General features: G+C 71.3%; 52 protein-coding genes and 1 pseudogene (1 of these 53 running past the window's edge). 20 read left to right on the top strand and 33 right to left on the bottom strand.

Going from position 1 to position 57671, the window contains the following annotated elements:
* Together gltB and ACWGDX_RS30070 are read right to left on the bottom strand one after the other, a co-directional pair.
* A protein-coding gene (gene gltB, locus ACWGDX_RS30075) for a glutamate synthase large subunit (RefSeq protein WP_453630602.1) crosses the window boundary here: on the bottom strand, positions 1-2722 show its 5' portion. It extends 1838 nt beyond the left edge of the window; 2722 of the gene's 4560 nt are visible here — the first part of the coding sequence; the start codon lies at positions 2720-2722; its stop codon lies off the left edge, out of view.
* 565 nt (positions 2723-3287) lie between these two features.
* Positions 3288-4016 carry a VIT1/CCC1 transporter family protein gene (locus ACWGDX_RS30070; RefSeq protein ID WP_453630600.1) on the bottom strand — a complete coding sequence of 243 codons (729 nt, stop codon included), beginning with the start codon at positions 4014-4016 and terminating at the stop codon, positions 3288-3290.
* 252 nt (positions 4017-4268) lie between these two features.
* On the opposite strand from ACWGDX_RS30070, the gene ACWGDX_RS30065 reads away from it, so the two are divergent.
* From ACWGDX_RS30065 to ACWGDX_RS30035, 7 genes are read left to right on the top strand one after another with little or no spacing between them, the layout of a single operon-like run.
* Entirely contained in the window at positions 4269-5315 is a 1047-nt protein-coding gene (locus tag ACWGDX_RS30065; RefSeq protein ID WP_453630624.1) for an ADP-ribosylglycohydrolase family protein, read from the top strand.
* On the top strand, positions 5312-6655 hold the full coding sequence (locus tag ACWGDX_RS30060) for an ADP-ribosylglycohydrolase family protein (RefSeq protein WP_453630598.1): 1344 nt from the start codon (positions 5312-5314) through the stop codon (positions 6653-6655). The genes ACWGDX_RS30065 and ACWGDX_RS30060 overlap by 4 nt, the downstream gene beginning before the upstream one ends.
* Before the next feature lie 4 nt (positions 6656-6659).
* Entirely contained in the window at positions 6660-7904 is a 1245-nt protein-coding gene (locus ACWGDX_RS30055) for an ADP-ribosylglycohydrolase family protein (protein WP_453630622.1), read from the top strand.
* Positions 7901-9331 (top strand): ADP-ribosylglycohydrolase family protein, encoded by a 1431-nt coding sequence (locus ACWGDX_RS30050; RefSeq protein ID WP_453630596.1) that lies wholly within the window; start codon positions 7901-7903, stop codon positions 9329-9331. Before ACWGDX_RS30055 ends, ACWGDX_RS30050 begins: the two co-directional genes overlap by 4 nt.
* Positions 9328-10209 (top strand): ribokinase, encoded by an 882-nt coding sequence (rbsK, locus tag ACWGDX_RS30045; RefSeq protein ID WP_453630594.1) that lies wholly within the window; start codon positions 9328-9330, stop codon positions 10207-10209. The genes ACWGDX_RS30050 and rbsK overlap by 4 nt, the downstream gene beginning before the upstream one ends.
* A complete protein-coding gene (locus ACWGDX_RS30040) occupies positions 10210-11532 on the top strand; it encodes a CaiB/BaiF CoA transferase family protein (RefSeq protein ID WP_453630592.1) in 1323 nt (440 codons plus the stop codon).
* Complete coding sequence (locus ACWGDX_RS30035) at positions 11529-12338, top strand: HpcH/HpaI aldolase/citrate lyase family protein (RefSeq protein ID WP_453630590.1); 810 nt, start codon at positions 11529-11531, stop codon at positions 12336-12338. The genes ACWGDX_RS30040 and ACWGDX_RS30035 overlap by 4 nt, the downstream gene beginning before the upstream one ends.
* Positions 12339-12441: 103 nt before the next feature.
* Here the strand turns inward: ACWGDX_RS30035 and lgt are convergent, their stop codons facing one another.
* The 11 genes and pseudogenes from lgt to hisI all read right to left on the bottom strand — a co-directional run bounded on the left by lgt (position 12442) and on the right by hisI (position 21727).
* Positions 12442-13392, bottom strand: a complete 951-nt coding sequence (gene lgt / locus ACWGDX_RS30030) for a prolipoprotein diacylglyceryl transferase (RefSeq protein WP_453630588.1) — start codon at positions 13390-13392, stop codon at positions 12442-12444.
* Positions 13393-13461: 69 nt separating this feature from the next.
* A complete protein-coding gene (locus ACWGDX_RS30025) occupies positions 13462-14526 on the bottom strand; it encodes a DsbA family protein (protein ID WP_453630587.1) in 1065 nt (354 codons plus the stop codon).
* 76 nt (positions 14527-14602) lie between these two features.
* Entirely contained in the window at positions 14603-15415 is an 813-nt protein-coding gene (trpA, locus tag ACWGDX_RS30020; RefSeq protein ID WP_453630585.1) for a tryptophan synthase subunit alpha, read from the bottom strand.
* The gene (gene trpB, locus ACWGDX_RS30015; RefSeq protein WP_453630583.1) at positions 15412-16650 is read right to left on the bottom strand and encodes a tryptophan synthase subunit beta; all 1239 of its coding nucleotides are present in this window, start codon (positions 16648-16650) and stop codon (positions 15412-15414) included. Before trpB ends, trpA begins: the two co-directional genes overlap by 4 nt.
* Before the next feature lie 213 nt (positions 16651-16863).
* Positions 16864-17031: a tryptophan biosynthesis modulator TrpM gene (gene trpM / locus ACWGDX_RS30010; RefSeq protein WP_382865249.1), complete on the bottom strand. Its 168-nt coding sequence runs from the start codon at positions 17029-17031 to the stop codon at positions 16864-16866.
* Positions 17032-17038: 7 nt separating this feature from the next.
* On the bottom strand, positions 17039-17848 hold the full coding sequence (trpC, locus tag ACWGDX_RS30005) for an indole-3-glycerol phosphate synthase TrpC (RefSeq protein WP_453630581.1): 810 nt from the start codon (positions 17846-17848) through the stop codon (positions 17039-17041).
* Between the two features lie 123 nt (positions 17849-17971).
* Positions 17972-18478 (bottom strand): DUF2752 domain-containing protein, encoded by a 507-nt coding sequence (locus ACWGDX_RS30000; RefSeq protein ID WP_453630620.1) that lies wholly within the window; start codon positions 18476-18478, stop codon positions 17972-17974.
* 192 nt (positions 18479-18670) lie between these two features.
* Positions 18671-18910: pseudogene (locus ACWGDX_RS29995) on the bottom strand (HGxxPAAW family protein); the annotation flags it as partial.
* A 123-nt stretch (positions 18911-19033) separates the two neighbouring features.
* On the bottom strand, positions 19034-19741 hold the full coding sequence (locus ACWGDX_RS29990) for a TIGR02234 family membrane protein (RefSeq protein ID WP_453630579.1): 708 nt from the start codon (positions 19739-19741) through the stop codon (positions 19034-19036).
* A gap of 14 nt (positions 19742-19755) precedes the next feature.
* Positions 19756-21258 (bottom strand): anthranilate synthase component I, encoded by a 1503-nt coding sequence (locus tag ACWGDX_RS29985; RefSeq protein WP_453630577.1) that lies wholly within the window; start codon positions 21256-21258, stop codon positions 19756-19758.
* Between the two features lie 37 nt (positions 21259-21295).
* Positions 21296-21727: a phosphoribosyl-AMP cyclohydrolase gene (hisI, locus tag ACWGDX_RS29980; RefSeq protein WP_453630575.1), complete on the bottom strand. Its 432-nt coding sequence runs from the start codon at positions 21725-21727 to the stop codon at positions 21296-21298.
* A gap of 85 nt (positions 21728-21812) precedes the next feature.
* Here hisI and ACWGDX_RS29975 point away from each other — a divergent pair, with 85 nt between their 5' ends.
* Positions 21813-22445 (top strand): TIGR03085 family metal-binding protein, encoded by a 633-nt coding sequence (locus ACWGDX_RS29975; protein ID WP_453630573.1) that lies wholly within the window; start codon positions 21813-21815, stop codon positions 22443-22445.
* A gap of 37 nt (positions 22446-22482) precedes the next feature.
* On the opposite strand, the gene bdeA is transcribed toward ACWGDX_RS29975, so the two are convergent.
* From bdeA to hisD, 9 genes are all read right to left on the bottom strand, one after another.
* Complete coding sequence (gene bdeA, locus ACWGDX_RS29970; protein ID WP_453630571.1) at positions 22483-23433, bottom strand: bis(hydroxyethyl) terephthalate hydrolase; 951 nt, start codon at positions 23431-23433, stop codon at positions 22483-22485.
* Between the two features lie 247 nt (positions 23434-23680).
* Positions 23681-24436: an imidazole glycerol phosphate synthase subunit HisF gene (gene hisF, locus ACWGDX_RS29965; protein WP_453630569.1), complete on the bottom strand. Its 756-nt coding sequence runs from the start codon at positions 24434-24436 to the stop codon at positions 23681-23683.
* On the bottom strand, positions 24433-24837 hold the full coding sequence (locus tag ACWGDX_RS29960) for a RidA family protein (protein ID WP_453630567.1): 405 nt from the start codon (positions 24835-24837) through the stop codon (positions 24433-24435). The genes hisF and ACWGDX_RS29960 overlap by 4 nt, the downstream gene beginning before the upstream one ends.
* Positions 24834-25559 carry a bifunctional 1-(5-phosphoribosyl)-5-((5-phosphoribosylamino)methylideneamino)imidazole-4-carboxamide isomerase/phosphoribosylanthranilate isomerase PriA gene (gene priA, locus ACWGDX_RS29955; protein ID WP_453630618.1) on the bottom strand — a complete coding sequence of 242 codons (726 nt, stop codon included), beginning with the start codon at positions 25557-25559 and terminating at the stop codon, positions 24834-24836. The genes ACWGDX_RS29960 and priA overlap by 4 nt, the downstream gene beginning before the upstream one ends.
* A gap of 17 nt (positions 25560-25576) precedes the next feature.
* Positions 25577-26230 (bottom strand): imidazole glycerol phosphate synthase subunit HisH, encoded by a 654-nt coding sequence (gene hisH, locus ACWGDX_RS29950; RefSeq protein ID WP_453630565.1) that lies wholly within the window; start codon positions 26228-26230, stop codon positions 25577-25579.
* Positions 26227-26394, bottom strand: coding sequence for a hypothetical protein (locus tag ACWGDX_RS29945; protein WP_169922667.1), 168 nt, complete (start codon positions 26392-26394; stop codon positions 26227-26229). Before ACWGDX_RS29945 ends, hisH begins: the two co-directional genes overlap by 4 nt.
* The gene (hisB, locus tag ACWGDX_RS29940; protein WP_382865223.1) at positions 26391-26984 is read right to left on the bottom strand and encodes an imidazoleglycerol-phosphate dehydratase HisB; all 594 of its coding nucleotides are present in this window, start codon (positions 26982-26984) and stop codon (positions 26391-26393) included. Before hisB ends, ACWGDX_RS29945 begins: the two co-directional genes overlap by 4 nt.
* The gene (locus ACWGDX_RS29935; RefSeq protein WP_453630563.1) at positions 26981-28099 is read right to left on the bottom strand and encodes a histidinol-phosphate transaminase; all 1119 of its coding nucleotides are present in this window, start codon (positions 28097-28099) and stop codon (positions 26981-26983) included. The genes hisB and ACWGDX_RS29935 overlap by 4 nt, the downstream gene beginning before the upstream one ends.
* Positions 28096-29418, bottom strand: coding sequence for a histidinol dehydrogenase (gene hisD, locus ACWGDX_RS29930; RefSeq protein WP_365902391.1), 1323 nt, complete (start codon positions 29416-29418; stop codon positions 28096-28098). Before hisD ends, ACWGDX_RS29935 begins: the two co-directional genes overlap by 4 nt.
* Positions 29419-29612: 194 nt before the next feature.
* Here hisD and ACWGDX_RS29925 point away from each other — a divergent pair, with 194 nt between their 5' ends.
* The 4 genes from ACWGDX_RS29925 to ybaK all read left to right on the top strand — a co-directional run bounded on the left by ACWGDX_RS29925 (position 29613) and on the right by ybaK (position 33748).
* Positions 29613-31214, top strand: a complete 1602-nt coding sequence (locus ACWGDX_RS29925; protein WP_453630561.1) for an oxidoreductase — start codon at positions 29613-29615, stop codon at positions 31212-31214.
* Between the two features lie 229 nt (positions 31215-31443).
* Positions 31444-32472, top strand: coding sequence for a hypothetical protein (locus ACWGDX_RS29920; protein WP_453630559.1), 1029 nt, complete (start codon positions 31444-31446; stop codon positions 32470-32472).
* Between the two features lie 5 nt (positions 32473-32477).
* Positions 32478-33218, top strand: a complete 741-nt coding sequence (locus ACWGDX_RS29915) for an LON peptidase substrate-binding domain-containing protein (RefSeq protein WP_453630557.1) — start codon at positions 32478-32480, stop codon at positions 33216-33218.
* 17 nt (positions 33219-33235) lie between these two features.
* Positions 33236-33748, top strand: a complete 513-nt coding sequence (ybaK, locus tag ACWGDX_RS29910) for a Cys-tRNA(Pro) deacylase (RefSeq protein WP_453630555.1) — start codon at positions 33236-33238, stop codon at positions 33746-33748.
* Between the two features lie 217 nt (positions 33749-33965).
* Here ybaK and ACWGDX_RS29905 read toward each other — a convergent pair whose 3' ends face one another.
* From ACWGDX_RS29905 to ACWGDX_RS29890, 4 genes are all read right to left on the bottom strand, one after another.
* A complete protein-coding gene (locus tag ACWGDX_RS29905) occupies positions 33966-34661 on the bottom strand; it encodes a DUF2567 domain-containing protein (protein WP_453630553.1) in 696 nt (231 codons plus the stop codon).
* Between the two features lie 34 nt (positions 34662-34695).
* Positions 34696-35529, bottom strand: coding sequence for an ABC transporter permease (locus tag ACWGDX_RS29900; RefSeq protein ID WP_453630551.1), 834 nt, complete (start codon positions 35527-35529; stop codon positions 34696-34698).
* 40 nt (positions 35530-35569) lie between these two features.
* Complete coding sequence (locus ACWGDX_RS29895; protein WP_405987644.1) at positions 35570-36541, bottom strand: ABC transporter ATP-binding protein; 972 nt, start codon at positions 36539-36541, stop codon at positions 35570-35572.
* An 82-nt stretch (positions 36542-36623) separates the two neighbouring features.
* Positions 36624-37880 (bottom strand): NYN domain-containing protein, encoded by a 1257-nt coding sequence (locus tag ACWGDX_RS29890; RefSeq protein WP_453630616.1) that lies wholly within the window; start codon positions 37878-37880, stop codon positions 36624-36626.
* Positions 37881-38125: 245 nt separating this feature from the next.
* Here ACWGDX_RS29890 and ACWGDX_RS29885 point away from each other — a divergent pair, with 245 nt between their 5' ends.
* Entirely contained in the window at positions 38126-38314 is a 189-nt protein-coding gene (locus ACWGDX_RS29885; protein ID WP_363084336.1) for a hypothetical protein, read from the top strand.
* A gap of 163 nt (positions 38315-38477) precedes the next feature.
* Here the strand turns inward: ACWGDX_RS29885 and dnaE are convergent, their stop codons facing one another.
* Positions 38478-42017, bottom strand: a complete 3540-nt coding sequence (gene dnaE / locus ACWGDX_RS29880) for a DNA polymerase III subunit alpha (protein ID WP_382865195.1) — start codon at positions 42015-42017, stop codon at positions 38478-38480.
* A gap of 258 nt (positions 42018-42275) precedes the next feature.
* Here dnaE and ACWGDX_RS29875 point away from each other — a divergent pair, with 258 nt between their 5' ends.
* The 4 genes from ACWGDX_RS29875 (at position 42276) to ACWGDX_RS29860 (ending at position 47106) form a co-directional block, all read left to right on the top strand.
* Positions 42276-43616, top strand: coding sequence for a DUF2252 domain-containing protein (locus ACWGDX_RS29875; RefSeq protein ID WP_453630548.1), 1341 nt, complete (start codon positions 42276-42278; stop codon positions 43614-43616).
* 152 nt (positions 43617-43768) lie between these two features.
* Positions 43769-44452, top strand: coding sequence for a hypothetical protein (locus ACWGDX_RS29870; RefSeq protein ID WP_453630546.1), 684 nt, complete (start codon positions 43769-43771; stop codon positions 44450-44452).
* Between the two features lie 74 nt (positions 44453-44526).
* The gene (locus ACWGDX_RS29865; protein WP_453630544.1) at positions 44527-45342 is read left to right on the top strand and encodes a DsbA family protein; all 816 of its coding nucleotides are present in this window, start codon (positions 44527-44529) and stop codon (positions 45340-45342) included.
* Positions 45343-45468: 126 nt separating this feature from the next.
* Positions 45469-47106 (top strand): alkaline phosphatase D family protein, encoded by a 1638-nt coding sequence (locus ACWGDX_RS29860; RefSeq protein WP_453630542.1) that lies wholly within the window; start codon positions 45469-45471, stop codon positions 47104-47106.
* A 78-nt stretch (positions 47107-47184) separates the two neighbouring features.
* Here ACWGDX_RS29860 and ACWGDX_RS29855 read toward each other — a convergent pair whose 3' ends face one another.
* Positions 47185-47754: a dienelactone hydrolase family protein gene (locus ACWGDX_RS29855; RefSeq protein ID WP_453630540.1), complete on the bottom strand. Its 570-nt coding sequence runs from the start codon at positions 47752-47754 to the stop codon at positions 47185-47187.
* A 43-nt stretch (positions 47755-47797) separates the two neighbouring features.
* Between ACWGDX_RS29855 and ACWGDX_RS29850 the strand changes: the two genes are divergently transcribed.
* Positions 47798-48967: a mechanosensitive ion channel family protein gene (locus ACWGDX_RS29850; RefSeq protein ID WP_453630614.1), complete on the top strand. Its 1170-nt coding sequence runs from the start codon at positions 47798-47800 to the stop codon at positions 48965-48967.
* Positions 48968-49009: 42 nt separating this feature from the next.
* On the opposite strand, the gene ACWGDX_RS29845 is transcribed toward ACWGDX_RS29850, so the two are convergent.
* The 5 genes from ACWGDX_RS29845 to ACWGDX_RS29825 all read right to left on the bottom strand — a co-directional run bounded on the left by ACWGDX_RS29845 (position 49010) and on the right by ACWGDX_RS29825 (position 53712).
* The gene (locus tag ACWGDX_RS29845; RefSeq protein WP_453630612.1) at positions 49010-50596 is read right to left on the bottom strand and encodes a Na+/H+ antiporter; all 1587 of its coding nucleotides are present in this window, start codon (positions 50594-50596) and stop codon (positions 49010-49012) included.
* Positions 50597-50752: 156 nt separating this feature from the next.
* Positions 50753-51316 (bottom strand): GNAT family N-acetyltransferase, encoded by a 564-nt coding sequence (locus ACWGDX_RS29840; protein ID WP_453630538.1) that lies wholly within the window; start codon positions 51314-51316, stop codon positions 50753-50755.
* Positions 51313-52254 carry an RluA family pseudouridine synthase gene (locus ACWGDX_RS29835; RefSeq protein WP_453630536.1) on the bottom strand — a complete coding sequence of 314 codons (942 nt, stop codon included), beginning with the start codon at positions 52252-52254 and terminating at the stop codon, positions 51313-51315. Before ACWGDX_RS29835 ends, ACWGDX_RS29840 begins: the two co-directional genes overlap by 4 nt.
* A gap of 85 nt (positions 52255-52339) precedes the next feature.
* On the bottom strand, positions 52340-52909 hold the full coding sequence (gene lspA / locus ACWGDX_RS29830) for a signal peptidase II (protein WP_363084815.1): 570 nt from the start codon (positions 52907-52909) through the stop codon (positions 52340-52342).
* A gap of 59 nt (positions 52910-52968) precedes the next feature.
* Positions 52969-53712: a TraR/DksA family transcriptional regulator gene (locus tag ACWGDX_RS29825; protein WP_453630534.1), complete on the bottom strand. Its 744-nt coding sequence runs from the start codon at positions 53710-53712 to the stop codon at positions 52969-52971.
* Here ACWGDX_RS29825 and ACWGDX_RS29820 point away from each other — a divergent pair.
* Complete coding sequence (locus ACWGDX_RS29820; RefSeq protein WP_453630532.1) at positions 53711-54052, top strand: hypothetical protein; 342 nt, start codon at positions 53711-53713, stop codon at positions 54050-54052. The genes ACWGDX_RS29825 and ACWGDX_RS29820 overlap by 2 nt on opposite strands.
* Before the next feature lie 408 nt (positions 54053-54460).
* Positions 54461-57610 (top strand): isoleucine--tRNA ligase, encoded by a 3150-nt coding sequence (ileS, locus tag ACWGDX_RS29815; RefSeq protein ID WP_453630610.1) that lies wholly within the window; start codon positions 54461-54463, stop codon positions 57608-57610.
* Positions 57611-57671: the final 61 nt, after the last annotated feature.

The raw sequence follows: 57671 nt of genomic DNA, 5'->3' as shown, positions 1-57671 counted from the left end.
ACTTGCCGCCGATCCGGTTCATGGCGACGGCGAGCGTCTCGTGCGCCTCGCGGGAGATGGAGCCGTAGGACATGGCGCCGGTGGAGAAGCGCCTGACGATCTCGGAGACCGGCTCGACCTCGTCGACGGGGACCGGCGCGCGGTCGGAGGCGAAGCCGAACAGACCGCGCAGGGTCATCAGCCGCTCGGACTGCTCGTTCACCCGGTCGGTGTACTTCTTGAAGATGTCGTAGCGGCGTGAGCGCGTGGCGTGCTGGAGACGGAAGACCGTCTCCGGGTCGAAGAGGTGCGGCTCGCCCTCGCGGCGCCACTGGTACTCGCCGCCGATCTCCAGCTTGCGGTGGCTGGCGGAGATCCCGGAGGCGGGGTAGCCCCTGGCGTGGCGGGCGGCGACCTCCTCGGCGACGACATCGAGACCGGCACCGCCGATCTTGGTGGCGGTGCCGTTGAAGTACTTCTCGACGAACGCCTCGTCGAGACCGACGGCCTCGAAGACCTGAGCGCCGCGGTAGGACGCGACGGTCGAGATGCCCATCTTGGACATGACCTTGAGGACGCCCTTGCCCAGCGCGTGGATCAGATTGCGGATGGCCCGCTCGGGCGCCAGGCCCTCGATGAACGTACCGGCGCGGACCAGGTCCTCCACGGACTCCATGGCGAGATACGGGTTGACCGCGGCGGCTCCGTATCCGATGAGCAGCGCGACGTGGTGCACCTCGCGGACATCGCCGGCCTCGACCAGCAGCCCCACCTGGGTGCGCCGCTTGGTGCGGATGAGGTGGTGGTGCACGGCGGCGGTGAGCAGCAGCGAGGGGATCGGGGCGTGCTCGGCGTCGGAGTGCCGGTCGGAGAGCACGATGATCCGGGCACCGCTCTCCAGGGCGGCGTCGGTCTCGGCGCAGATCTCCTCGATCCGGGCGGCGAGGGCCTCTCCGCCGCCGCCGACCCGGTAGAGACCGGAGAGGGTCGCGGCCTTCATTCCCGGCATGTCGCCGTCGGCGTTTATGTGCACGAGCTTGGCCAGCTCGTCGTTGTCGATCACCGGAAAGGGCAGGGTGACACTGCGGCAGGACGCGGCGGTCGGCTCCAGCAGATTGCCCTGCGGGCCGAGCGTGGAGCGCAGCGAGGTGACCAGTTCCTCGCGGATCGCGTCCAGCGGCGGGTTGGTGACCTGCGCGAAGAGCTGGGTGAAGTAGTCGAAGAGCAGCCGGGGCCGGGCGGAGAGCGCGGCGATCGGCGAGTCCGTGCCCATGGAGCCGATCGGCTCGGCGCCGGTCCGTGCCATCGGCGCGAGCAGGACGCGCAGCTCCTCCTCGGTGTAGCCGAAGGTCTGCTGGCGGCGGGTGACCGAGGCGTGGGTGTGCACGATGTGCTCGCGCTCGGGGAGGTCCTCCAGCTCGATCTCGCCGGTCTCCAGCCAGTCCTGGTACGGCTTCTCGGCGGCGAGACCCGCCTTGATCTCGTCGTCCTCGATGATGCGGTGCTCGGCGGTGTCGACGAGGAACATCCGGCCGGGCTGGAGCCGGCCCTTGCGGACGACCTTGGCGGGGTCGATGTCGAGGACGCCGACCTCGGAGGAGAGGACGACGAGGCCGTCGTCGGTCACCCAGTAGCGGCCGGGGCGCAGACCGTTGCGGTCGAGGACCGCGCCGACCTGGGTGCCGTCGGTGAAGGTGACACAGGCCGGGCCGTCCCAGGGCTCCATCAGCGTGGCGTGGAACTGGTAGAAGGCCCGTCGGGCGGGGTCCATGGAGTCATGGTTCTCCCATGCCTCGGGGACCATCATCAGCACCGAGTGCGGCAGCGACCGGCCGCCGAGGTGGAGCAGTTCGAGGACCTCGTCGAAGGTCGCGGAGTCGGAGGCGTCGGGCGTACAGACGGGGAAGATCCGCTCCAGCCTGCCGGGGCCGAAGAGGGCGGAGCCGAGCTGGGACTCACGGGCGCGCATCCAGTTGCGGTTGCCCTTGACCGTGTTGATCTCGCCGTTGTGCGCGACGAAGCGGTACGGGTGGGCCAGCGGCCAGCTCGGGAAGGTGTTGGTGGAGAACCGCGAGTGGACCAGCGAGATCGCGGTCGCGAAACGGCGGTCCGAGAGGTCGGGGAAGAACGGTTCGAGCTGGCCGGTGGTGAGCATCCCCTTGTAGACGACCGTCCGGGCGGAGAGCGAGGGGAAGTAGACCCCGGCCTCGCGCTCGGCGCGCTTGCGCAGCAGGAACGCCTTGCGGTCGAGGGCGAGGCCCGTGCTCGTACCGTCCGCGACGAAGAGCTGGCGGAAGGCCGGCATCGTGGCGCGCGCGGTGGCGCCGAGCAGCCCGGGGGCGACGGGGACATCGCGCCAGCCGAGGACGGTCAGGCTCTCCTCGGCCGCGATGGTCTCGATCCGTGAGACGGCCTCGGTGGCGTCGTCGGCGGGCAGGAAGGCGATGCCCACGGCGTACGAGCCGGCCTCGGGCAGCGGGAAACCGGCGACCTCGCGCAGGAACGCGTCCGGCACCTGGAGCAGGATCCCGGCGCCGTCGCCGGAGTCGGGCTCGGATCCGGTGGCGCCGCGGTGTTCGAGATTGCGCAGTACGGTCAGCGCCTGCTCCACCAGCGCGTGGCTGGCTACACCGGTGAGGGTGGCCACGAACCCGACACCACAGGCGTCGTGCTCGTTACGGGGGTCGTACATGCCCTGAGGGGCAGGGCGACCGTCCATGGGCGACCAGGCGTCGGAACGCATCGGCTCTCCCGTCGTCGTTTGTTCGGCGTGGCAATTCGCGATTACCGAGGGACGACGCTGGCCCTCCAAGAAATTTCGTGCAGGTTACATGATGGGTAGCTTCTCGGGAAGCGGATAGCTCATTCCAGCATGTGGACACCGCTCGTGGCGGTGGATATGGGGATCGGACGGACGGATCGCCGCCCGTCCGGGGTGGCGGAGCAGGGCTTCATTGCCCGCGGCGCCTACGGCTCATGCCCGGTCGTCAACGACCCGAAACCGCTGGGTAACGACTCACTATGTGGCGCCCGGCATAGTGTCTCACCCCCGCGCGCGCGGACACCCGGGGATGTACGTCACAGGGTGGGGCTTTTGTGCCCGTACCGCAAGGCCGGGCGGGGGCCTGGGGAGCTGTTCGGGGGCGTGTGCGAATTCCCGGTACTCACGGTGTTACGGAGACATGGCTTGAGGACGACAGACCGCCCGCACGCCGGGGCCCGGACCGTGTCGTACGCCTGGGCCCGGACAGTCCCGTACGCCTGGGCCCGGACCATCCCGTACGCCGGGGCCGGACCGGGCGCGGGGGTCAGACCGCCGCGCCGAACAGGGCTCCGAGCCCGTAGGTGAGCGCCGCGGCCGTCCCGCCCAGTACGAGCTGCCGCAGCCCGCTGTACCACCAGCTCCGCGCGGTCACCCGGGCCACCAGCGCGCCGCAGGCGAACAGCCCGCTCAGCGCCAGCGCCACCGCGGGCCAGAGCGCCGTGGCGCCCAGCAGATACGGCAGTACGGGCAGCAGCGCGCCCAGCGCGAACGAGCCGAACGACGACACCGCGGCGACCGTCGGCGAGGGCAGATCGTCGGGGTCGATCCCCAGCTCCTCGCGCGCGTGTATCTCCAGCGCCTGCTCGGGATCGGCCGAGAGCTGCCGGGCCACCTCACGGGCGAGCGCGGGCTCCACGCCCCGCGACTCGTACAGCGCGGCCAGCTCCTCCATCTCGTCCGCGGGATGCTTGCGCAGTTCCCCGCGCTCCACCTCCAGCTCCGCCTGGACCAGCTCACGCTGGGAGGCCACCGAGGTGTACTCGCCCGCGGCCATCGAGAAGGCGCCGGCCGCGAGTCCCGCGAGCCCGGTGATCACGATCGTCTGCTGGGAGACCGCCCCGCCGGCGACGCCCGTCATCAGCGCCAGGTTCGAGACCAGTCCGTCCATCGCGCCGAAGACCGCGGGACGCAGCCAGCCGCCGTTCACATCGCGGTGCGTGTGGTTGTCGCGGTGCGCCTCGTGGAGCGTGGCCTCGGTCTCGATGATGGACATGGTTCTCCCCTTCTTCCCGGAGGGTGGATCCAGGCCCTTCCACGGGCCGGTCCCAACCTCCCAACGCTCCGAAAGTACGCACGAAAAAGCGCTCCCGCCAGCAAGGAAGGCCGTACTTACCAGGCATGACAGGCCATCGGCACCGGAGAGCGCCGGCCGCGCCACCCGGGTGACAGCGGCGTTTCCCGGACTCCCCGGGCGCCCGGTGTGGCACAGATCCAGGAACACCGGCTCGCGCGAAAGGGCCACATGATGGAGTCCACCGCGAGCGATCCCGCCGCCCCTCCCGCCGCCGACCGGCGCGACGGGCTCGCCGTACTCCGCGACCGGGCGCGCGGCGCGCTGCTGGGACTCGCCGTCGGTGACGCGCTCGGCGCCCCGGCGGAGAACATGCGGCCCTCCGAGATCCGCCGCCGCTGGGGCCGTATCGAGGGCTTCGTGTCCGACAACCCGGCGGGTACGGACGACACGGAATACGCCATCTTCTCCGGACTGCTGCTGGCCAGACACGGCTCCGCGCTGACCGTCGCCCATGTCGAGAAGGCCTGGCACCACTGGCTCGCGGACCTGGACGAGGGCCCGTTCCGCGGCGCGGGCTTCAGTGAGCGCGGCACGCTGGAGAATCTGCGGCGCGGGCTCGCGGCCCCGATCACGGCCCAGCACCGGCACGCCTGGAGCGACGGTCTGGCGATGCGCGCGGCTCCCTTCGGTGTGTTCGCGGCGGGCCGCCCGCGCGAGGCGGCGCGGCTGGTCGCCGTCGACGGCAGTGTCAGCCACGACGGCGAGGGCATCTACGGAGGCCGCGCGGTGGCGGCCGGTGTCGCCGCCGCGATGACCGGCGCCGGACCGGACTCGGTGGTCGCGGCGGCGCTCTCGGTCGTCCCCATGGACTCGTGGACGGCCCGCACCCTGCGCCGGGGGGTCGTCGCCGCGCGGCGGGAGTACCCCGACACCCTCACGCTGGAGCGCGCCGTCCGCTCCTCGGTGGTCATCGGCGGCTACCCCTGGACCGATCTGGCCCCGGAGGCGGTGGGCCTGGCCTTCGGGGCGTTCGCCGCGGCCCGGGGCGACTTCCGCGGGTCGGTCCTGACCGCCGTCAACATGGGCCGGGACGCGGACACCACGGCGGCGGTGGCGGGCGCCCTGGCCGGAGCGGTGTCCGGGGCCTGTGCGATTCCGCCGGAATGGTCCTCGGTCATCGGACCCGCGCGGGGGAGCTGTCTGCCCTCGATGCGCGGTTACCACGTGCTGGACATCGCGGATCTGCTGACGCCCGACGAGGACGAGGTGGCGTCATGAACCCGGGGGCCGGTGGCGCTCCGCCGGGGACGCCGTATCCGGGCACCGGCACCGGGCGGGACCCGCTGCGGCGGATCGAGGGGCTGCTGCTCGGGCTGGCCGCCGGGGACGCCGCCGGGTGGCCCGCCGCCCGGCACCGGGCCGCCCGGATGCCCGAGTGGACCCGTCGCCTCACCCGTGAGCTGGACACCTTCGCCGAACAGAACGCGACCACCACCCTCCCCGTCCCGATCGCGCTCAACCAGCCCCCCGAGCCGCTCCGGCTCGGCCCCTCCGACGATGCCGAGTGGGCCGCCTTCACCGCCGAGTCCGTACTCACCGCCGCCGGGGATTACTTCCCCGGTCTCGGCGCCGACCGCCGGATGCGCGCCGCCGTCGACCTCTCCTGGAACTCCCTCGCCAGCGAGATCGCCGCCGCCGCCAACCGCGCGCCCGAGGTCGAGTCCGCCGTACCGCCCCTGCGGGCCCGGATCTCCGTACGCGCGGGGCTCGGCAATCTCGCCACCGGGCTGCGCCCGCCCGCCACCGGCCATGACAACCCGCACTTCTTCGACGACGCCGCCTGCGTCCGGGCCACCGTTCTCGCCGTCGTCCACCCCGGCGACCCGTCCGCCGCCGCCGAACTCGCCGAGTTCGACGCCCGGTACACCCAGGACGGGGACGGGGTGCACGGCGCCCGCGCCATGGCCGCCGCCGTGGCGGGCGCGCTCGGCGGCGCGGACGCCGAGACGGCCGTCGACGCCGCCCTCGCCCAGTTGCCCGGCACCACGGAGATCGGCAGGAACGCCCGGCACGCCCTCAAGCTGGCCCGGGACTTCGCCGGGGAGCCGGCCGGTGCCTTCGCGCTCGTGCCCCTGCTGGAGCATCAGATCGTCGACCATGTCTACAGCTACGGCATCGCCGCCGCCGAGACCGTCCCCGTCGCCCTCGCCCTCACCCTCGCCGCGCGTGGCGAGGTCACCGGCGCGGTGCCCGCCGCCGCCTGTCTCTCCCGGGTCGCCGACTCCGCGCCCGCCCTCGCCGGCGCGCTGACCGGCGCACTCGGCGGCGGTGACTCCGTACCCGCCACCTGGCGGGACGCCTGCCGCACCCTCGCGGGCTGCGCCCTGCCCCGGCTCGCCAGAACCGATCTCGTGGAACTCGCCGGGCTGCTGACAGCCACGGAACTGACAGCTCCGGGTGGACAATTCCGGCATGACGACGCTGAGCACTCCCCCCGCACCGGCCCCGGAGCCGACCCCGGCCGCCGGCCCGACCGGCCCGACCGGCACCCGTACCGCACCGGGTACGACGGACGCGCGCACGAAGGGCGCGCACACGCCGACACGTACCCTCGCTGACCGGATCACCGGCTGTCTGATCGGAGCGGCGGTCGGTGACGCGCTCGGCGGTCCGGTCGAGGGGTACTCACCCGAGCAGATCGTCGAACGCCACGACGGCCGGGTCTCCGGCATCGTCGGCCCCTGGAACGAGAACTGGCGCACCGCCCGCCCCATCGCCCCCTACCACAAGGGCGACGGCCATGTGACCGACGACACCCTGATGACCCATGCGCTGGTCCGGGTGTACGAGACCGTACGCGACCATCTCGACGCGTACGCGATCGCCGACCATCTCGTCCCCGATCTGATGACCACCCCCCGCTGGATCCCCGAACTGGAGACCGAGGCGCTGCTCCTCCAGCGGGTCTTCCTCGCCGAGAAGTGGATGGTCGCCCGGCTGCACTACGGGCATGTCGACCCGCGCGAGGCGGGCACCGGGAACATCGTCAACTGCGGTGCCGCGATGTACATGGCACCGGTGGGGCTGGTCAACGCGGCGCATCCGGCCGCCGCGTACGCCGAGGCGATCGACATCGCGGGCGCGCACCAGTCGTCGTACGGGCGTGAGGCCGCAGGGGTGTTCGCCGCGGCGGTCGCCGCCGCGTGCCTCCCGGACGCCACGCCCGCGACCGTCGTCGAGACCTGTCTCGCGCTCGCGAAGGACGGCACGCGCGCCGCGATCCGGGCGGTACGCGAGGTCGCCTCCCGGCACCGTGACACGGAGTCCGCGCTGCGCGGACTGCGTGAGGCCGTCGCCCCCTTCGACACGGTCGGCCCCCACTACCGCAGTCCGGCGCTGGGCGCCCGCCGTCCCTCCCGGGTGCACTCCATCGAGGAACTCCCCATCGCCCTGGGGATGTTGCTGATCGGCGGCGGCGACTACCACCGTACGGTGCTGGGCTCGGTCAACTACGGACGGGACTGCGACTCGATCGCCACCATGAGCGGGGCGCTCGCCGGGGCGCTGGGCGGCGAGTCCGCCGTCCCCGCGGAGTGGGCGAGGCGCGTGGCCGACGCGAGCCGGCTCGATCTGCACGCTCCGGCGCGGGCGCTGACGGAGGTGGCGTACGAGGTCTTCACCCGCGACACGGAACGGCGGCGCGCGCACGAGAGCGCGTTCGCGCGGATGACGGACGCGCGGCTGATCGACGCCCCGGGCGACGCCGCCGACGCGGCCGACGGCCCGTACGGGACCTCGCGCGGCGGCCCGCACGACGCCCCGCACGACGCCCGGCGCACGGAGACCCGGCCGGCGGCGGCGCGATGACGGACCTCCGCGTCACCTGGGTGCAGCCCGAGGATCTGCTCGGTCACGAGCTGCGCCAGGCCTCGGAGGACGGCCGCGACGCGACGGCCGTCGCCCACCGCTGGCACCTGGCGGGCGGCGCCCCGGCCCCGCCCCGCGCGGGCGCCTCCCCCGCTCCCCCGCCCCCGCGTCTGCGCGCGCTGGCCGGGGAACTGCTCGACGAACTCGCGGCGCTGCCGACCGCGCGGGAGCGGTACGAGCCGACGCACCTCCCCGCGATCAGATCGGCCTGCCCGTCCTGGCCGGCCGCCCCGGACACGGCACCTCGCGAGACCGGCGGGAGTGCCCGCCGTCCCCCCACGGGTCCCGCCGTCGCCCGGCTCCAGGCCGCCTGGCTCGGCCGGGCGGCCGGGTGTCTGCTGGGCAAGCCCGTCGAGAAGCTGCCCCTGCGGGGTATCAGGGCCCTCGCGCACGCCACCGGCAACTGGCCGCTGCACACCTGGTTCACCGCCGAGGGGCTCCCCCCGGATCTCGCCGGCACGTATCCCTGGAACCGCCGCTCCGCGCCCACCTCGCTCGCCGAGAACATCGACGGGATGCCCGAGGACGACGACCTCAACTACCCCGTGCTCAATCTGCTGCTGCTCCAGCGTCACGGCCGGGACTTCACCACCTCGGACGTCGCGCGGCTCTGGCTGGACGAGCTGCCGGCCGCGCGTACGTTCACCGCCGAGCGTGTCGCGTACCGCAATCTGCTCTGCGGGATCGAGCCGCCGTGCACCGCCCGCTACCGCAACCCGTTCCGGGAGTGGATCGGCGCGGCGATCCGGGCCGACATGCACGGCTGGACGCACCCCGGCGACCCCGGGGCCGCCGCCGTGCGGGCGCACCGGGACGCGACGCTCACGCACACCGCGAACGGGGTGTACGGCGCGATGTTCGTCGCGGCGGCCGTCGCCGCCGCGGCCGGGCCGCCGGACACCGGGCCCCCCGCCGCCAGGGCTCACGATGTGCACGCCTGCCTCCGAGCCGGGCTGTCCGTCGTACCGCCCGGCTCCCGGCTCGCCGAGGCCGTGCGCTTCGGGATCCGGTCCGCCCGCGCCCAGGCCGACTTCGCGACCGTCGTCGACCGGCTGCACACCGTCTACGGCCACTACCACTGGGTCCACGCCGTGCCCAACGCCGCCCTGCTCGCCGCGGCGCTCACCCACGCCGACGGTGACTTCGGCGGCTCCATCTGCCGGGCCGTGTCCGGCGGCTGGGACACCGACTCGAACGGCGCCACGGCCGGTTCGATCGCCGGACTGCTCGCCGGGCACCCGGCCGCGCTGCCCGAGCGGTGGACGGCCCCGCTCAAGAACAGGCTGGCCACCTCCGTCGCCGGCCTCGACGGCATCGGCTTCGACACGCTCGCAGAACTCACCCACAGGGAGGCGCTCCGCCCATGACCGGCATCGTGGTCCTCGGCAGCACCAATATGGATCTTGTCGCGTACGTCGCGCGCGCCCCGAAGCTCGGGGAGACCGTCACGGGGCGGGAGTTCCGTACGATCCCCGGCGGCAAGGGCGCCAACCAGGCCGTCGCCGCCGCCCGCGCGGGCGGCGAGGTGGCGATGATCGGCGCCGTCGGCGCGGACGAGTACGGCGAGCTGCTGCGGCACACGCTCGCCGCGTCCGCCGTCGACACGGACCTGCTGCGCACCGTCGAGGGCCCCTCCGGCACGGCCCATGTCGTCGTCGACGACGACGGCGGCAACGCGATCGTGGTGATCCCCGGCGCGAACGGCACCGTCACCCATCTCGTCCCCGGCGACGAGACCGTCATCGCCGCCGCCGACTCCCTGCTCCTCCAGCTCGAACTGCCGGTCGCCGCCGTACTGGCCGGAGCCGAGGCGGCCCGCCGCCACGGCGTACGGACCGTACTCACCCCCGCCCCCGCGCAGCCCCTGCCGCCGGGCCTGCTCGCCACCGTCGATCTGCTGGTCCCCAACGAGCACGAGGCGGCCACCCTCACCGGGGTCGCCGACGCCCACGCCTCGGCCGGGATCCTGCTCCAGCAGGTCCCCGAGGTCGTGATCACCCTCGGCGCCGCGGGCAGTCTGTACGCGGCCCGGGGCGCCAGGACCGTCACCGTGCCCGCGCCCCGGGTCGAGGCCGTGGACAGCACGGGCGCCGGTGACACCTATGTGGGCGCGCTCGCCGTCGCGCTCGGCGAGGGCCGTCCGATGCCCGAGGCGATGCGGTGGGCCTCCGCCGCCGCCGCGCTCTGCGTCCAGCGCCACGGGGCGTCCACCTCCATGCCGTACCGCACCGAGATCGAGGCCTGAATGACCGCGTCCGCTCCCTCCACGCCTCCCGCCACCCCCGCCGCCACCCCTCCCTCCGCGCCCCCTTCCTCCGCGCCGGAAGCCCCCGACGGCGCTCCCGCCCCCGCCGGCACCCCAGCTCCCTCCGGCACCCCCGTTTCCGCCCCGCTCTCCGGTCTGCGGGTGCTCGATCTCGCGACCCTCTTCGCGGGTCCGCTCGCCGCCACCCTGCTCGGCGACTTCGGCGCCGACGTCATCAAGGTCGAACACCCCACCCGCCCCGACCCCTCGCGCGGCCACGGCCCCGCCAAGGACGGTGTGGGCCTGTGGTGGAAGCTGCTCGGCCGCAACAAGCGCGCCATCACCCTCGACCTCTCCACCCCGGGCGGACGCGACCTGCTGCTCCGGCTCGCCGCCGGCACGGATGTGATCATCGAGAACTTCCGGCCGGGCACCCTGGAGAAATGGGGCCTCGGCTGGACCGAACTCTCCCTGGCCAATCCCCGGCTCGTACTGACCCGGGTGACGGGCTTCGGCCAGTTCGGCCCGTACGCCCACCGCCCCGGATTCGGCACCCTCGCCGAGGCGATGAGCGGCTTCGCGGCCGTCACGGGCGAGCCCGACGGACCGCCCACACTGCCGCCCTTCGGTCTCGCCGACTCCATCGCCGCGCTGGCCACGGCGTACGCGGTGATGACCGCGCTCGGCGGCCGGACCCTGACGGGCCGTGGCCAGGTGGTCGACATGGCGATCATCGAGCCGATCCTGACCGTGCTGGGACCGCAGCCGCTCTGGTACGACCAGCTCGGCTTCGTCCAGCCCCGTACGGGCAACCGCTCCACCAACAACGCCCCGCGCAACACGTACCGGGCCGCCGACGGCTCCTGGCTGGCGGTCTCCACCTCGGCGCAGTCGGTCGCGGAACGGGTGATGCGGCTGGTGGGCCGGCCGGAGCTGATCGCCGAGCCGTGGTTCACCACCGGCAGCGGCCGGGCCCAGCACGCGGACGTCCTCGACGAGGCGGTCGGCGGCTGGATCGCCCGGCACACCCGCGCCGAGGCGATGGCCGCCTTCGAGCGGGCCGAGGCGGCGATCGCGCCCGTCTACGACATCCGGGACGTCATGGCGGATCCGCAGTACCGGGCGCTGGACAGCGTCACCGAGGTCCCCGATCCCGAGCTGGGCACCCTGCGGATGCAGAACGTCCTCTTCCGGCTCTCCGAGACCCCGGGCGCCATCCGCTGGGCGGGCCGCCCCCATGGCGCGGACACCGACGCGGTCCTGGCCGAGCTGGGCCTGTCCACGTCCGAGATCGGCGCGCTCCGGGCGGACGGGGCGCTATGACCATCCCCCTCACCTGGCTGTATGTCCCCGGGGACCGTCCGGAGGTGATGGCGAAGGCGCTGTCCTGCGGCGCGGACGTCGTGATCGTGGACCTGGAGGACGCGGTGGCGCCCGACCGGAAGGAGTACGCGCGCGATTCCATCGCCGACCTGCTGTCCTCGCCCCACCCGGTCCCGCTCCATGTCCGGATCGCCGACGAGCACGACCTGATGCCGCTGGTCGGCCTGCCGGGACTGGCCGGGCTCCGCCTCCCGAAGGTGACCCACGCCTCCGACATCCACCGGATCGCGGCCCGCGCCCCGGACATCGCGCTCTACGCCCTGCTCGAATCGGCGCTGGCCCTGGAGAACGCCCACGCCATCGCGGGCGCGCACCCCGCGGTACGGGGGATCTCCCTCGGCGAGGCGGACCTCCGCGCCGATCTGGGGGTACGGGACGACTCCGGCCTGGACTGGGCCCGTAGCCGGGCCGTGGTGGCGGCCCGCGCGGCGGGCCTGTCCCCGCCGGTCCAGTCGGTGTTCCCCGACGTCCGTGACCTGGACGGGCTCGCGGCCTCCTGCCGCCACGGCCGGGCCCTGGGGCTGCTGGGCCGCGCGGCCATCCATCCCCGCCAGCTCCCGGTCATCGAGCGGTCCTATCTCCCCACGCCGCGGGAGGTCGGCGAGGCCGAGGAGATCGTCGAGGCGGCGGCGGCCGACGCGGGCGCCCACGCCCTCCCCGACGGACGCTTCGTCGACGCGGCGATCGTGGCGGCGGCGAGGAGAACGCTCGCGCTGGCCCGGCGTGACGGTGCGCGTCACGGCTGAAGCCGGCCACGACCAGCACACGAGACACGAGACACGACCAGCACACGAAAACGGGGCCCGTCGAAACGGACCCCGTCCATGGCCCCCGCGAGGAGGGGCGCCGTCAGGTCTTGTCAGCCGGTTCGGCCGCCGGGGCGGTCGCGGTATCCGCCGTCGCGGCGTCGTCCGCGCCGGCACCGTCGGCCTTGTCCGTGTCCTTGTCCTTGCCCTTGTCCTTGTCCTTCGGCGGCGTCGCCGTCTCCCGCTCCGGCTCCACGATCTCCTCGCGTCCGGGGCGTACCCGCGCCGACACCAGGAAGTAGACGACCGCGAGGATGAAGACGCCGATCGCCGTCCAGACGTTCAGCCGGACACCGAGGACATGGTGCGCCTCGTCGACGCGCATGTACTCGATCCAGGCCCGGCCCGCGCAGTACGCCGCGGCATAGAGGGCGAACACCCGTCCGTGTCCCAGCTTGAAGCGGCGGTCGGCCCATACGATCAGCAGCGCGACGCCCAGGCACCACAGCGACTCGTACAGGAACGTCGGGTGGTAGAGACCCGCCTCGCGGTTGGTGCCCGCGGAGATCTTCAGCGCCCACGGCAGATCCGTCTGCTTGCCGTACAGCTCCTGGTTGAACCAGTTGCCCCAGCGCCCGATGGCCTGTGCGATGACGATCCCGGGCGCGATGGCGTCCGCGTACGCCGGCAGCGGGATCCCACGGCGGCGGCAGCCGATCCAGGCGCCGACCGCGCCCAGCGCGATCGCGCCCCAGATACCGAGCCCGCCCTCCCAGATCTTGAAGGCGTCGACCCAGTCCTCACCGTCGCTGAAATACAGCTGATAGTCGGTGATCACATGGTAGAGCCGCCCGCCGACCAGACCGAAGGGCACCGCCCAGACGGCGATGTCGGCCACGGTGCCGGGTTTGCCGCCCCGGGCGACCCAGCGCTTGCCGCCGTACCAGACGGCGACGAAGACACCGATGATGATGCAGAACGCATAGCCACGCAGCGGAAGCGGTCCGAGATGGAGCACTCCGGTGGACGGGCTGGGAATGTAGGCAAGGTCCATGGCAGAACCGACCGTACAGTGCCGGGCGGGATCTGAGGCAACCCGCCCGGCAACTTCTGGATAACGAGGTCAGACTGCGGGGGAGGAAGCGGGGGCCGCGGCGGGATCCGAGCCGAAGGACGAGCCGGAGGATACGGCGGGACCCGAGGCGGGGGCCGAAGCGGGGCCCTGGACATCGGCCCCCGGGCCCGGCCCCGCGCCCGCGCCCGGTCCGGACCCGGCGCTCGCGCCCGGATCCATACCCGGTCCGGTACCCGCTCCCGGGCCCGCGGCCGGTCCGGAGGCTCCTCCCGAAGCGGGAGCCGAGGCCGACGCGGGCGCCGAGGGCGTCCGCGTCCCCGCCTTCTTGTCCTTGTTGGCCGCCGCGACCCACTTCCGCAGATTGTCCGGGGTGATGTTCTCGCCGCCCTTCTTGGGGAACACCGACTCCCCGTTGAGCAGCACGGTCGGTGTCCCGGAGAAACCGCCCGTCCTGAACTTCGCCGCGGACTTGTTCACCCAGTCGTCGTGCTTGCCCTCCTCCACGCACTGGCGGAATCCCGGCGCCGACTTCAGCCCCTCGACCTTGCCCGCCAGATCCAGCAGATGGCTGTTCTTCGCGAAGGCGTCGTTCGTCTCCGGCGGCTGATGCTGGTACAGCACGTCGTGGTACGGGGAGAACTTGCCCACGTCCTGGGCGCACGCCGCGGCGTTGGCCGCGTGCAGCGAGCCGCTGCCGCCCATGTTGCCGTCGATGATCGTGGCGAGGTGATACTCGACCTTGAGCTGTCCCGCCCTCTCCAGCTCATGGATCGTGTCCCGGAACGCGTTCTCGAACTGGGCGCACGCCGGGCAGCGGAAGTCCTCCCACACCGTGAGCGTCGACGGCGCGTCCGGCGCCCCCACGGGGATCGCCAGATCGTCCGTGCCCCTGAGCCCGGACGGCGCGCTCACCGGTCCCGCCGCGTTGTCGGCCTTGTCCTTGCCGACCTCCGAGGCGACCACCCCGATCACCCCGACCGCGCCGAGCACCCCGACGACCGCCACGGACATGACCACCGTGCGCCTGCGCCGCTCACGCGCCCTGTCCGCTTCACGTTCCTGCTGGAGCCGCTCTCTCGCGGTCCGTCTTACCTCGCGGTTCTTCTCGCTCACGCCCACAGCAACGAACCGGGAAGGCGCGTGCGCACCTTCCCGGTCCCAGGTCCACCCGTACGGGTGAGACGAACCGTCAGCGCTTGCGAACGCCCTCGGCCAGCTCGGCCGCCAGCTCCCGCACCGCCACCAGCCCGGCCGCCGCGTCGGGCGCGTCCAGCATCCGCTTCACGAACGCCGAGCCCACGATGACGCCGTCGGCGAAGCCGGCGACCTCCGCCGCCTGCTCCGCGTTGGACACCCCGAGCCCGACACACACCGGCATCCCGGTGGTGGCGCGGGTGCGCAGCACCAGGTCCTGGGCCTCCAGGCCCACCGACTCACGCGTACCCGTGACCCCCATCAGCGAGGCCGCGTAGACGAAGCCGCTGCCCACCGAGGTGATCCGGGCGAGCCGCTCGTCCTTGCTGCTGGGCGCCACCACGAAGACCGTCGCCAGTCCGTGCTTCTCGGCGTGCTCACGCCAGAGCGCCGACTCCTGCACCGGGAGGTCCGGCAGGATGCACCCGGCGCCGCCCGCCTCGGCCAGCTCGGTGGTGAAGCGCTCGATCCCGTACCGGTCGATGGGATTCCAGTACGTCATCACCAGGACCGGCTTGCCGGTCGCCGCGTACGCCTCACGGACCGTACGCATCACATCGGCGATCTTCACCCCGCCCCGCAGCGCGATGTCGTCGGCGGTCTGGATGACCGGCCCGTCGAGCACGGGGTCGCTGTGGGGCAGCCCCACCTCGACCACGTCCGCGCCGCCGTCGAGGACCGCCTTCACGGCCTCGATACCGCCGTCCACGGTCGGGAATCCGGCGGGCAGATAGGCGATGAGCGCGGCCCGGTTCTCGGACCTCGCCGTCGCGAGCGTCTCGCTCAGCAGCTCGATGTTCCCGCTCACTTGGCGCTCTCCCCGTCGTACAGCCCGAAGTAGCGGGCGGCCGTGTCCATGTCCTTGTCACCCCGGCCGGAGAGATTGACGACGATCAGCCCGTCCTTCCCCAGCTCCCGCCCCAGCTCCAGCGCGCCGGCGAGCGCGTGCGCGCTCTCGATCGCCGGGATGATGCCCTCGCTGCGCGACAGCAGCAGCAGCGCCCGCATCGCGTCGTCGTCGGTCACCGCGCGGTACTCACCGCGCCCGCTGTCCTTGAGATACGCGTGCTCGGGTCCGATGCCCGGGTAGTCGAGACCGGCCGAGATCGAGTAGGGCTCGGTGATCTGGCCCTCCTCGTCCTGGAGGACGTACGACCGCGATCCGTGCAGGATGCCCGGCTCGCCGGCGGTCAGTGTCGCGGCGTGCTCGCCGCTCTCGATCCCGTGTCCTGCGGGCTCGCAGCCCACCAGCCGTACGCCCTCGTCGGGGATGAACGCGTGGAAGAGACCGATCGCGTTGGACCCGCCCCCCACACACGCGACGGCGGCGTCGGGCAGCCGTCCGGCGCGCTCCAGGATCTGCCGCCTGGCCTCCACCCCGATGACCCGGTGGAAGTCGCGCACCATCGCGGGGAAGGGGTGCGGTCCGGCGACCGTGCCGAAGAGGTAGTGCGTACGGTCCACATTGGCGACCCAGTCGCGGAACGCCTCGTTGATGGCGTCCTTGAGCGTCCTGCTGCCGGAGGCGACCGGGACGACCTCGGCGCCGAGCATCCGCATCCGGGCGACGTTCAGGGCCTGGCGACGGGTGTCGATCTCGCCCATGTAGATGGTGCATTCGAGCCCGAACAGCGCGCAGGCGGTGGCGGTGGCGACTCCGTGCTGTCCCGCTCCGGTCTCGGCGATGACCCGGGTCTTGCCCATGCGCTTGGTCAGCAGCGCCTGCCCCAGCACATTGTTGATCTTGTGGGATCCGGTGTGGTTGAGATCCTCGCGCTTGAGGAACATCCGGACGCCGCCGGCGTGCTCGGCGAACCGCGGCACCTCGGTCAGGGCGCTGGGCCGGCCGGTGTAGTCGGCCAGCAGTCCGTTCAGCTCGGCGGCGAAGGCGGGATCGCCCTTGGCCTTCTCGTACTCGACGGCGACCTCGTCGACGGCGGCGACGAGTGCCTCGGGGATGAACTTTCCGCCGAAGGCGCCGAAGTACCCCTCGGCGCTGGGGACATGACCGTCGGGGTCGGGAACAAAGAACTCGGAAGACACGCGAGAACTCCTCTGGAAGCAACGGACGGGACGCACCGTACGCGCCATCGGCGAGGCGGCCGGCCGGACCGCGTGTGCCGGTAGCGGAAGAGCGCGCGACAAGATCGCCGCACGGTCCGGAAACCGGTCAGTCGCGGAACGGAACGGTACGGAACCGCGCACAGTCGCGCACGGACTCCGTACCTCCAGGCACACACCACGCCCGAGGCGCGGCTACGGACGCCATCGCATGCCGTTGACCTGACCGGGCTCGTCGCCGATCACATAGCGGACCCGTCGTCCGTGCACCCGTCGCGCCGGCGCACGGCACCCGCGCGGACGGCAGCCCCGCGCCAGCGCCGCGTGCGGCGTGTGCGGTACGGGAACGGCGACGGCGTTCACGGCGGGGTCAGTCCCTCCCGTGCCGCAGCGCCGGGTGGGCGCCCGCCGCGACGAGGTCGGCGACCGCGGACTTCGGGTCACGCCCGGTCACCAGGGACTCACCGACCAGTACGGCGTCGGCCCCGGCGTTGGCGTACGCGATCAGATCGTGCGGTCCGCGCACCCCCGACTCGGCGATCTTCACGATGCCGGCCGGGATCTCGGGGGCGACCCGCTCGAAGGTGCCACGGTCGACGGTCAGGGTCTTCAGATCGCGCGCGTTGACACCGATGATCCTCGCGCCCGCGTCCACGGCCCGCTCGACCTCCTCCTCGTCGTGCACCTCGACGAGCGGGGTGAGCCCGATCGACTCGGCCCGCTCGATCAGCGAGACCAGCGCCGACTGGTCGAGCGCGGAGACGATCAGCAGCACCAGATCGGCGCCGTACGCACGCGCCTCCCAGAGCTGGTACGAGGTGACGATGAAGTCCTTGCGCAGTACGGGGATGTCGACCTTGGCCCGTACCGCCTCCAGATCGGCCAGCGAACCGCCGAAGCGCCGCTGCTCGGTCAGTACGGAGATGACGGCCGCGCCGCCCGCCTCGTAGTCGGCGGCGAGTCCCGCCGGGTCCGCGATCGCGGCCAGCGCGCCCTTGGACGGGCTGGAGCGCTTGACCTCGCAGATCACCTGGACGGAATCGCCCCGCAGCGCGGCCACTCCGTCCTTGGCCTCCGGAGCCCTGGCCGCGCGCTGCTTCAGCTCATCGAGGCCGACGCGCGCCTGCCGCTCTGCGAGGTCGGCGCGGACGCCTTCGATGATCTCGTCGAGCACACTCACGCGAGGGCCCCCTTTCCTGGACGGGTCTGGACGGGTATGGATCAGGACCAGCCATATCGATGCTATCCGGAAGTGCCCGAAGGCTCCGCATCCGGTTGGCCGAGCATGCCACTGCCTGGGCGTTCATGGTGCGAGCGACGAGCCGAAGGGCAGATTTCTGACCACCGTGAAGAGCAGGACGACCGCACCGAGCGACCACCACCAGACGGGCCCGAGGGTGATCCGTACCGGCATCCCTCTCCCCGCCCGTACCACCCAGACCACCCAGACCACGGCGAACACCGCGTAGCCGAGGACCGCGAGCGCGTTGGCGCCGAGGGCGGTGAACGGGTCGCCGTGCGCGACGGCGTAGGCGCTGCGCAGTCCGCCGCAGGCCGGGCAGTGGAGCCCGGTCAGCCAGTAGAGCGGGCAGACCGGATAGTGGCCGGTTTCATTCGGGTCGACCAGAGCGACATAGGTCCAGGCCGAGGCGATCCCGGCGAGGACCCCGAGCGGCGGAAGAACCCGCCGTACGAACGAGGCGGGGGCCACCGGGGCGCCCGGTGGCGCGGGTACGAACGGCACGGGGACCGGCGGCGCGGCAGAAGGCACCTGGGGCACCTGGGGCGGGTCGTGCGCGGGGGTTGGCATCGCGTCCACCCGGTGATTGTCGCCGCTCGTGACGGCGCTCGTGACGGGAAGGACGCGGCCCGGCGCCGCCGGACCGCGTCGGCGTGCGGAGCGCCGGCCCGGTCAGACGGTCTGCGTCTGGGGCTCGCTCGTGGCCTCGGTCCTCGCGGTCGCGCCCACCGGCCGGGCCGGCGCCTGCGCCGGTGCCTGGACCTGCCGCTCGCCCGCCTGCTGCCTGGCCCGTACCAGCGCCTCGGACTCCTTGGGCATCCCCAGACCCGCGGCCTTCATCGCCAGACCGACGACACCACCGAGGAGGATGACACCGATACCGGCCCAGAAACCGGGCGAGTTCGCCGCCACCATGAAGACCCCCGCGACGCAGAAGCCGATGAAGGAGATGGTGACACCGGTCCAGGCCGCCGGGGTGTGTCCGTGGCTGCTGCCCGCCATGAGTTGCTCCTCGTTCCTGTTGCCCTGTCGCGCCGGGTATGTCTGCGCTGTGTGAGCCGGACGCTCACCGAACATTGTCCAGCATCGGGAACGCGTCCGGCCCCGGGGGTCGGGCGATGTGGTTCAGCTCTCGCGCGCGGGGTCCTCGCGCGTCGGGTCCTCACCGCGGTCCAGGGCCTTCCACAGGTCCTCGGGACGGTCGGGGTCCACGACGGGCGTACGCCGGCCACCGCGCCCTGCGTACGCGCCCGCGCCGGGGCCGCCGGAGCCCGCCGCGCCGGAGCGTTCGTACCGCCCGGACATCGCGGGCCACTGCCTGCCGTACACCACCGCGAGCAGCCCCGCGAGCAGGATCAGCACCCCGCCCGCCGTGGTCACGTACGGCCAGGCGGTATGGCTCAGCGCGTCCACCGTCGCGGCGGCGTCACCGGTGGTCCTGGCGGCCAGTTCGTCCACCGCCGAGCTGTCCGACGCGCCGAGGAACGCGGCGAGGGCCGCCCCCGCGCCGCTCAGCGCCAGCAGGGCGGCGACCAGCAGCCGTCCGGCCCTGCGGACGGCGAAGACGGCGACGAGCGCCGCGAGACCGACGACGGCGAGGGCGGCGGGCACCCCCGTCACATCACGGCCGTTGGCGTCGAGCGGCAGGGAACCGCCGCCGACGGCCGCCGTGCCCTGGGCCCAGGTCTGGCCGGAGGCGATCAGCGCCACGGCGGCGCCCACGGCGCCGAGGAACAGGGCGGCCGCGAGAGCACGGCGGCCGCCGCTCGACGCGGTGGCCACCGGGACGACGGCATGGGGCTGGGGTACGGGAACGGCGCTCACGTACCCCACTATCCCCTACCGTGTCACCCGCCGTTCAGGCGGTTCGCGGTATGCACGGCGCGCAGCACGGCGGCGGCCTTGTTGCGGCACTCGATGTCCTCGGAGACCGGATCGGAGTCGGCGACGACACCCGCCCCCGCCTGGACGTACGCCGTGCCGTCGCGCAGCAGCGCGGTACGGATGGCGATGGCCGTGTCGGAGTCCCCGGCGAAGTCGAGATAGCCGACGCAGCCGCCGTACAGTCCGCGCCGGGTGGGTTCCAGCTCGTCGATGATCTGCATGGCGCGCGGCTTGGGCGCCCCGGAGAGGGTGCCTGCGGGAAAGCAGGCGGTCAGCACGTCGAAGGCGGTACGGCCCTCGGCGACCCGACCGGTCACCGTGGACACGATGTGCATGACGTGCGAGTACCGCTCGACCGACATGAAGTCCACGACCTCGACGGTGCCCGGCGCGCAGACCCGGCCCAGATCGTTGCGGCCGAGGTCGACGAGCATGAGGTGCTCGGCGCGCTCCTTGGGATCGGCGAGCAGTTCCTCGGCGAGGGCCTGGTCCTCCCGCGGGGTGGCGCCCCGGTGCCGGGTCCCGGCGATCGGGTGCACCATCGCGCGTCCGTCCTCGACCTTGACCAGGGCCTCGGGGCTGGAGCCCACGACGTCGAAGGTCCTGCCGTCCTCGTGCGGGAAGCGGAAGAGATACATGTACGGCGACGGATTGGTGGCGCGCAGCACCCGGTAGACGTCCAGGGCGCTCGCGGTGACGGGGGTCTCGAAGCGCTGCGAGGGGACGACCTGGAAGGCCTCGCCCGCCCTGATCCGCTCCTTGATGTCCTCGACGGCGGCCTGGTAGTCGGGGCCGCCCCAGAGCGCGGTGTACTCGGGCAGTTCGGAGACGGGCAGCGCGGCCGGCGCGGAGTGGAGCGGCTCGGCGAGATCGGCGGCCATGGCGTCGAGCCGGGCGACGGCGTCCGCGTACGCCTCGTCCACACCGGTGTCCAGGTCGTTGTGGTTGATCGCGTTGGCGATCAGCAGGACCGTGCCGTCCCAGTGGTCGAGTACGGCGAGGTCCGAGGTGAGCAGCATGGTCAGCTCGGGGATGCGCAGATCGTCGCGCGCGTGCTCGCCGATCCGCTCCAGCCTGCGGACGATGTCGTATCCGAGATAGCCGACCATGCCGCCGGTGAAGGGCGGCATGCCGGAGGAGAGATCGCGGGGGGTGTGCAGGGTCTCCACGGTGGCGCGCAGGGCGGCCAGCGGATCACCGTCCACGGGGACCCCGACGGGCGGGGTGCCGAGCCAGTGGGTACGGCCGTCGCGTTCGGTGAGCGTGGCGGCGGACCGTACCCCGATGAAGGAGTAGCGGGACCAGGAGCGGCCGTTCTCCGCGGACTCCAGCAGGAAGGTCCCGGGACGCTCGGCGGCGAGCTTGCGGTACAGGCCGACCGGGGTGTCGCCGTCCGCGAGGAGGCGCCTGCTGACGGGGATGACACGGCGGTCCACCGCCAGCTTGCGGAAGGTCTCAAGGTCCATGGCGGCTGACCCTACTCGGTGGGACGGACCGGGCCGTTCACCGTCCGAGCGGCAGGACATCCGCGTCGAAGCAGGTGCGCGCGCCGGTGTGGCAGGCGGCTCCCACCTGGTCGACCTGGACCAGAACGGTGTCGGCGTCGCAGTCCAGGGCGACGGACTTGACGTGCTGGACATGGCCGGAGGTGTCGCCCTTGACCCAGTACTCGCGGCGGCTGCGGGACCAGTAGGTGCAGCGGCCGGTGGTCAGGGTGCGGTGCAGGGCCTCGTCGTCCATCCAGCCCAGCATCAGCACCTCGCCGGTGTCGTACTGCTGGGCGATGGCCGGGAGCAGTCCGTCGGCGGTCCGCTTGAGCCGGTCCGCGATGGCGGGGTCGAGTCCATGGCCCGGACCGGGGCCGGCGGCTCCGGCGGTGGTGGGTGTACCGGCGGCGGCGGACGGCGTGCTGGGCGTGCTGGACGTACTGCTCATGGGTCCCATTGTGCCGCGCCCGCGCCGTCCGCCGGGCCCGGTGTCCACTGGGCGGACGGGGCCGGGCCGCCGTAGGGTGGGGGCCATGTCGACCCATGCGAAGCGTGAACGGCTGCTGCTCGCCGACCTGTTGGAAGCCGCGGGCCCGGAGGCGCCGACGCTCTGCGACGGCTGGCTGACCCGGGATCTCACGGCCCATGTCGTGGTGCGCGAGCGCCGCCCCGACGCGGCGGGCGGGGTGCTGGTGCCCGCGCTCAGGAACCGGCTGGAGCGGGTGCAGGCGGAGTACGCCGCGAAGCCGTACGAGGAGCTGATCCACCTCGTCCGTACGGGACCGCCGCGGCTGTCCCCGTACGGCATCAAGCAGATCGACGAGGCGGCGAACGCGATCGAGTTCTATGTGCACGCCGAGGATGTCCGGCGGGCGCGGCCCGACTGGACCCCGCGTGAGCTGGACCGGGTCTTCTCGGACGCGCTCTGGTCACGGCTGGAGAAGGGCGGCCGGATGCTGGGGCGCAGGTCCCCGGTGGGTCTGGTGCTGCGCCGCCCGGACGGCCAGACGGCCGTGGCCCACCGCGGCACACCGGTGGTCACGGTCACCGGTGAGCCGGGTGAGCTGGTGCTCTTCGTGTTCGGACGGCAGGGCGTCACGGATGTGGAGCTGGAGGGCGACAAGGACGCGATCGCCCGGCTCCAGGAGGCGAAGCTCGGTATCTAGAAGCTCGGTATCCAGGTGTTGTCCGGCCGGACAACACCTAGGTCCTGTCCGGTGCCGGGACCGGGGTGTGCGGACAGGTGTCCCGGTACTCCGCGATCGCCGGGCCCGGCGCCGGCGGGGGGCAGAGGAACCGCTCGTAGCGGGTGTCGTTGTCGATGAACCGCTTCAGCCAGGACACGCTGTACTTCGCGATCGTGGTGTTCGCCGTGATCGGGGTGCGGTGGACGGCGCCCCTCAGCTCCAGATACGCCTTGTCGAGCGTGCCGGGCAGTGACTCGTAGAACGGCTCGGAGTGCCCCGCGACCGGCGCGACCGTATCGCCGTCGGCCCCGACCACCAGGGTGGGCGTACGGACCTCGGGCCAGGTCGTGTCCAGATTCCAGCCGGTCAGCGGGATGGCCGCCTTCAGTGACGTACGGCTCTTGGCGGCCTCCAGGGAGCCGCCCCCGCCCATCGAGTGGCCCATGACACCGAGGCGCCCGGGGTCGACCCGGTCCCTGACCGCCGAATCACCCGTCAGATAGTCGAGGGCCGCGAGGAGTTGGCGTCCACGCCCGGCGGGCTGGTCGAGCACGGTGATGGTGTCGATGGTGAGGACGACGAAGCCCTGGGAGGCGAGACGCGGTCCGTACCAGGCGATGCTGGACTGGGTGCCGGTGAAGCCGGGCGAGACGGCCACCGCGCCGAAGGTGCCGTCCGCGGTGGAGGTCGGGTAGTAGATGGTGCCGCCGCCGAAGCCCCTCACGCTCGACCGCGCCACCCGGATCTGGGAGACGGCGTACGGGCCGAGGGGAGCCTCGACGCCGGCCGCGGTGGGCGCGGGGCCGCGCTCGTACGGATTGTCCGCGGCTTGGGCGGCGCCCGGGATCAGCGCGGCGAAGAGCCCCGCGGTGGCCGCCGCGAGGCTCCAGGTGATGCGGGCACTTCGAGAACTCCGGGCACTTCGGGTACGGGCGGGGGTACGCGGCTGAGCGTGCTGCTGCTGCACGGTGGGGGGCCTCTCGGTCGTGACGGAGCCACACCGGAAGCCGTCGGGTGCGCCGGAGTGGAACCGCGATTGTCACTGACGGTTCCACTCTCACGGCGCATTCGTCCGGAGAGCACCGGCGAGTTCACCGGTCTTCACCAGTCCTCGTCAGTCTTCCCCGGCCTTCACCGGATTCCACCCTTTCCCACAGGCGAACAGGCGTGCCCCGGGTGGTGCCTTCGGTCCCGGTCCGGATCAACACCCGTGCTCAGCGCACCGGATGGCCCGCTTCCCGCAGCGCCTGCTTGACCTCCGAGATCCGCAGATCGCCGAAGTGGAAGACGGAGGCGGCCAGTACGGCGTCCGCGCCCGCGTCGATGGCGGGCGGGAAGTCGGCGAGCCGGCCCGCGCCCCCGGACGCGATGACGGGCACGGTCACATGGCGGCGCACGGCCGCGATCATCTCCGTGTCGTAGCCGTCCTTCGTACCGTCCGCGTCCATCGAGTTGAGCAGAATCTCCCCGGCGCCCAACTCGGCCGCCCGGTGGGCCCATTCGACGGCGTCGATACCGGTGCCCCGCCGTCCGCCGTGTGTCGTGACCTCGAACGAGCCGGACGGGGTGCGCCGCGCGTCGACCGACAGCACCAGCACCTGCCGTCCGAAGCGCTCGGCGATCTCCCGGATCAGCTCGGGCCGCGCGATGGCCGCGGTGTTGACCCCGACCTTGTCCGCGCCGGCCCGCAGCAGCTTGTCGACATCCTCGGGGGTACGGACGCCCCCGCCGACGGTGAGCGGGATGAAGACCTGCTCGGCGGTGCGGCGCACCACGTCGTAGGTCGTCTCCCGGTCGCCGGACGAGGCGGTGATGTCGAGGAACGTCAGCTCGTCGGCGCCCTCCGCGTCGTACAGCTTGGCCATCTCGACGGGATCGCCGGCGTCGCGCAGATTCTGGAAGTTGACGCCCTTCACGACCCGGCCGTTGTCCACGTCCAGGCAGGGGATGACCCGTACGGCGAGAGTCATCCGGCACCTCCCCGGTAGGCCTCGACCTCGACCTCGACGAAGAGACTGGGATCGATCAGCCCGGCGACGACGATCATCGAGGCGGCGGGGCGCACGGCGTCGAACAGCTCCTTGTGGGCGCGGCCGACCTCCTCGGCGTCCCGGACATGGGTGAGGTACATCCGGGTACGGACCACATGCCCGGCGCCGAGGCCCAGTTCCCCCAGCGCCTTGAACGCGACACCGAAGGCGGTCTTCGTCTGCTCGTACGGACCGCCCTCCGCGATCCTGCCGTCGACCACCGAGGTGCAGCCGGACACCAGGACGAGACCGCTCGGCAGTTCGACCGCGCGGGAGTAGCCGAAGGACTCCTCCCAGGGCCCGCCGGAGGAGATCCTCCGCACCCCCGTGGTACCGGTCATCCGCGCACCGCCGTCAGCGCCTCTTCCAGGGTGAACGCCTTGGCGTAGAGGGCCTTGCCGACGATCGCGCCCTCGACGCCCACGGGCACGAGCGAGGCGATGGCGCGCAGATCGTCCAGCGAGGAGACCCCGCCGGAGGCGACGACCGGCTTGTCGGTCGCGGCGCAGACATTCTTCAGCAGCTCCAGATTGGGGCCCTGGAGCGTGCCGTCCTTGGCGATGTCGGTGACGACGTAGCGGGCGCAGCCCTCGGAGTCCAGCCGGGCCAGCGTCTCGTAGAGGTCGCCGCCGTCCCGGGTCCAGCCCCGGCCGCGCAGTGTGGTGCCGCGTACATCGAGGCCGACCGCGATCCGGTCGCCGTGCGCGGCGATGATCCGGGCGACCCACTCGGGGCTCTCCAGCGCGGCCGTACCGAGGTTGACCCGGGTGCAGCCGGTGGCGAGGGCCGCGGCGAGCGAGGCGTCGTCGCGGATACCGCCGGAGAGTTCGACCTTGATGTCCATGGCCGCGGCGACCTCGGCGATCAGCTCGCGGTTGTCGCCGGTGCCGAACGCGGCGTCGAGGTCGACGAGATGCAGCCACTCGGCACCGGAGCGCTGCCAGGCGAGGGCGGCTTCGAGGGGCGAGCCGTAGGACGTCTCCGTACCGGACTCGCCGTGGACGAGCCGTACGGCCTGGCCGTCGCGGACGTCGACGGCGGGGAGGAGTTCGAGCTTCGGCACAAGAGCCTCGGGTGACATCAGAGGGTTCCGATCCAGTTGGTCAGCAGCGTGGCACCGGCGTCGCCGGACTTCTCGGGGTGGAACTGGGTGGCCCACAGTGCCCCGTTCTCCACGGCCGCCACGAACGGCTCACCGTGCGTGGACCAGGTGACCCTGGGGGCCCGGATCTTGGGGTTGGTGACTTCCAGGTTCCAGTCGTGCACCGCGTACGAGTGGACGAAGTAGAACCGGGCCCCGGCGTCGAGACCGGCGAACAGCTCGCTGTCCTCCGGTGCCTGGACCGTGTTCCATCCCATGTGGGGGACGATCGGCGCGGTCAGCGGCGCGACCGTGCCGGGCCACTCGTCGAGTCCCTCGGTCTCCACGCCGTGCTCGATGCCCCGCTCGAAGAGGATCTGCATACCGACGCAGATGCCCATGACGGGACGGCCGCCCGCGAGTCTGCGGCCTATGATCCAGTCGCCCCGGGCGGCGGTGAGCCCCTTCATACAGGCGGAGAAGGCCCCGACACCGGGGACGAGCAGCCCGTCGGCGTTCATGGCGCGGTCGAAGTCACGGGTGATCTCGACCTCGGCGCCGGCGCGGGCGAGGGCCCGTTCCGCGGAGCGGACATTGCCGAATCCGTAGTCGAACACCACTACGCTCTTGCCGCTCTTACCGGTCTTGGTCATTCCCAGATCCCCTGGATACGCAGGACCCCGGCGATCAGACAGAGCGCGGAGCAGAGCGCGAGCAGCACGATCACGCCCTTGGGCAGCTTCTGCTTGGCAAAGGAATAGACACCCCCGGCCAGGAAAAGCCCCACGACGATCAGAATGGTCGACAGACCGGTCATAGGGCGCCCTTGGTCGAAGGAAGAATGCCGACCGCGCGCGGGTCGCGCTCGGAGGCGTACCGCAGGGCGCGCGCGAGGGCCTTGAACTGGCACTCCACGATGTGGTGGGCGTTGCGCCCGTACGGGACATGGACATGCAGTGCGATCTGCGCCTGGGCCACGAAGGACTCCAGGATGTGCCGGGTCATGGTCGTGTCGTACTCGCCGATCATCGGCGCCATGTTCTCGGGCTCGCTGTGCACCAGATATGGACGGCCCGAGAGGTCCACCGTCACCTGGGCGAGCGCCTCGTCCAGCGGCACCGTGCAGTTGCCGAAGCGGTAGATGCCGACCTTGTCGCCGAGGGCCTGCCGGAAGGCGGCGCCGAGGGCGAGCGCGGTGTCCTCGATGGTGTGGTGCGAGTCGATGTGCAGATCGCCCTCGGTCTTCACCGTGAGATCGAACAGACCGTGCCGGCCGAGCTGGTCGAGCATGTGGTCGTAGAAACCGACCCCCGTCGACACATCCACTTTCCCCCTGCCGTCGAGATCGATCTCGACGACCACGGAGGTTTCCTTCGTACTGCGTTCCACACGGCCGATCCGGCTCATGCGCTCTGCTCCTTCTTCAGATCACGTACCGCGTCGAGGAACGCGTCGTTCTCGGCCGGGGTGCCCGCGGTGACCCGCAGCCGGCCCGGTACGCCGTTGTCACGGATCAGGACACCCCGGTCGAGAATCCGCTGCCACGCCGTGTGGGAGTCCTCGAAGCGGCCGAACTGGACGAAGTTCGCGTCCGACTCGGTGACCTCGTAACCGATCGCCCGCAACTCCCCGACCAGCCGGTCCCGCTCGGCCTTCAGCGTCTCGACGTACCCGAGCAGCGTATCGGTGTGCTCCAGCGCGGCGAGCGCGGTGGCCTGGGTGACGGCGGAGAGGTGGTAGGGCAGCCGTACCAGCTGGACGGCGTCGACCACCGCGGGATGCGCCGCGAGATAGCCGAGGCGCAGTCCCGCCGCGCCGAAGGCCTTGGACATCGTGCGGGACACGACCAGATACGGCCGGTCCGCCAGCAGCGGCAGCAGGGAGGGCCGGTGGCTGAACTCGACATAGGCCTCGTCCACCACGACGAGCGACTTCCGCGCCGTCTGGGCGGCCTCGTAGAGCGCGAGGACCGTCCCGGCGTCGACGGCCGTGCCCGTGGGGTTGTTGGGCGAGGTGATGAAGACGACATCGGGCCGGTGCTCGGCGAGCGCCTCGCGCGCCGCGTCCACATCGATGGTGAAGTCCTCGTTCCGCGGCCCCGAGAGCCAGCCGGTGCCGGTACCGCGCGCGATGAGTCCGTGCATCGAGTACGAGGGCTCGAAGCCGATCGCCGTACGGCCGGGACCGCCGAAGGTCTGGAGCAGTTGCTGGATGACTTCGTTGGAGCCGTTGGCGGCCCAGACGTTCGCGGTGGTCAGCGGGTACTTCCCGGTACGGGTGAGATACGCGGCCAGCCCGGTGCGCAGCTCGACCGCGTCCCGGTCCGGATAGCGGTTGAGCCCGCGCGCGGCCTCGCGCACACGCTCGGTGATCCGCTCGACCAGCGGCTCGGGCAGCGGGTAGGGGTTCTCGTTGGTGTTGAGCTGCACGGGGACATCGAGCTGGGGAGCGCCGTACGGGGACTTCCCGCGCAGCTCGTCCCGTACGGGCAGATCGTCGATGCCGAAGACGGAGCTGGTCACTGACCGGGCACCTGCCATCCGAACCTCGATTTCACGGCCGCGCCGTGCGCCGGCAGGTCCTCCGCCTCCGCGAGCGTCACCACATGGTGGGCGACCTCGGCGAGCGCGCTCTCGCTGTAGTCCACGATGTGGATTCCGCGCAGGAACGACTGGACGGAGAGCCCCGAGGAGTGACAGGCGCAACCGCCGGTCGGCAGGACATGGTTGGAGCCCGCGCAGTAGTCCCCGAGCGAGACCGGGGAGTACGGACCGACGAAGATCGCGCCCGCGTTGCGGACCCGCCCGGCCACCCCGGCCGCGTCGGCGGTCTGGATCTCCAGGTGCTCGGCACCGTACGCGTCCACGACCCTCAGGCCGTCCTCGACGGAGTCGACCAGCACGACCGCCGACTGCCGGCCGGAGAGCGCGGGGACGACCCGGTCCTCGATGTGCCGGGTGGCCGCGGTCTGGGGCACCAGCTCCTTGTCCACCGCGTCGGCCAGCTCCACCGAGTCGGTGACGAGGACGGCCGCGGCGAGCGGGTCGTGCTCGGCCTGGCTGATCAGGTCGGCGGCGACATGGACGGGATCGGCGCTCGCGTCGGCGAGGATCGCGATCTCGGTGGGACCGGCCTCGGCGTCGATACCGATCCGGCCGGTGAAGTAGCGCTTGGCGGCGGCGACCCAGATATTGCCGGGGCCGGTGACCATGTTCACGGGAGCGCACTCGTCCGTCCCGTACGCGAACATCGCGACGGCCGTGGCACCGCCCGCCGCGTACACCTCGTCGATCCCGAGCAGCGCGCACGCCGCCAGGATGGTCGGGTGCGGCAGACCGCCGAACTCCCGCTGGGCGGGCGAGGCCAGCGCGATGGACTCGACACCCGCCACCTGCGCCGGCACCACGTTCATGACCACGGACGACGGATAGACGGACCGGCCGCCCGGCGCGTAGAGGCCCACACGCCCGACGGGAACCCACTTCTCGGTCACCGTGCCGCCGGGGACGACCTGAGTGGTGTGCGAGCCGCGCCGCTGGGCGCGGTGGACCAGCTCGGCCCGCCGGATCGACTCCTCCAGAGCGGCCCGTACGGCGGGGTCGAGCGCCTCCAGGGCGGCGCCGAGAGCGGCCACGGGCACCCGGATCCGCTCCAGCGTCACACCGTCGAATCTCTCGGCGTACTCGATCAGCGCCGCGGTGCCCCGATGATGCACGTCCTCGCAGATGGGCCGCACCTTCTCCAGGGCGGCTTCCACGTCGAACTCGGCTCGGGGCAGCAGGTCACGCAGGGCTCCGCCCTCGGGGAGGGCGTCACCGCGCAGATCGATTCGTGAGATCACGGGGTCAATTCTCGCAGACCGGATCAGGCCGTCGGACGGCTGTATCACTGGCTGATACATGCCCCGGACGGCCCGTCTCACCACTAGCGTTCAGCACGTCACTCAGCGGGCACAACCGTTGTACAGACCGGCCAAGAACCGTCTGTACAACGTCGGTGACTATCTGTACGCAATCAGGGGAAGCGGAGGCGGCAGTGACCGAGCCGCAGGACGACGAATCTCCCGACTGGCTCAGCGCGGCGGAACTGGGCATGTGGCAGTCGTTCCGCAACGGCAGTACCTACGACCTGAGCACCTCGGACCCGCTGCTGAACGATCCTTTCTCGCCGCTCCCCTGGGGCACCGAGCGCAGTGTGCGCGCCCGTGTCATCGCCCTGCTGCTGCTCAGCGGACCCACGGCACTGCCCGGCCGGGTCGCGGCGCTCAAGCTCCGCGGGATCCAGATCACCGGGACGCTCAATCTCGCGGGCGGCACGATAGCGCCGTACGTCGAGCTGAACCACTGCCGCTTCGAGAACGAGGTGGTGCTGCCCGAGTCCCACTTCACCACCCTGCGGATGGTGGGCTGTGCGATACCGCGCCTGGAGGCGGCCCGGCTGCGCACCGAGGGCGATCTGCATCTGCCGCGCTGCCGGGTCGACCGGGGGATCCGGCTGACCGACGCGCAGATCGGTACGGATCTGCTGATCAGCCAGATCGACGTACGGCCCGACCGGCTGGGCCGGGCGATCACCGCCGACGGGATGTCCGTCGCCCAGGATCTCCAGGCCGATCAGATCGAGACATACGGCGAGGTCAGTCTGCGGGGCGCGAAGATCGGTGTGTCGCTGAGCCTGCGGGGCAGCCGGCTGCGCGCGGCGGCGGCGCGGCGCGCGCTCAACGCCCCGCAGCTCACGGTGGAACGGTCCCTCTACATGACGGGCGCGTGGGTGAGCGAGGAGACCGGAGCGCCGGGGGCCACGCCGCCGCACGGCATCGGACGCGTCTCGACACCCCTGCACGGCACCCGGTTGCAGCCGTTCGAGTGCCGGGGCGGGGTACGGCTGGACGACGGCCGGTTCGGGGACGCGGTCGACGTGGACCAGGCGCGGTTCTTCCTGGCGGCCACGGACGAGGTCTCACTGCGCCGGATCGTCACCCCCGAACTGCGTTTCAAATGCGAACGCCCGGAGGAGGGCCGGGTCGTCCTGAGCGGCGCGAAGATCGTCACACTGGTCGACATGTCGACGAGCTGGCCGGGACCGGGCGGTCTGGCGATGGGCGGCTTCGTCTACGAGAACCTCGTCCCGTTCGGCCACTTCCCGCTGCCTCGACGGCTGGAGTGGGTGGCCGCGGCGACGCCCGAGTACTCCCCCGAACCGTACGAACGACTGGCCCAGGTGCTGCGCAACAGCGGCGAGGACGCCGACGCGCGCGAGGTGCTGCTCGCCAAACAGCGCCGCCGCCGCGAGACGCTGCCGCTCGCCGCGAAGCTCTGGGGGTACCTCCAGGACTGGACGGTCGCGTACGGCTACCGCCCCGGCCGGGCGGCCCTCTGGATGGCGGTCCTCTGGGGCGCGGGCACGATCGGCTTCGCGCGCCACGCCCCGCCGTCGATCAAGGCCACGGAGCACCCGGAGTGGAACCCGGCGCTCTACGCGCTGGATCTGCTGATCCCGGTCATCAACCTCGGCCAGGACGGCTACTGGCTGCTGACGGGCGGCTGGCAGTGGGCGGCGGCGACCCTGGTGATACTGGGCTGGATCCTGGCGACATCGGTCGCGACGGGCGCGTCCCGCCTGCTCCGACGGGGCTAGGCTGTCCGGCCGAGGGCCTCTCGTTTTTGAGGGCTCGGTTCGCCCCCGGGGCGCTTCATGCCGATGCCGGCGGCCGTGTGCGACCAGAACGTCGACGCGGCCCGGTCCGTCCCGCGGGTTCACCCTCAGCCGATTCTTTGCCGTCCCTTGACTTTCGCCAGGACAACCTTCGACCCCCTACCAAAGCTTCACAGCAGCCCTCTGGCGCCTCCGCCACCTGCGGTTTTCAATGGTCCGCACCATGTCTTTGCTTCGCGCCCTGATCAGCACCGCGCGTATGGTCCGGCACACCCCGCGGCTCAGCGCCGGGCTGCCGCCGGACGACGCGGTGCTGCTCGACGCCCCGGACGACCGGCTCGGCCCCGCACTGGTCTCCGCCGCGCTCGGCGAGTACGAGCAGGCCGCGAAGCTGCTGGCGACCACCCGGGAATCGGCCGAGTGGGAGAACCGCGACCGCTATGTGATGCGGCTGGCGGCCTTCGCCCACGGCCGTGACGCCTGGCTGACCGCCTGGCTCCGTGCCGCGCCCCGGGATCCCGACGCCCTGCTCGTCAAGGCCGAACTCGCCATCCGCAGAGCGTGGGAGTCGCCCGCCCGTGCCGAACGGCTGCGTGAGACGGGCCCGCTGATCGACGCCGCGGCCGACGGCGATCCGCGCGACCCGGTGCCGTGGCGCGTCGCGCTCGACCACGCTCGCGGCACCCACGCCACGCACTCCGCCTTCGAGACGCTGTGGGAACAGGCCGTACGCCGCTCCTCGCACCACTACGGCTGCCATGTCTCGGCACTCCAGTACCTCTCGGCCCAGTGGTACGGCTCGCACCGCGAGTGCTTCGACTTCGCCGAGCAGGCGGCGTACGACGCGCTGCCGGGCTCGCTCGTGCGCGCGCTGCCGGTACGGGCCGCCTTCACCCAACTGCTCGGCGGACAGCTCACCTCCGTACAGCTGGACCGTGTCGACGCCGCCGCCGACCTCGCGATCACGGTCTCCGCCGAGTACACCGCGGGCGATCCCTGGCCGGCCGAGGTGCGCAATCTGCTGGTGTACGTACTGGTGGAGCGGGGGCGCTGGAACGAGGCGCTGGAACAGTTCCGCCTGATCGGACCGTACGCGACGTCCTTCCCGTGGACCTGTTTCACCGACGATCCGCTGGGCCAGTTCCTGGAAACGCGCGACCGGGCGCGGATCCAGGTGGCCTCGGCGACGCCTTTGCGGGGCAGAGCAGAACGGAGACCGCCCCGCGGCCATTACGCTTGACCGTTGTGACCACCGCACGCCTCCCTCTCTTCCCGCTGAACGCGGTGCTGTTCCCGGGCCTCGTCCTGCCCCTGAACGTCTTCGAGGAGCGCTATCGCGCGATGATGCGTGAGCTGCTCAAGACCGACGAGTCCGAGCCGCGCCGCTTCGCCGTGGTCGCCATCCGCGACGGGCACGAGGTCGCGCCGACCTCGCCGGGCATGCCGGACCCGACGTCCCTGCCCCAGCGCGGACCGGCCGCCGGCTTCGGCCCCGAACCCCTCGACGCCTTCCACCCGGTGGGCTGCGTCGCGGACGCGGCGACGATCCGTGAACGCCCCGACGGCAGCTTCGAGGTGGTGGCCACCGGCACCACCCGCGTCCGGCTGCTCTCGGTCGACGCGAGCGGCCCGTATCTGACAGCCGAACTGGAGGATCTCCCCGAGGAGGCGGGCGACGGCGCACGCGCCCTCGCCGAAGGCGTCCTGCGGGCGTTCCGCGCCTACCAGAAGCGGCTGGCGGGCGCGCGCGAGCGCTCACTCTCCACGAGCGACGAACTCCCCGACGAGCCCTCGGTGGTGTCCTATCTGGTCGCCGCGGCGGCCGTCCTCGACACCCCGGCGAAGCAGCGGCTGCTGGAGGCACCGGACATCGCGACCCGGCTGCGCGAGGAGCTGAAAGTGCTGCGGTCCGAGACGGCTGTGATCCGCCATCTGCCCTCCCTGCCCGCGGTGACGCTGACACACACGCCATCGAGCCCCAACTGACGCGAGGAATGGACGCCTTGGTGAAGAAGTCCAAGAAGCAGCAGTCCGGCGGCACCCCGGCGACGGTCGCCCTGACCGCGGCGGGTACGGCGTACACCCTGCACGCGTACGAACACGACCCCGCGTCCGCGTCCTACGGCGAGGAGGCGGCCGAGGCACTGGGCGTCTCCCCGGACCGCGTCTTCAAGACCCTGGTCGCGGACGTCGACGGCGAACTGACCGTGGCCGTCGTCCCGGTCGCCGGTTCACTGGACCTCAAGGCCCTCGCGGCGGCGGTCGGCGGCAAGCGCGCGGCCATGGCGGACCCGGCGGCGGCGGAACGTACGACGGGTTACGTACGCGGCGGCATCTCCCCGCTGGGCCAGCGCAAGCGGCTCCGTACGGTCCTGGACGCCTCGGCCGAGTCCCACCCCACCATCTGCGTCTCGGCGGGCCGCCGGGGCCTGGAGGTCGAACTGTCCCCCAAGGACCTGGCAACCCTCACCACAGCCATCCTGGCCCCCATCGCCCGCGGCGGCGCCACTTCTTAGGGCTCGGCCCGCAGCCGGACCACTGGCACCCACCACGCACCCGCACCCCGCGCCGCAGGCGCGCGTCGCGCTCCCGGCGCAGGCCGGGAAAACAGGCCCGTCCGGCGATTGAGGACAGGCCGTCACGCGGACGGACCCGCACCCGAAACCCGCCCCGGCAGAAGCACACCCGGAACCACGGCCCCCCGCCGGAAGGCGACCCGCACCGCCACAGAAACTACTTCCCGGCGTCCCAGGCGGCGCGACCGTCCTCGTCCCGCGCCGGCCCGTACGCCGGCGCCGGCCCGTACGCCGGGCCCCAGTCCCACTCCGGTTCCGGATCGCGAGGGCCGAAGAGGGCCGTCAGCGCGAGATGGACCACCATCGCCGCGACCGGCCACGCCAGCAACGCGCCCTTCGCGTTCAGTTCGAGCGGCGCGTCGAACGTCACGCCCGTACCCGCCGCCTTCGCGTGCGCCACCACGTCCGACGTGGGGCCGAGCCAGGTGCCGAGCTGCCACGCCAGCACCGCGCCCAGCAGGCCGCCCAGCGCCAGACCCACCACCAGCGGGATCCCGCCGCGCCTGCGGAACAGGAACACCAGCGCCGCGCTGAGGGCGCCGAAACCCAGCGCCAGCAGCAGGAACGTACCGTCGGCGGCGATCGCCTCCTCGCCCTCCGTGTCCTTGAGGAAGACCGCCGTGGCGTCCGAGATCAGCGGAACGCGCGGCGCCAGCCACAGCCACAGCAGTCCGAGCGCCAGCCCCGACACCGCGACCGCCACCAGTACCACGGCGGCCTGGCGCACCTCGGTCCTCATCTCGGAGGACCCCTTCTCCGCCTCGTCCCCGGGGAGGGGCGAGGCCCCGGCGGGCGCTGACTGCCAGGGATCGTCGTGCGGCGGCTGGTGAGGCGGCGTCAGAGGTGCGGTCACTGTGCCATCGTGCCAGGCCCGGCCCCGTGATGCCTCATCGGACCGCCGCGCGCCGGTACGCCCGGGTCGCCACGGCCAGCGAGACGACCCCGACGGCCGCGCACACCGCGAGATCGAGACCGACGGCCGCCCAGTCGGGCCGCGCGTCGAACGTACGGGCGAGCGCCTCCACCCCGTAGGTGGAAGGCAGCAGGTCACGTGCGTAGACGAACACCCCCGGCAGCCGGTCCGCGGGGAGTACGCCCAGCAGCAGTGCCGCGGACATACCGAGCTGCCCCAGCAGAGTGGCCAGCTCCTGGCGCGGCGCGAGCAGCCCGAGGGCGGCGCCGAGTCCCGCCAGCGCCGCGCCGGAGAGCGGAATGACCGCCACCAGCACCCAGAGATGGGTGAGGGGCAGCTCGAAGAGAACGCTGCCGGTGACCGCCGTGACCGCCGTGCCGGGCACCGTGAACGAGGCGTACGCGCCCGCCGCGCCCAGCACCACCGCCGCGGGCGGCACCGGCAGCGTGGCGTAGTGGTCCAGGCCGCCGCTCGCCCGGAGCTGGCCGAAGTACTGGGCGAGCAGATTCAGCGCCACGAACGCGACGACCAGCACACTCGACCCCGCGACGACCGCCCGTGCCTCGTCGCCCCCGTCGACCACACCCCGCATCAGGACCATGATCCCGACCGACTGGAACGTGGCCACGAAGAGCAGCGGGATCCGGGCGACCCGGGCCCGGGAGAGCTGGGCGCGGTAGACGGCGGCGAGCGAGGGCAGCAGCCGCGCCCTGGGCGCCAGGGGCGCGGGGCCCTCGTCCGCCGGCTCCACGGGGTCCGCCGCTGTCCCGGCTCTCCCGGACACGGCCTCCACGGGCACGATGCTCACCTGGCGCTGCTCCTGTTCGCTCCGTACGTGCGGCCGGCGCTCATGCCTTCACCAGCCCCTTCGTGCTCCCGCCGAGCGCCAGATAGACATCCTCCAGGCTCGGCGTGGCGAGTGTGAAGTCGTCCAGCGCGGCGAAGGCCGCGCCACCGGTCACCGCGGCGACGGCCGCGCGCGCCTCGTCCGGGGCGAGCCGCAGCACCCAGCGGCGCCCGGACTCCTGCGCGGAACCGCGCAGCGCGGCGACCTCGGGGACCTCCAGCGGCGCGCGCTCGCGCCACACCAGCTCCACCCGTACCTCCCCCGCGACCTGTTCCTTCAGCCCCGAGGGGGTGTCACAGGCGATGACCTTGCCGCGCTCCAGCACCGCGACCCGGTCGAGCACGGTCTCGGCCTCGATCACATTGTGGGTGACGAGCAGTACGGTCGCCCCGTGCTCGGCCCGCCGCCGGTCCACCGCGGCCCACACGGCGCGCCGTGCGACGGGGTCCATCCCGGTGGTGGGCTCGTCGAGTACGAGTACGGGCCGCTCACCCACCAGCGTGGCGGCGAAACAGGCGAGCCTGCGCTGTCCGCCGGAGAGCTTCTTCAGCGGGCGCCCCGCGATCCCGGTGAGCCCCAGCTCCTCCAGCACCAGATCCCGCTCGACCCGTGCCGCCCGCAGCGCGAGCCCGCGCAGCCGGCCGGTGGTCTCGGCGGCGAGCGCGACGGTCAGTTCGTCGAGCGCGGTGGACTCCTGGCCGAGATAGCCGATGAGCCGCGAGGCACGCTCGGGGTGGCGCACCAGATCGTGCCCGAGGATCTCGACATGGCCGGAATCAGGCCGCATCAGACCGGTGAGCTGCCGTACGAGCGTGGACTTGCCCGCGCCGTTCGGCCCGAGCAGACCGAAGATCTCACCGCGCCGCACATCGAGTGAGATCCCGTCGGTGGCGCGTACCTCCGGTGTCCCGGGAGCCCCACGCCCACCGCGCGCGGCGGGGTACGTCTTGACCAGATCGCGCACCACGCACACCGTACTCACGAGCAACGACCATACGGGGTCCCGCCGCACGCCCGGCCCCTGGGTCACAATTCCCCACCCCGCGCGGGGCGGCCTAGCCAGCAGGTGTCTCCGCCGCGCGGACGTCGATCTCCCGCCAGAACCCCGCCCGGATCGCGTACCGGTCGTGCTCGTCGATCTGGTCGTCCTTGTGGGCCAGCAGCCCGAACCGCGCCGCGTACCGCAGCAGCTCCCCGTCGATCCGGTGCGGCACGCGGGGGTACATCACCGACAGTTTCTGGACATGGCCCGCGTCCGGCAGCCGTTCCATCCAGCGGCGCGCGAAGACCTGCCCCACCTCGAACGGGTCCCCGCCCACCGTGGTGATGTCCTCCTCGCGGTCCGCCCAGCGCTGCTCCGCGCTGGTGAGCTGGGCCAGCGTCGGCAGCGACGCCGTCTCCGGCGGCTCCCCCGCCGTACCGCCCCCCGGCCGCTCCACCCATCCCTTGTCGGAGGACCAGCGGAGCGTCGCGCTCGCGGGCGGCTGCGCGGACGGCTGGGCCGCCTGCCCGGCCGGGCCGCGCAGACTCGCCAGGTCCTTGGGGGTGGGCACGCTCTTCCCGCCGGCGGCCGGCGGATGCGTCCCGCCGGCGCCCTGCTCCGCGGACGACGGCGCGGAGCCGTTCCGCCGGGCGGCCGTCCCGTCCTCCGCCTCGGCCGCGCGCTCGGCGGAGGCGGCGAGCGCCGACTCCGGCAGCGGCGCGGAGAGGATCGCCGCGATCTCGGGCCGCGGGGCGGGCGGCGGGGCGCAGATTCCGCCCAGGTCCTTGGCGCGTACGGCCTTGGTGATCCAGGACCGGTCCAGCACCCGCCGCTCGTCGGCCTCGGCGACCAGATCCTCCGACTGGTTGTAGTCGCCGTCGGCGGCCTGCACCGCCCAGAGGTGTACGGCGACGCCGTGCTCCTTGGCCGACATCAGTCCCGGTAGCAGATCTCCGTCCCCGGTCACGAGCACGACGTCGGAGCAGGCACGATTTCTGGCCAGCTCGGTGAGCTCCGCGTGCATCGCGGCGTCGACGCCCTTCTGCGCCCAGCGTCCGTCGCTGCGGGTCAGGGCGCCCAGCCGTACGGTCACCCGGGACATGACCCGCAGGCGCCGGTGCTCGGGCTGCGGGACCCGGTCGGGGGCGCCGTCGAACCAGTAGATACGCAGCAGCGGCCGTTCCGTGTCGGCCTCGGCGCGTTCGCGCAGGCCCTGGATCAGTGCGGCATGGTCGACGGTGATACGGGAACGTGCCGGTTCTCCGGCGAGAAGACTCGCGGCGGCGCCCAGCAGATAGCCGGCGTCCACCAGGACGACGCAGCGGTCCACGTGTTCCACCCTCTTTCGGGAACCTCGGGATCGGGAGATCGGGAGTTACTGCGGGTTTGCTTCGAGTCTGCCCGACGGCAAGAGGCTTAACGTCCGGAACTCGATCATCGGCGTGGCGGATCACCGCTCACGCCTGTGACAAGGCACCACTACGTACGGCAATGATCCAGAATGCAGCCATTCGTGGCCTATGTGACGCTGAATGCGGCCCTGGACCCGACTCATCCCCCGCAGGAGGCAGCACCATGGCCAAGAACAAGAATCGCGACCATCGGGACCGAAGTAGTAAGCAGCCGCACCGCACCGAGCCCCAGCGTGGCAACGAGGAAACGGGGTCCTCGTCCATGGAGGACCGGTCCGGGGAGAAGCTGTCGAACATCTCGCCGACGGATGTCGCGCACAAGGGCCGGCAGAAGCGCTTCGGCCACAACTGACACTCCGCGAACCGGCGCCGGACCCGCCTGGATGACGCACGAGGGGCACGCCCACCATGGGCGTGCCCCTTCTCTGTGCGCGTTCTCTGTGCGCGGCCTTTCGCGCGCGTCTCTGTCCGAGGCGTTCACGCGCGGCTTCGTGCGCGCGAACGCCGAATCCGCCCTAGCCCGCCAGGCAGGACGGGCCGAGCAGCACCTTCAGATCGCCGAAGAGCGCCGGATCGGGCTGTACCCGGTGCCGGTCGAGCCGGAGCACCGTTGTCTTCCGGGCGCCCTGGAGCTTGATCCTGACCTCCGAGTTCCCCCGGTGGTGGCTGAGGATCTCACCGAGCCTGCTGATCATCGGCGGGGTGACCTTCACCGTGGGGATGGTGATGGTGACCGGCGCGTTCGTCCCCGCGGACGACAGATCCGGGACCGACAGCTCCATCGCGACCAGCCGGGGGATGTCCTCGCGCTTGTCGAGTCGGCCCTTGACGAAGACCACGGTGTCCTCGACCAGCTGGGTCGAGACCAGCTGGTAGGTGGCGGGGAAGAACATGCACTCGATGGAGCCGGCCAGATCCTCGACCGTGGCGATCGCCCAGGCGTTGCCCTGTTTGGTCATCTTGCGCTGGAGGCCGGAGATGATGCCGCCGACGGTCACGACCGCGCCGTCCGCGTGTTCGCCACCGGTGAGCTGGGCGATCGCCGCGTCGGCCTTGTCGGACAGGACATGCTCCAGACCGAAGAGCGGATGGTCGGAGACATACAGCCCGAGCATCTCGCGCTCCTGGGCGAGCAGATACGACTTGTCCCACTCGACGTCGGAGAACTCGACGTCGAGCCCGAAGCCCGGCTCCTCGTTCTGCTCCTCGCCCATACCGCCGAAGAGGTCGAACTGTCCCTCGGCCTCCTTGCGCTTGACCTGCACCACATTGTCGATCATCGGCTCGTGGTGGGCGACCAGACCCTTGCGGGTGTGGCCCATCTCGTCGAAGGCACCGGCCTTGATCAGCGATTCGACCGTGCGCTTGTTGCAGACGACCGCCTCGACCTTGTCGAGGAAGTCCGGGAAGCTGCTGTACTTCCCCTTCGCCTTGCGGCAGCGGATGATCGAGTCCACCACGTTCTGACCGACGTTCCGCACCGCGGTCAGCCCGAACAGGATCACATCGTCACCCTGCGCGGCGAAGTTCGACTGCGACTCGTTCACATTGGGCGGCAGCACCTTGATACCCATACGACGGCACTCGTTCAGATAGACCGCCGACTTGTCCTTGTCGTCCTTGACCGACGTCAGCAGCGCCGCCATGTACTCCGCGGGGAAGTTCGCCTTGAGATACGCGGTCCAGTAGGTGACCAGTCCGTACGCGGAGGAGTGGGCCTTGTTGAACGCGTATCCGGCGAACGGGACCAGCACGTCCCACAGGGCCTGGATCGCCTCGTCCGAGTAGCCGTTCTTCTTGGCGCCGGCCTGGAAGAGGACGAAGTTCTTCGCCAGCTCGTCGGCCTTCTTCTTGCCCATCACCCGGCGCAGGATGTCGGCCTCGCCCAGGGAGTACCCGGCGATGATCTGGGCGGCCTTCTGCACCTGCTCCTGATACACGATCAGGCCGTGGGTCAGGCCGAGGACCTCCTTGAGGGGCTCCTCCAGCTCCGGGTGGATCGGGGTGATCTCCTGCTGGCCGTTCTTGCGCAGCGCGTAGTTCGTGTGCGAGTTCATGCCCATCGGGCCCGGCCGGTACAGGGCCGAGACGGCGGAGATGTCCTCGAAGTTGTCGGGCTTCATCAGCCGCAGCAGCGAACGCATCGGGCCGCCGTCGAACTGGAAGACACCGAGCGTGTCACCGCGCCCGAGCAGTTCGAAGGTCTTCGGGTCGTCCAGCGGCAGGGCGAGCAGATCGAGCTCGGTGCCCTTGTTCGCCTTCACCATCTTGACGGCGTCGTCCATGATGGTCAGGTTCCGCAGACCCAGGAAGTCCATCTTCAGCAGGCCGAGCGACTCACAACTCGGATAGTCCCACTGTGTGATGGTCACGCCGTCGGTGTGCCGCACCCAGACCGGGACATGGTCGGTGATCGTCTCGCTGGACATGATCACACCGGCCGCGTGCACACCCATCTGCCGGACCAGGCCCTCCACACCCTTCGCGGTGTCGATGACCTTCTTCACATCGGCCTCGTTCTCGTACATCCCCCGGATCTCGCCCGCCTCGCTGTACCGCGGGTGCTTGGGATCGGTGATGCCGTTGAGATCGATGCCCTTGCCCAGCACATCGGCGGGCATGGCCTTGGTGAGCCGGTCACCCATCGCGTACGGGTAGCCCAGCACGCGCGCGGAGTCCTTGATGGCGTTCTTCGCCTTGATCTTGCCGTACGTGCCGATCATGGCGACCTTGTCGGCGCCGTACTTCTCCGTCACATACCGGATGACCTCACCGCGCCGACGCTCGTCGAAGTCGATGTCGACATCGGGCATCGAGATGCGCTCGGGGTTGAGGAACCGCTCGAAGATCAGACCGTGCTCGATCGGGTCGAGGTCGGTGATCCCCATCGCGTACGCCACGATCGAACCGGCGGCCGAACCACGCCCGGGGCCGACCGCGATGCCGTTGTTCTTGGCCCACATGATGAAGTCGGCGACCACGAGGAAGTACCCCGGGAAGCCCATCTCGATGATGATGCCCATCTCGTACTCGACCTGCTTGAGCCGGTCGTCCGGGATCCCGCCCGGATACCGGCGGGCCATACCCCGCATGGTCTCCTCACGGAACCAGGTGACCTCCGTGAAGCCCTCGGGCACATCGAACTTCGGCATCAGGTTCCGCTCCTCGAACCAGCCCTCCGTATCGATCTGCTGTGCCACCAGGAGCGTGTTGGCGCAGCCCTCCTGCCAGGCGTCGGAGGAGTCGACGGCGTACATCTCGTCGGTCGACTTGAGGTAATAACCGGTCCCGTCGAAGCGGAAACGGTCCGGGTCGGAGAGGTTCTTACCGGTCTGGATGCACAGCAGCGCGTCGTGCGCGGTGGCCTCGGCGGCGTAGGTGTAGTGCGAGTCGTTGGTGACGATCGGCGGGATACCGAGCTTCTTCCCGATCTCCAGGAGTCCGTCCCGCACCCGGTGCTCGATCTCGATGCCGTGGTCCATCAGCTCCAGGAAATACCGGTCCTTGCCGAAGATGTCCTGGTACTCGGAAGCCGCCTTCAGCGCCTCGTCGAACTGCCCCAGCCGCAGCCTCGTCTGGAGCTCACCCGACGGACATCCCGTGGACGCGATCAGGCCCTCGGACCACTGGGCGATGGTCTCCTTGTCCATCCGCGGCCACTTCTGGAGCCAGCCCTCGGCATACGCGTCGGACGACAGCCGGAACAGATTGTGCAGCCCTGTCCTGTTCGCCGCCCAGATCGTCTTGTGCGTGTAACCACCCGAACCGGAGACGTCATCACGCTTCTGGTGCGGCTGGCCCCACTGGATCTTCCGCTTGTTGCGCCGCGACTCCGGCGCCACATACGCCTCGATCCCGATGATCGGCGTCACACCCGCCTTCTTCGCCTGATGGAAGAAGTCATAGGCCCCATGAAGGTTGCCGTGGTCCGTCATCGCGATATGGGACATCCCCATCTCGTTGCACGCCTTGAACATGTCCCCCAACCGCGCGGCACCGTCCAGCAGCGAGTACTGGGTGTGGACATGCAGGTGCGTGAACGGCGGCTTGGTCACGGTGAAGGCCTCCAGCGAACGTACGGCACTGTGTGTTTTCCCGGACGCAACCCCCGGGCCCCCGGCTGCGGACAGTCTCGGGGGGACAGCGTCGAAGTCTACGTCCCGGGACCGACAGCGGACGGGTGACCGGCACGGAGGACGGGCACTCACGAGTAACGTCAGGCGTTGCCGGGGAGAGGGCTCCGACTCCGGTCGGACCCCTCCCCCACTTCTGTACCCCACCCTCGATTGTCATGCGCCAGGAGGCACACAGCGATGTCGGTCCCGCGACCTGTTGAGGCAGCTGACGAGCAGCGCGGCGAGGAGATCCTCGCCGTCTTCGACACCGCGTTCGGTGCGCTGCTCGCGGCCGATCCGGCGGCCTTCCGGGTGAAGTTCCGGAAGATGGCCGCCTCCGCCTTCGCCTTCTACCGGGGCACGGCGAGCCTGTTCTACAGCGATCTGGAGCGGGAGCGCTCCGGCGGGACCGCGGGTCCGTTCCTCGACGAACGCACCGGCCGGGTCTGGATCCACGGCGATCTGCACGCCGAGAACTTCGGCACGTACATGGACGCCAACGGCCGGCTGATCTTCAATGTCAACGACTTCGACGAGGCGTACATCGGTCCCTTCACCTGGGACCTGAAGCGCCTGGCGGCCTCCCTCGCGCTGATCGGCTACACCAAGGCGCTCAGCGACGCGCAGATCACCGAGCTGGTGGAGATCTACGCGGGCGCCTACCGCGAGCGGATCCACGCCCTGGCCACCGGCGCCAAGAACGACGAGGTGCCGCCCTTCACCCTGGACACCGCCCAGGGCCCGCTGCTCGGCGCGCTGCGCTCGGCCCGCTCGCTGACCCGCTTCGGACTGCTCGACTCGATGACCGAGATCCGGGAGTACGAGCGGCGCTTCGCACCGGGCGGCGGCTCCATCGAGCTGGACGCGGCCACCCGGTACAAGATCCTCGCCGCGTTCGACGGCTATCTGGAGACCCTGCCCGAGTCCAGCCTGACCCGGCCCGACTCGTACCGCGTGAAGGATGTCGTGGGGCGCCGGGGCGTGGGCATCGGCTCCGCGGGCCTGCCCTCGTACAACATCCTGCTGGAGGGCAACAGCGACGCCCTGGAGAACGACGTCGTGATCTATATGAAGCAGGCGCAGACCCCGGCGGTCTCGCGGCACATCACCGACCGGACCGTCCGGGAGTACTTCCAGCACGAGGGCCACCGCACGGTGATCTCGCAGCGGGCGCTCCAGGCCCATGCCGACCCCTGGCTGGGCTGGACCGAGCTGGACGGGGCCGGCCAGCTCGTGGCCGAGGTCTCCCCGTACGCGGTGGATCTCGACTGGTCGGATCTGGACGACCTGGAGGAGATCGCGGCGGTCGTCGCCGACCTGGGCAGGGCCACGGCCACGATGCACTCGGCGGCGGACGACGAGAGCGGCCACTCTCTGGTGCCGTTCTCCACGGAGCGTGCCATCGACGCGGCGATCGCGGCCGACGAGGACGGCTTCGGCCGGCTGCTGGTGGACTTCGCGCACAGCTACGGGGCACGGGCCAGGGCGGACCACCAGATCTTCGTGGACCTGTTCCGCAACGGCCGGCTGGCCCCGTAGGTCCGGGCCCCTGGGACTCATGAAGCGTCCCGCGGGGCTCATGGAGCCGGTCCCGCGGGGCCTCTGAAGGGGCCCGGCCGCGGGTCTGCCGCGGGGCTGGGCGGCCTGGCTTTAAGGGCCGCTTACAGGGGCGCATGGCACACTCGGCGGCGATGGACATATCCGGGACGCGGCTCAGGGCCACGCGGGCGGCACTGTTCACGGCACTGGTCGTGACGCTGTCCGCGGGTTCGCATGTGCTGCTGTCCCGGGCCCCGGTGCCGCTGTCCCTGGTCGCCGGGCTCAGCGCCGTGGTCTTTCTGCTCGCCTACGCGGCGGCGGGCCGCGAGCGTGGCTTCTGGCGGATAGCCGCCCTGCTCGTCCCGCTGGAACTGGCCGCGGACACCGTCTTCACCAGCGGCCAGCACGTCTGCTACGGACCGGCGGGCGGCCCCGTGGCGGGGTCGCTCCGCTCGGTCGGCTTCGACGTCCTGTGCGGCGGCGCCTTCGGCTCGCCGCTGCCCGCCGTGGTCTCCCCGGACTCCACCGCGGCCACCCTGCTCAACTCCCCGGACCCGGCGCTGCCCTGGCTGCTGCTGGCCGCCCATGTCTCGATCGGGCTGCTCGCCGCGTACTGGCTGCGGCACGGCGAGTCCTCGCTGTCGGGCCTGGTACGGGCCGTGGCCGTGTTCGCGTTCCGGCCGCTGCTGATCGCGGTCACCGTGGTCGGCACGGCCCGCGGCTCCGTACGCCGGAGGGTCCGCCCCGCGGACCGCCCGCGCCCGGCCCGTACCCGGCTCCTTGTGCACTCCGTAGGACGACGGGGGCCGCCGCCTCTCGCGCTCAGCTCTGTCTGAGCGTCCGAGCAGGCCGCACCTCCCCCCGTCCCTCCGCGTCAGCGGAAGCATGTCATCACACGGAGTCATTCATCATGAGCGCACGGAACAGCAAGACGAACAAGGCGGCGGCCCGCGAGCGGCTGCGCGAGGAGCGCGAGCGCCAGGCGAGGAAGGACAAGGTCCGCCGTCAGTTCGTCGTCGCAGGATCGGCCGTCGTCGTCCTCGCGATAGCCGGCGGCGTGGGCTTCGCCGTCGTCCAGGCGAACAAGCCCTCGCACTGGGAGGCGATGAAGGACGAGACGAGCGTCGTCGCCCCGAAGAACACCGAGGGTACGGACGGTACGACCGTCGTCATCGGCAAGGCGGACGCCAAGAAGACCCTCGAACTGTACGAGGACTCCCGCTGCCCGGTCTGCGCGAGCTTCGAGCAGACGGTCGGCGAGACGGTCCAGAACGATGTCGACGCCGGCAAGTTCAGGATCAAGTACATCGGCGCGACCTTCATCGACAACTCCGACAACGGCACGGGCTCGAAGAACGCCCTTTCCGCACTGGGCGCGGCGCTCAATGTGAGCCCCGAGGCGTTCATGGAGTACAAGGCCGCGCTGTACTCGGCGAAGTACCACCCCGAGGAGACCGAGGACAAGTTCGCCAAGGACAGCTATCTGATCGAGGTGGCCGACTCGGTGAACGCGCTCAAGGGCAACAAGGCGTTCCAGCAGGATGTGACGGAGGGGACGTACGACGCCTGGGCGATGAAGATGTCCGCGGTCTTCGACAAGAGCGGCGTGGGCGGCACCCCGACACTCAAGATGGACGGCGCCAAACTCACCGCAGAGGGCAGCGAGAACGCGCCGATGACGGTGGCGGAGTTCAACACGGCGATCGACAAGGCGCTCGCCGCCTAAAGGGATTCACGCTCCCGGCGGTACAAGCCCCCGGGCGGTGACCGTCGCGCGGCCGGTGTCCGACGGGCAGGCGAACATTCCCGATTCGCCTGCCCGTCGGCCTACTGGTCAGTAATCTCCTCGTTCGTGACCAGTCTTCCGCCTTCTTCGCCGCGTCGCCGCACGGTCGTCAAGGCCGCTGCCGCCACCGCTGTCGCCGCTCCGGTCGTTCTCGGCGGCTCCGCCTCCGCCGCCGAGGCCCCCGCCTTCCACCATGGCGTCGCCTCCGGGGACCCGCTCCCGGACGGCGTACTGCTCTGGACCAGGGTCACCCCCTCCTCCGACGCCGTACCCGGCTCCGGCAAGGGCGCCGAGACCGAGGTGGGGTGGGAGGTGGCCGAGGACGGACAGTTCGCCTCGGTCGTCGCCCGGGGCACCACCACCGCACGGGCCTCCTCGGACCATACGGTCAAGGCCGATGTAAGGGGTCTGCGCCAGGCGACCGTCTATTACTTCCGGTTCACCGCGGGCGGGACGGTCTCCCCCACCGGCCGTACGCGCACCGCCCCGGCGGCCGGCACCGCCGCCCCGGGTGTGCGCTTCGGAGTCGTCTCCTGCTCCAACTGGGAGGCCGGCTACTTCTCCGCGTACCGTCATCTCGCCGCCCGCGCCGACCTGGACGCCGTCCTCCATCTCGGCGACTACATCTACGAGTACGCGACCGGCGGTTTCCCGGCGCCCGAGGATGTCGTACGGCAGCACGAGCCGGCGCACGAGATCATCAGCCTCGCCGACTACCGCACCCGCCACGGCCGTTACAAGACCGACCCGGACCTGCGGGCGCTGCACGCGGCGCATCCCGTGATCGCCATCTGGGACGACCACGAGTTCGCCAACGACGCCTGGTCGGGTGGCGCGGAGAACCATACGCCCGGTACGGAAGGCGCCTGGGCCGACCGGGCCGCGGCGGCCCGGCAGGCGTACTTCGAGTGGATGCCCGTCCGCGCCTCCACCGAGGGCACGGTCTACCGCCGGCTGCGCTTCGGCTCGCTCGCCGATCTCCATCTGCTGGATCTGCGCTCCTTCCGCTCGCAGCAGACGACCGTCGGCAGCGGCGCGGTGGACGACCCGGAGCGTACGATCACCGGCCGCGCCCAGCTCGACTGGCTCAAGGCGGGCCTGGCGGGCTCGGACGCCGCCTGGAAGCTGGTCGGCACCTCGGTGATGATCTCGCCGGTCGCCTTCGGCTCCCTCCCCGCCCATCTGCTGGGCCCGATAGCCGAGTTGCTGGGGCTGCCCAGGGAAGGACTCGCGGTCAATGTCGACCAGTGGGACGGCTATACGGACGACCGCAAGGAGCTGCTCGCGCATCTCACCCAGCGGAGGATCGAGAACACCGTCTTCCTGACCGGTGACATCCATATGGCCTGGGCCAACGATGTGCCGGTCACCGCCGCCACCTATCCGCTCTCGCGTTCCGCCGCCACGGAGTTCGTGGTCACCTCGGTCACGTCCGACAATCTCGACGACCTGCTCAAGGTACCGGCGGGCACGCTCTCCGTCGTCGCGACGGCTGCGGTGCAGCTCGCCAACCGCCATGTGAAGTGGGTGGACATGGACCACCACGGCTACGGCGTGCTCGATGTGACCGCCGAGCGGGCGCAGATGGACTATTACACGATCTCCGACCGCGCCGACCCCGGGGCGACCACCTCCTGGGCCCGCTCCTACCGCACCGCGTCCGGCTCGCAGCGGGTCGAGAGGGCGGACGGGCCCGTACGCTGACCCGCGGCGACCGCGAGACGGGCCGGCCAGACCCTTCAGGGACCGCCGAGCCCGCCGCCCGCCGAGCCCACCGGGCGTTCAGAGCGACGCGATGAACGCCCGCCCGATCCGCCAGGTCTCCTCGGCGGCCGACTCGTCGTAGTCCGGCAGACCGGGGTCCGTGTAGAGATGCCCCGCCCCCGGGTAGCGGTAGATCTCCACATCGGCCCCGGTCCGCCGCATCCGCAGATACCAGGCCGTCAGCCAGTCGTGCGACTCGAAAGGGTCCGGATCCGCGACATGGAGCTGTACGGGCAGCTCGTCCGCGGACGCGTTCTCCGCGATGTCGGACGTGCCGTGCAGAAGCAGCAGTCCGCGCGCCTTGGTGTCGCCCAGCGCCAGATTCTGCGCGATGGAGCCGCCGAGCGAGAGCCCCACGTACACAAGACCGCGCTCGGAGTACGGCGCCGCGGCCAGGACCGCGCGCCTCAGCAGCTCTTCCTTGCCGATCTTGTCCTTGAGGGCCCTGCCCTCCTCCGCACTCTCCACGGTTTGTCCGTCGAAGAGGTCGGGCACGTGCACGTGGTGCCCGTCGGCACGCAGTCGGTCGGCCGCGTCATGGACCGCGGGGCGCGCACCGTGGACCGAGTGGAAGAGCATGATGTCCATCGGGCCATCCTGCCAGCCCGTGCCATCACCCGACGAGGGAGCCATGGAGAACGTACTGCGCCCACTGACCGTGCTCGGGGGCTCGGTCCTGCTCACCCTCGCCGTCGGCTGGGCGACCGATCTGGTGCTGCGCCGCGCGGATCTGCGCCACCCCGAGATCCCGCTGTGGGGGCTGCTGCGCCGCTGCCGGCTGCCGTTGCAGTTGGTCCTGCTCACCGCCATGCTGCGCGGTTCGTTCCGTCAGACGGGCTGGCGGATCTTCGAGAGCTACGGCACCGCGATCGGGCGGGCGCTGTCGCTGGTGCTGATCGGCGCGGGCGCCTGGCTGGCCGTACGGATCGTGTCCGCCGTGGTGGAGTCCGCGTACGCGCGCTACGCCTCCTCCACCCGCGACCCGGCCCGGATCCGCCGGGTCCGTACGCAGGTGACGCTGATAGTGCGGATCATGACGGCGGTCGTCGTCGTGGTCGCCGTGGCGGCGATCCTGCTCACCTTCCCCGACATGCGGGCCGTCGGCACCTCGATGCTGGCCTCGGCGGGCATCATCGGCATCGTCGCCGGTGTCGCCGCGCAGTCCACGCTCGGCAATCTCTTCGCCGGCTTCCAGATCGCGTTCGGCGACATGGTGCGGATCGGCGACACGGTGGTGGTGGACGGCGAGTGGGGCGTGGTCGAGGAGGTCACGCTCACCTTCCTCGCGGTACGGACCTGGGACGAGCGGCGGATCACCATGCCCGTGTCGTACTTCACCAGCAAGCCGTTCGAGAACTGGTCGCGCGGCGGGATCCAGATGACCGGCACGGTCTTCTTCCAGCTCGACCACTCCGCGCCGGTGCCGCTGATGCGCGAGAAGCTGCACGCGATCCTGCTGGAGTGCCCGTCCTGGGACGGCCGTGACTGGAATCTGGCGGTCACCGACACCACACCGAGCACGATGGAGGTGCGGGCTGTGGTGACGGCCAAGGACGCGAACGACATCTGGACGGCGCGGTGCGCCGTACGGGAGGAGATGCTGGCCTGGCTGGCCGAGCACCATCCGTACGCCCTGCCGAGGATCGGCACGGCGCCCGCGGCGGTCCTGCCGGGGCAGAGCCGGGGCGAACCGGAGCCGCTGCCGGAGCCGGGGCGCGCGCCCGACCCGGAGCGTTCCGACAGGCATCCGTCCGGGGCGGCCACCCGCGAGGAGAACACCGGCCGGCTCCGCGCGGACTGAGGCCGACCGGCCGGGACGCCCGCCCGGACCGGCAGCTCGCGGTCAGCGCATGCTGCGGACGTCGAGATGGCGCAGGACGCGGTCCACCACCTCGGGATCCGTGCCCGGTTCGCTGCGGGCGGCGAGGACCTCGTGCCGCGCCGCCGACATCATCTCGCGCTGGATGCGCTGCATGGTCCTGAGCCGGGTCACCCGGCCCGTGACCCATTCGCGCCGCTCGTCGTCGACGATGTCGGGGCTGATCCGCACCCCGACGTCGAAGGCCGCCCGCTGGAGCCGCTCGCTGATGTCCTCGGGCAGTTCCTCGACGTCCTCGATCTCCTTGAGCCGGCGCCTGGCCGCCTTGGCCGCGCGGACCGCGAGCGAGTGCTCCAGTTCCCGTTCGGCGTCCGTGTCGGCCCGTACCCCGAGCTTTCTCACCAGCCAGGGCAGTGTGAGCCCCTGGAAGACCAGGGTGGTCACGATGACCGCGAAGGCGATGAAGATGATCTCGTCCCGGCCGGGGAACGGCCGCCCGTCGTCGGTCTTCAGCGGGATCGCCAGCGCCAGGGCGACCGAGGCCACCCCGCGCATCCCGGCCCACCACATCACCACGGTCTCGCGCCAGCCGACCGGGATGTCCTCGTCGTAGTCGCGGAGCTTGTGCATCCGCTTGGCCAGCCAGGTCGCGGGGAGCAGCCAGAGCAGCCGTACCACCACCACGACCCCGACGACCGCCGCGCCCCAGCCGATCATCCGGCCCTCCCGGCCGCCGACCGCGCCGAAGGCGTTGTGCAGCTCCAGCCCGATGAGGCCGAAGGCGACACCGGTCACCAGCACGTCGACGACCTGCCAGAAGGAGTTCCCGGCCAGGCGTCCCATCACGTCGTCGGCGTCCGCGGTGTGTTCGGCGAGGAAGAGGGCGGTGGTGAGGACAGCGAGGACGCCGGAGCCGTACAGCTCCTCGGCGAGTACGTAGCCGACGAACGGCACCAGGAGTGTCAGCCCGATCTGCAGCGTCGCGTCCCCGAGCAGCGACATCACCTTGTTGGAGATCCAGCCGAGCGCGAGTCCCACCAGCACGGCCACCACCGCGGAGAGCACGAACGACCCGGCCGCGCCCGGCCAGGAGAAGGTTCCGCTGACGGCCGCGGCGATCGCCACGTGGTAGAGCACGATCGCGGTGACATCGTTGAAGAGCCCCTCGCCCTCCAGGATCGAGACCAGCCGCCGGGGCAGCCCGAGCGAACCGGCGACGGCGGTCGCGGCGACCGGGTCGGGCGGCGCCACGAGTGCGCCGAGCGCGACCGCGGCGGCGACCGGGAGGCCCGGTACGACGGAGTTCGCGACGGCCGCCACCGCCGCGGTCGTCACAAAGACCAGCGCGACCGCGAGCAGGAAGATGGGGCGTTTGTTGGCGGCGAACTGCCGCCAGGAGGTGCGCTGTACGGCGGCGTAGAGCAGGGGCGGCAGCAGCAGCGGCAGGATGAAGTCCGGCGGCACCTGGACGTTCGGTACGAACGGCAGCAGCGCCAGGGCGATCCCGACGAGGGTCATCAGCACCGGCGCGGGCAGCCTGAGCCGTTCGCCGAGCGGCACCGTGACCACCGCGCCGAGCAACAGCACGAGCAGCAGGGCCAGTTGGTCCACAGTGCGCCTTCCGACGGTCGCGAGCCCGATGGCGGCCATCGGTGATCAGGACCTCAAGCCTGCCACGCGCCCCGGCGCGGTCGCGGAACGGCCCCGGCGCCGGGCCCCGTCCGGGCCCTGTGCGGGCGGTCACCCGTCCGGACCCGGTCCAGGCGGTCAGGCGTCCGCGGCACCGCCGCGGATCACACGCCGCATCGACCGGTGCGGAATGTTCGCGTCCAGGAACTCGGGCCCGTACGCCTCGTATCCGAGCCGCTCGTAGAAACCCAGCGCGTGCGACTGCGCGTGCAGATCCACCACCGTGAGCCCGCGCTCGCGCGCCGCGTCCTCGATGGCCCGTACCAGCGCGGCGCCGATGCCCCGGCCACGGGCCGCCGAGCTGACCGCCAGCCGTCCCAGCGAGCCCACGGCCGGATCCCCGCCGGTCCTGTCGGCGGCGCCGGGCCCGTACAGCAGCCGCCCGGTACCCAGCGGCACCCCGTCGTCGCGGATGGCGAGCACCTGAAGGGCCTGATCGTCACGGCCGTCGTACTCGATGTCCTCGGCGACCCGCTGCTCGACGACGAAGACCTCCTTGCGGACGGCGAAGCACGCCTCGATGTCCGCCGGGTCCGTCGCGAGGCGGATCACAAAGCCACTGTCTCCCCCGTGTCCGCTCCCCGCCCCGGCGGGTATCCCCACCGGGGCGTCCCCAGGCGCGCCCGCCGCTGCCCCGCTCATGCGTTGCTCTCCGCCCTGACCCGGTCCAGTGCCAGCTGAAGATCTTCGGGGTAGGCGCTGGAGAACTCCACCCACTGCCCGTCCGCCGGGTGCTCGAAGCCCAGCCGCACCGCGTGCAGCCACTGCCGGGTCAGCCCCAGCCGCTTGGCCAGCGTCGGATCGGCGCCGTAGGTCAGATCGCCCACACAGGGATGGCGGTGGGCGGCCATATGCACCCGGATCTGGTGCGTACGGCCCGTCTCCAGCTTGATGTCCAGCAGGGACGCCGACCGGAAGGCCTCGATCAGGTCGTAGTGCGTGACCGACGGCTTGCCCTCCGCGGTCACCGCCCACTTGTAGTCGTGGTTCGGATGGCGCCCGACCGGGGCGTCGATGGTCCCGCTCATCGGGTCCGGGTGCCCCTGCACCAGCGCGTGGTAGCGCTTGTCGACGACCCGGTCCCGGAACTGCCCCTTGAGCAGGGTGTACGCCCGCTCGGACTTCGCCACGACCATCAGCCCCGAGGTCCCGACATCGAGCCGGTGCACGATGCCCTGCCGCTCGGCGGCGCCTGAGGTCGAGATCCGGTAGCCGGCCGCCGCGAGTCCGCCGATGACCGTCGTACCGGTCCAGCCGGGGCTCGGGTGCGCGGCCACTCCGACAGGCTTGACGATCACGACGATGTCGTCGTCGTCATGCACGATCTCCATGCCCTCGACGGGCTCCGCCACGATCTCCACGGGCGCCGCGGCGGGGGGCATCTCCACTTCGAGCCAGGCGCCGCCGTTGACCCGCTCGGACTTCCCGACGACGGAGCCGTCGACCTGCACCTTCCCGGAGGCGGCCAGCTCCGCCGCCTTCGTGCGGGAGAACCCGAACATACGGGCTATGGCGGCGTCGACGCGCTCGCCTTCCAGGCCATCGGGTACGGGCAGCGTTCTGATCTCGGGAAAGCTCACCCGTCGAGTATGCCTTGTCGGTCCTGGTGGACGATCCCGCCTGTGGACAGTCCCGGTCGGCCGGGGTGCGCCCCGGTCGGCCCGGTCAGTCCTTGTGGACGGTCCCGTCGGGGTCGAGGCCCCGGAACGACAGCACCACGATGAGGATCCCGCCGCAGACGATCGCGGAGTCGGCGAGATTGAAGACCGCGAAGTGCGCCGGCGCGATGAAGTCCACCACGGCGCCCTGGAAGACCCCGGGCGAGCGGAAGATCCGGTCGGTGAGATTGCCGAGCGCGCCGCCGAGCAGCAGTCCGAGCGCGATCGCCCAGGGCAGGCTGTAGAGCTTGCGCGCCAGCCGAGCGATCACCACGATCACGGTCGCCGCGATGATCGTGAAGATCACCGTGAACGCCTCGCCGACGCTGAACGCGGCGCCGGGGTTCCTGATCGCCTCGAACTTCAGCAGATCGCCGATGACCTCGATCGGCTCGTGGTGCTCCAGCTTGGCCACCACGAGCATCTTGGTACCGAGGTCAAGCAGGTAGGCCACGACGGCGACGATGAAGAGCGCGGCGATCTTGCGCTCCCCCTTGGACCGCTCGGCGGGAGCCGCGGTCTCGTCGCCAACATCCGGAACATCCGGCGTACCGGTAACGCGCTCCGCCTCTGCCACGTGAGTCCCTCAACCTAGACGCCAGACTGAGGACGAGAGTACGGCACACTCGTACGCGTTCAGCCTCGACGTTCCTGCTTTTGCTTGTCCTCCACGCACAGGGTGGCGCGCGGGAACGCCTGCATCCGGGCCTTCCCGATGGGCTTGCCGCAGATCTCGCAGAGTCCGTAGGTGCCGGAGTCCAGCCGCTGGAGCGCGCGCTCGGTCTGTTCCAGCATCTCGCGGGCGTTGGCGGCGAGCGCCATCTCGTGCTCGCGCGTGATGTTCTTGGTGCCGGTGTCCGCGTCGTCGTCACCGGCCCCGCCCCCGGAGTCGCGCATCAGCCCGACGAGGGCGGTCTCGGACGAGGTGATCTCGGCGGTCAGCCGTGCGGTCTCGCTTTCCAGCTCGTCCCGGGCCGCGGTGACCTCCTCCTCGGTCCAGGGGTCCTCGCCCGGCCGTACGGGCAGCTCCCCGGGGGGCGTCGCGGCGGCGCTCGCCGTGGAGACCGCTGTCGCGGTCACCGAGGCGGGCTCGCCGGCCGCCGTGCTCCTGCCACCCGCAGTCTTCTTGGCTCCCACCGTTCTGGCTCCTGTCTGTTCCGCGGCCGTGGCCGCCCCCTTGGCCGCGGACGCGGCCTTCTTCGCAGGTGCCTTGCTCACCGGCGCCTTTTTCGCTGCCTTCTTCGAGGCCGTCTTCTCCACGGCCGTCCTCTTCGCGGCCGTTTTCCTCACGACGGCCTTCTGAGCCGGTGCCTTCCGGGCCGGTGCCTTCTTCGCCGGGGCCTTCTTCGCCGCCGGCTTCTCCGTTGCGGTCTTCCTCATGGAGGTCTTCTTCGCGGTGGTCTTCTTCACAGTGCTGTTCGCGGTGGTCTTCGCGGTGGTGGACTTCCCCGCCGACGCCTTCTTCCTCGCCGGTGACGACTTCGCCGTGGTCCTGGTGGCGCTCCTCGCCGCGGATCCCGCCGCGGTCGACTTCTTCGCGGCGGTCTTCTTCACCACCATGGCCGCGACCCCTTCACATATGGTGATCCTGCTCGCGAATCGTGCTGGGACGATAAATCGACACCAGCCCCGCGGCAACGGGGCACGCCGCCGGTTCGGCCCTCCCCATGGCGTGACAAGACGAGCCTCCATCCGTTGTGCCCAGCTCGACGCCGGGTAATCCGCCGCCGGTCGGCCACAAAGTCCGAAAGGGCCGGAATAACCATTCGGGTCGTACGTTCGGCCGTACGGCACCCCTGGCCGGAACCGGTCGGCCGCGCCCCCCGCCGCCCCGTACACTGGGCTCCAGCGAAAGGCGTGGATGGGGACGAGTAGCGTCGTACGCGGCCATGAGCGACCCGGGGACGGTGCGAGCCCGGGGGCAGAGCGCGAGGTGAAGCATCACCCCGGAGCCGCCGGAAGAAAGCCCTGGTCGTCCGGGGCGAGTAGAACCGGCAGCGCGACCCCAATGAGGGGGCCGCGGGCGGTCGCGCCCGGGGCCAAGGAGGGTGGTACCGCGGGAGCGAAGGCTCTCGTCCCTCCGACGGAGATGTCGCAGTCCCGCCGGAGGAAGCACCCCATGACACCAGTGACCCCGCCGCAATACCACCAGGTCCCCGCCCAGGTCGACCTGCCCGCGCTGGAGCACGCCGTGCTCGATTTCTGGCGTGAGAGCAAGGTCTTCGACAAGAGCCTCGAACGCTCCGAGGGCCGCCCCGAGTGGGTGTTCTACGAGGGCCCGCCGACCGCCAACGGTATGCCGGGCGCGCATCACATCGAGGCCCGCGTCTTCAAGGACGTCTTCCCCCGCTTCCGCACCATGCGCGGCTACCACGTCGCCCGCAAGGCCGGCTGGGACTGCCACGGCCTGCCCGTGGAGCTGGCCGTGGAGAAGGAGCTGGGCTTCAACGGCAAGAAGGACATCGAGGCGTACGGCATCGCCGAGTTCAACGCCAGGTGCCGTGAGTCCGTGACCCGGCACACCGACGCCTTCACCGAGCTGACGACCCGCATGGGGTACTGGGTCGATCTCGACGACGCGTACCGCACGATGGACCCGGAGTACATCGACTCCGTCTGGTGGTCGCTGAAGGAGATCTTCGGCAAGGGCCTGCTGGTCCAGGACTACCGGGTGGCCCCGTGGTGCCCGCGCGACCAGACCGGTCTCTCCGACCACGAGCTGGCGCAGGGGTACGAGACGATCGTCGACCCCTCGGTCTTCGTCCGCTTCCCGCTCACCTCCGGACCGCTCGCGGGCGAGGCGTCCCTGCTGGTCTGGACGACCACCCCGTGGACCCTGGTCTCGAACACCGCCGTGGCCGCGCACCCCGAGGTCACCTATGTGGTCGCGACCAACGGCGAGGAGAAGCTCGTCGTGGCCCGGCCGCTGCTGGAGAAGGCGCTGGGCGAGGGCTGGGAGCCCACCGGTGAGTCCTTCACCGGCCGCGAGATGGAGCGCTGGACGTACGACCGTCCCTTCACCCTGATCGACTTCCCGGACGGGACCGAGGCGCACTACGTCGTCAACGCCGAGTACGTCACGACGGAGGACGGCACCGGTCTGGTCCACCAGTCCCCGGCCTTCGGTGAGGACGACCTGAAGGTCTGCCGCGCGTACGGCCTCCCCGTCGTCAACCCGGTGCGCCCCGACGGCACCTTCGAGGAGGATCTGCCGCTGGTCGGCGGGGTCTTCTTCAAGAAGGCCGACGAGGCGCTGACCGAGGATCTGCGCGAGCGCGGGCTGCTGTTCCGGCATGTGCCGTACGAGCACAGCTACCCGCACTGCTGGCGCTGCCACACCGCGCTCCTCTACTACGCGCAGCCGTCCTGGTACATCCGCACGACCGCGGTCAAGGACCGGCTGCTCGACGAGAACGAGAAGACCAACTGGTTCCCGGACTCGGTCAAGCACGGCCGGTACGGCGACTGGCTGAACAACAACGTCGACTGGGCGCTCTCCCGCAACCGCTACTGGGGCACCCCGCTGCCCATCTGGCGCTGCCCGGAGAACCACCTCACATGTGTGGGGTCACGCGCCGAGCTGACGGAGCTGACGGGCAGCGACCAGTCGGGGCTGGACCCGCACCGTCCCTTCATCGACGCCGTCACCTTCACCTGCCCCGCCGAGGGCTGCTCGCTGGAGGCCGTCCGGGTCCCCGAGGTCATCGACGCCTGGTACGACTCGGGCTCGATGCCGTTCGCGCAGTGGGGCTACCCGTACAAGAACAAGGATCTCTTCGAGAAGCGCTACCCGGCGCAGTTCATCTCGGAGGCGATCGACCAGACGCGGGGCTGGTTCTACACGCTGATGGCCGTCGGCACGCTGGTGTTCGACAAGTCGTCGTACGAGAACGTCGTCTGCCTCGGCCATATCCTCGCCGAGGACGGCCGGAAGATGTCCAAGCATCTGGGCAACATCCTCCAGCCGATCCCGCTGATGGACGAGCACGGCGCGGACGCGGTCCGCTGGTTCATGGCGGCCGGCGGCTCCCCGTGGGCCGCGCGCCGGGTCGGGCACGGCACGATCCAGGAGGTCGTGCGCAAGACGCTGCTGACGTACTGGAACACCGTGGCCTTCCAGGCCCTGTACGCCCGTACGTCGGGGTGGGCACCGAGCGAGGCCGACCCGGCGCCGGCCGACCGGCCCCTGCTGGACCGCTGGCTGCTGAGCGAGTTGCACGCGCTGGTCGACCAGACCACACAGGCCATGGAGACCTACGACACCCAGCGCACCGGCAAGCTGCTCTCGGCGTTCGTGGACGATCTCTCCAACTGGTACGTCCGCCGCTCGCGCCGCCGTTTCTGGCAGGGCGACAAGGCCGCGCTGCGCACACTGCACGACGTGGTGGAGACGGTCACGCGGCTGATGGCTCCGCTGACCCCGTTCATCACGGAGCGGGTCTGGCAGGACATGGTGGTGCCGGTGACGCCGGACGCGGTGGAGTCGGTGCATCTCGCGGGCTGGCCGCAGCCCGATCTCGCGGCGATCGACCCCGCGCTCTCGCGGCAGATGGCGCTGGTGCGCAGGCTGGTGGAGCTGGGCCGGGCGACACGGGCGGAGTCGGGTGTGAAGACCCGGCAGCCGCTCTCGCGCGCGCTGATCGCGGCGGCGGGCTTCGAGACGCTCTCCCCCGAACTGCGGTCCCAGATCACGGAGGAGCTGAATGTCTCCTCCCTGGCGACGCTCTCCGAGGTGGGCGGCTCGCTGGTCGACACGACGGCGAAGGCCAACTTCCGCGCGCTGGGCAAGCGTTTCGGCAAGGGCGTCCAGGAGGTGGCGAAGGCGATCGCGGACACGGACGCGGCGGCGCTGTCGCTGGCCCTGCGCGAGGGCGGGGCGACGGTGGAGGTCGACGGCGCTCCGGTGGCCCTCTCCCCGGAGGAGGTCATCATCACGGAGACCCCGCGCGAGGGCTGGTCGGTCGCCTCGGACTCGGGCGCGACGGTCGCCCTCGATCTGGAGATCACCCCGGAGCTGCGGCTCGCGGGCCTGGCGCGTGACGCGATCCGGCTGATCCAGGAGGCACGCAAGAACAGCGGCCTGGATGTCGCGGACCGCATCGCCGTCCGCTGGACGGCGACGTCCCCGTCCACGGCGGAGGCCCTGACCGAGCACACCCCCTTGATCTCGGACGAGGTCCTGGCGACGTCCTTCACCCCCGGCACCCCGGACACGTCCTACGGTCCCCCGTTCACGGACGAGTCCCTGGAACTCACCTTCCACCTCCGCAAGTCCTGACCCCCTCCCGGGGGTTCCGCCCCTGGACCAGGCGGACGGTCCCGGGGGCGCCGCGAAGCCG

It is taken from the genome of Streptomyces sp. NPDC055025, from assembly GCF_053608565.1.
This window is presented reverse-complemented; position numbering and strand designations above follow the sequence as displayed.

What these genes read in the sequence shown, in the direction of transcription:
- ACWGDX_RS29870 (WP_453630546.1), top strand. Translation starts at nt 43,769, where the DNA reads ATGGACATATCCGGGACGCGGCTCAGGGCCACGCGGGCGGCACTGTTC.
- ACWGDX_RS29885 (WP_363084336.1), top strand. Translation starts at nt 38,126, where the DNA reads ATGGCCAAGAACAAGAATCGCGACCATCGGGACCGAAGTAGTAAGCAG.
- hisH (WP_453630565.1), bottom strand. Translation starts at nt 26,230, where the DNA reads ATGACCAAGACCGGTAAGAGCGGCAAGAGCGTAGTGGTGTTCGACTAC.
- ACWGDX_RS29825 (WP_453630534.1), bottom strand. Translation starts at nt 53,712, where the DNA reads ATGAGGAAGACCGCAACGGAGAAGCCGGCGGCGAAGAAGGCCCCGGCG.
- lgt (WP_453630588.1), bottom strand. Translation starts at nt 13,392, where the DNA reads ATGGACCTTGCCTACATTCCCAGCCCGTCCACCGGAGTGCTCCATCTC.
- ACWGDX_RS29865 (WP_453630544.1), top strand. Translation starts at nt 44,527, where the DNA reads ATGAGCGCACGGAACAGCAAGACGAACAAGGCGGCGGCCCGCGAGCGG.
- ACWGDX_RS30050 (WP_453630596.1), top strand. Translation starts at nt 7,901, where the DNA reads ATGACGGACCTCCGCGTCACCTGGGTGCAGCCCGAGGATCTGCTCGGT.
- hisB (WP_382865223.1), bottom strand. Translation starts at nt 26,984, where the DNA reads ATGAGCCGGATCGGCCGTGTGGAACGCAGTACGAAGGAAACCTCCGTG.
- ACWGDX_RS30060 (WP_453630598.1), top strand. Translation starts at nt 5,312, where the DNA reads ATGAACCCGGGGGCCGGTGGCGCTCCGCCGGGGACGCCGTATCCGGGC.
- rbsK (WP_453630594.1), top strand. Translation starts at nt 9,328, where the DNA reads ATGACCGGCATCGTGGTCCTCGGCAGCACCAATATGGATCTTGTCGCG.
- ACWGDX_RS29855 (WP_453630540.1), bottom strand. Translation starts at nt 47,754, where the DNA reads ATGGACATCATGCTCTTCCACTCGGTCCACGGTGCGCGCCCCGCGGTC.
- ACWGDX_RS30040 (WP_453630592.1), top strand. Translation starts at nt 10,210, where the DNA reads ATGACCGCGTCCGCTCCCTCCACGCCTCCCGCCACCCCCGCCGCCACC.
- ACWGDX_RS29850 (WP_453630614.1), top strand. Translation starts at nt 47,798, where the DNA reads ATGGAGAACGTACTGCGCCCACTGACCGTGCTCGGGGGCTCGGTCCTG.
- ACWGDX_RS29960 (WP_453630567.1), bottom strand. Translation starts at nt 24,837, where the DNA reads ATGACCGGTACCACGGGGGTGCGGAGGATCTCCTCCGGCGGGCCCTGG.
- ACWGDX_RS29820 (WP_453630532.1), top strand. Translation starts at nt 53,711, where the DNA reads ATGGAGGTCTTCTTCGCGGTGGTCTTCTTCACAGTGCTGTTCGCGGTG.
- ACWGDX_RS29945 (WP_169922667.1), bottom strand. Translation starts at nt 26,394, where the DNA reads ATGACCGGTCTGTCGACCATTCTGATCGTCGTGGGGCTTTTCCTGGCC.
- hisI (WP_453630575.1), bottom strand. Translation starts at nt 21,727, where the DNA reads ATGAGCAGTACGTCCAGCACGCCCAGCACGCCGTCCGCCGCCGCCGGT.
- ACWGDX_RS29985 (WP_453630577.1), bottom strand. Translation starts at nt 21,258, where the DNA reads ATGGACCTTGAGACCTTCCGCAAGCTGGCGGTGGACCGCCGTGTCATC.
- ACWGDX_RS30035 (WP_453630590.1), top strand. Translation starts at nt 11,529, where the DNA reads ATGACCATCCCCCTCACCTGGCTGTATGTCCCCGGGGACCGTCCGGAG.
- ACWGDX_RS30070 (WP_453630600.1), bottom strand. Translation starts at nt 4,016, where the DNA reads ATGTCCATCATCGAGACCGAGGCCACGCTCCACGAGGCGCACCGCGAC.
- ACWGDX_RS29920 (WP_453630559.1), top strand. Translation starts at nt 31,444, where the DNA reads ATGGTCCGCACCATGTCTTTGCTTCGCGCCCTGATCAGCACCGCGCGT.
- ACWGDX_RS29840 (WP_453630538.1), bottom strand. Translation starts at nt 51,316, where the DNA reads ATGAGCGGGGCAGCGGCGGGCGCGCCTGGGGACGCCCCGGTGGGGATA.
- ACWGDX_RS29975 (WP_453630573.1), top strand. Translation starts at nt 21,813, where the DNA reads ATGTCGACCCATGCGAAGCGTGAACGGCTGCTGCTCGCCGACCTGTTG.
- ACWGDX_RS30065 (WP_453630624.1), top strand. Translation starts at nt 4,269, where the DNA reads ATGGAGTCCACCGCGAGCGATCCCGCCGCCCCTCCCGCCGCCGACCGG.
- hisF (WP_453630569.1), bottom strand. Translation starts at nt 24,436, where the DNA reads ATGACTCTCGCCGTACGGGTCATCCCCTGCCTGGACGTGGACAACGGC.
- ACWGDX_RS30000 (WP_453630620.1), bottom strand. Translation starts at nt 18,478, where the DNA reads ATGCCAACCCCCGCGCACGACCCGCCCCAGGTGCCCCAGGTGCCTTCT.
- ACWGDX_RS29875 (WP_453630548.1), top strand. Translation starts at nt 42,276, where the DNA reads ATGTCGGTCCCGCGACCTGTTGAGGCAGCTGACGAGCAGCGCGGCGAG.